This window comes from Parabacteroides faecalis (genome assembly GCF_022809355.1).
Classification (GTDB): domain Bacteria; phylum Bacteroidota; class Bacteroidia; order Bacteroidales; family Tannerellaceae; genus Parabacteroides; species Parabacteroides faecalis.
This window is the reverse complement of sequence record NZ_JAKZMM010000018.1, coordinates 1-57,671: the sequence shown is the minus strand read 5'-3', so window position 1 is coordinate 57,671 and position 57,671 is coordinate 1. Positions and strand designations below refer to the sequence as shown.

The 57,671-nt window shown below is 40.0% G+C and carries 49 protein-coding genes, 1 tRNA gene and 1 pseudogene (1 of these 51 running past the window's edge); 29 read left to right on the top strand and 22 right to left on the bottom strand.

The window, feature by feature from the left end; all coding sequences use genetic code 11:
• The 9 genes from dnaB to MUN53_RS08625 form a co-directional block, all read right to left on the bottom strand.
• Nucleotides 1-275, bottom strand: the 5' portion of a protein-coding gene (gene dnaB / locus MUN53_RS08660; RefSeq protein ID WP_243324796.1) for a replicative DNA helicase. It extends 1,135 nt beyond the left edge of the window; the window shows 275 of its 1,410 coding nt (coding positions 1-275); the start codon lies at nt 273-275; the stop codon falls past the left edge of the window.
• Nucleotides 220-1,092: a DUF4373 domain-containing protein gene (locus MUN53_RS08655; protein WP_243324794.1), complete on the bottom strand. Its 873-nt coding sequence runs from the start codon at nt 1,090-1,092 to the stop codon at nt 220-222. Before MUN53_RS08655 ends, dnaB begins: the two co-directional genes overlap by 56 nt.
• Nucleotides 1,089-1,250 (bottom strand): hypothetical protein, encoded by a 162-nt coding sequence (locus tag MUN53_RS08650; protein ID WP_243324792.1) that lies wholly within the window; start codon nt 1,248-1,250, stop codon nt 1,089-1,091. The genes MUN53_RS08655 and MUN53_RS08650 overlap by 4 nt, the downstream gene beginning before the upstream one ends.
• Before the next feature lie 154 nt (nt 1,251-1,404).
• Nucleotides 1,405-1,536 carry a hypothetical protein gene (locus MUN53_RS18295; RefSeq protein ID WP_262918210.1) on the bottom strand — a complete coding sequence of 44 codons (132 nt, stop codon included), beginning with the start codon at nt 1,534-1,536 and terminating at the stop codon, nt 1,405-1,407.
• Between the two features lie 181 nt (nt 1,537-1,717).
• Nucleotides 1,718-2,005: a DUF3853 family protein gene (locus MUN53_RS08645; RefSeq protein ID WP_262918209.1), complete on the bottom strand. Its 288-nt coding sequence runs from the start codon at nt 2,003-2,005 to the stop codon at nt 1,718-1,720.
• Nucleotides 2,006-2,009: 4 nt separating this feature from the next.
• Entirely contained in the window at nt 2,010-2,747 is a 738-nt protein-coding gene (locus MUN53_RS08640; protein WP_243324787.1) for a hypothetical protein, read from the bottom strand.
• On the bottom strand, nt 2,744-3,175 hold the full coding sequence (locus MUN53_RS08635) for a hypothetical protein (RefSeq protein ID WP_243324785.1): 432 nt from the start codon (nt 3,173-3,175) through the stop codon (nt 2,744-2,746). Before MUN53_RS08635 ends, MUN53_RS08640 begins: the two co-directional genes overlap by 4 nt.
• Before the next feature lie 13 nt (nt 3,176-3,188).
• Nucleotides 3,189-3,743 carry a helix-turn-helix domain-containing protein gene (locus MUN53_RS08630; RefSeq protein WP_243324783.1) on the bottom strand — a complete coding sequence of 185 codons (555 nt, stop codon included), beginning with the start codon at nt 3,741-3,743 and terminating at the stop codon, nt 3,189-3,191.
• A 7-nt stretch (nt 3,744-3,750) separates the two neighbouring features.
• Nucleotides 3,751-3,999 carry a MerR family transcriptional regulator gene (locus tag MUN53_RS08625; RefSeq protein WP_243324782.1) on the bottom strand — a complete coding sequence of 83 codons (249 nt, stop codon included), beginning with the start codon at nt 3,997-3,999 and terminating at the stop codon, nt 3,751-3,753.
• A 142-nt stretch (nt 4,000-4,141) separates the two neighbouring features.
• Here MUN53_RS08625 and MUN53_RS08620 point away from each other — a divergent pair, with 142 nt between their 5' ends.
• The 9 genes from MUN53_RS08620 (at nt 4,142) to ruvC (ending at nt 9,336) form a co-directional block, all read left to right on the top strand.
• Complete coding sequence (locus MUN53_RS08620) at nt 4,142-4,417, top strand: hypothetical protein (protein WP_243324781.1); 276 nt, start codon at nt 4,142-4,144, stop codon at nt 4,415-4,417.
• Between the two features lie 7 nt (nt 4,418-4,424).
• Nucleotides 4,425-4,790 carry a hypothetical protein gene (locus MUN53_RS08615; RefSeq protein WP_243324780.1) on the top strand — a complete coding sequence of 122 codons (366 nt, stop codon included), beginning with the start codon at nt 4,425-4,427 and terminating at the stop codon, nt 4,788-4,790.
• Nucleotides 4,791-5,347: 557 nt separating this feature from the next.
• Nucleotides 5,348-6,136, top strand: coding sequence for a S24 family peptidase (locus tag MUN53_RS08610; RefSeq protein ID WP_243324779.1), 789 nt, complete (start codon nt 5,348-5,350; stop codon nt 6,134-6,136).
• Between the two features lie 38 nt (nt 6,137-6,174).
• Nucleotides 6,175-6,321: a hypothetical protein gene (locus tag MUN53_RS08605; RefSeq protein ID WP_243324778.1), complete on the top strand. Its 147-nt coding sequence runs from the start codon at nt 6,175-6,177 to the stop codon at nt 6,319-6,321.
• Nucleotides 6,318-6,749: a type II toxin-antitoxin system VapC family toxin gene (locus tag MUN53_RS08600; RefSeq protein WP_243324777.1), complete on the top strand. Its 432-nt coding sequence runs from the start codon at nt 6,318-6,320 to the stop codon at nt 6,747-6,749. The genes MUN53_RS08605 and MUN53_RS08600 overlap by 4 nt, the downstream gene beginning before the upstream one ends.
• Nucleotides 6,750-6,765: 16 nt before the next feature.
• Entirely contained in the window at nt 6,766-7,029 is a 264-nt protein-coding gene (locus MUN53_RS08595) for a hypothetical protein (RefSeq protein WP_243324776.1), read from the top strand.
• A gap of 86 nt (nt 7,030-7,115) precedes the next feature.
• The gene (locus tag MUN53_RS08590) at nt 7,116-8,366 is read left to right on the top strand and encodes a site-specific integrase (protein WP_243324775.1); all 1,251 of its coding nucleotides are present in this window, start codon (nt 7,116-7,118) and stop codon (nt 8,364-8,366) included.
• Nucleotides 8,367-8,461: 95 nt separating this feature from the next.
• Nucleotides 8,462-8,773 (top strand): DUF4286 family protein, encoded by a 312-nt coding sequence (locus tag MUN53_RS08585; RefSeq protein WP_022455553.1) that lies wholly within the window; start codon nt 8,462-8,464, stop codon nt 8,771-8,773.
• Entirely contained in the window at nt 8,773-9,336 is a 564-nt protein-coding gene (gene ruvC / locus MUN53_RS08580; RefSeq protein WP_243324773.1) for a crossover junction endodeoxyribonuclease RuvC, read from the top strand. The genes MUN53_RS08585 and ruvC overlap by 1 nt, the downstream gene beginning before the upstream one ends.
• Nucleotides 9,337-9,409: 73 nt before the next feature.
• On the opposite strand, the gene gdhA is transcribed toward ruvC, so the two are convergent.
• From gdhA to pruA, 4 genes are all read right to left on the bottom strand, one after another.
• On the bottom strand, nt 9,410-10,744 hold the full coding sequence (gdhA, locus tag MUN53_RS08575) for an NADP-specific glutamate dehydrogenase (RefSeq protein ID WP_022455551.1): 1,335 nt from the start codon (nt 10,742-10,744) through the stop codon (nt 9,410-9,412).
• A 146-nt stretch (nt 10,745-10,890) separates the two neighbouring features.
• Nucleotides 10,891-11,067, bottom strand: coding sequence for a DUF4250 domain-containing protein (locus MUN53_RS08570; protein WP_243324771.1), 177 nt, complete (start codon nt 11,065-11,067; stop codon nt 10,891-10,893).
• A 206-nt stretch (nt 11,068-11,273) separates the two neighbouring features.
• Complete coding sequence (locus MUN53_RS08565; RefSeq protein ID WP_243324769.1) at nt 11,274-12,449, bottom strand: proline dehydrogenase family protein; 1,176 nt, start codon at nt 12,447-12,449, stop codon at nt 11,274-11,276.
• 42 nt (nt 12,450-12,491) lie between these two features.
• On the bottom strand, nt 12,492-14,123 hold the full coding sequence (pruA, locus tag MUN53_RS08560) for an L-glutamate gamma-semialdehyde dehydrogenase (RefSeq protein ID WP_022455548.1): 1,632 nt from the start codon (nt 14,121-14,123) through the stop codon (nt 12,492-12,494).
• Between the two features lie 778 nt (nt 14,124-14,901).
• Here pruA and thrA point away from each other — a divergent pair.
• From thrA to MUN53_RS08540, 4 genes are read left to right on the top strand one after another with little or no spacing between them, the layout of a single operon-like run.
• Nucleotides 14,902-17,343: a bifunctional aspartate kinase/homoserine dehydrogenase I gene (gene thrA / locus MUN53_RS08555; protein WP_243324768.1), complete on the top strand. Its 2,442-nt coding sequence runs from the start codon at nt 14,902-14,904 to the stop codon at nt 17,341-17,343.
• A gap of 26 nt (nt 17,344-17,369) precedes the next feature.
• Nucleotides 17,370-18,584 (top strand): cofactor-independent phosphoglycerate mutase, encoded by a 1,215-nt coding sequence (locus tag MUN53_RS08550; protein ID WP_243324760.1) that lies wholly within the window; start codon nt 17,370-17,372, stop codon nt 18,582-18,584.
• A 2-nt stretch (nt 18,585-18,586) separates the two neighbouring features.
• Nucleotides 18,587-19,906: a threonine synthase gene (thrC, locus tag MUN53_RS08545; protein WP_243324759.1), complete on the top strand. Its 1,320-nt coding sequence runs from the start codon at nt 18,587-18,589 to the stop codon at nt 19,904-19,906.
• Between the two features lie 36 nt (nt 19,907-19,942).
• Nucleotides 19,943-22,354: a glycoside hydrolase family 95 protein gene (locus MUN53_RS08540; RefSeq protein ID WP_243324758.1), complete on the top strand. Its 2,412-nt coding sequence runs from the start codon at nt 19,943-19,945 to the stop codon at nt 22,352-22,354.
• 264 nt (nt 22,355-22,618) lie between these two features.
• Here MUN53_RS08540 and MUN53_RS08535 read toward each other — a convergent pair whose 3' ends face one another.
• Entirely contained in the window at nt 22,619-24,193 is a 1,575-nt protein-coding gene (locus MUN53_RS08535) for a beta-N-acetylhexosaminidase (protein WP_243324757.1), read from the bottom strand.
• Nucleotides 24,194-24,459: 266 nt separating this feature from the next.
• On the opposite strand from MUN53_RS08535, the gene MUN53_RS08530 reads away from it, so the two are divergent.
• The 7 genes from MUN53_RS08530 (at nt 24,460) to MUN53_RS08500 (ending at nt 38,493) form a co-directional block, all read left to right on the top strand.
• Entirely contained in the window at nt 24,460-24,711 is a 252-nt protein-coding gene (locus tag MUN53_RS08530) for a PT domain-containing protein (protein WP_243324756.1), read from the top strand.
• Nucleotides 24,712-25,104: 393 nt separating this feature from the next.
• Nucleotides 25,105-25,902, top strand: a complete 798-nt coding sequence (locus MUN53_RS08525; protein ID WP_243324755.1) for a DUF6261 family protein — start codon at nt 25,105-25,107, stop codon at nt 25,900-25,902.
• A 57-nt stretch (nt 25,903-25,959) separates the two neighbouring features.
• Nucleotides 25,960-29,082 (top strand): SusC/RagA family TonB-linked outer membrane protein, encoded by a 3,123-nt coding sequence (locus tag MUN53_RS08520; RefSeq protein ID WP_243324754.1) that lies wholly within the window; start codon nt 25,960-25,962, stop codon nt 29,080-29,082.
• 11 nt (nt 29,083-29,093) lie between these two features.
• Nucleotides 29,094-30,716, top strand: coding sequence for a RagB/SusD family nutrient uptake outer membrane protein (locus MUN53_RS08515; RefSeq protein ID WP_243324752.1), 1,623 nt, complete (start codon nt 29,094-29,096; stop codon nt 30,714-30,716).
• 122 nt (nt 30,717-30,838) lie between these two features.
• Nucleotides 30,839-32,410 (top strand): glycoside hydrolase family 43 protein, encoded by a 1,572-nt coding sequence (locus tag MUN53_RS08510; protein ID WP_243324750.1) that lies wholly within the window; start codon nt 30,839-30,841, stop codon nt 32,408-32,410.
• A 42-nt stretch (nt 32,411-32,452) separates the two neighbouring features.
• Nucleotides 32,453-35,314 (top strand): apurinic/apyrimidinic endonuclease family protein, encoded by a 2,862-nt coding sequence (locus MUN53_RS08505; RefSeq protein ID WP_243324749.1) that lies wholly within the window; start codon nt 32,453-32,455, stop codon nt 35,312-35,314.
• A gap of 26 nt (nt 35,315-35,340) precedes the next feature.
• A complete protein-coding gene (locus tag MUN53_RS08500) occupies nt 35,341-38,493 on the top strand; it encodes a sugar-binding domain-containing protein (RefSeq protein WP_243324748.1) in 3,153 nt (1,050 codons plus the stop codon).
• Between the two features lie 147 nt (nt 38,494-38,640).
• Here MUN53_RS08500 and MUN53_RS08495 read toward each other — a convergent pair whose 3' ends face one another.
• From MUN53_RS08495 to MUN53_RS08480, 4 genes are all read right to left on the bottom strand, one after another.
• On the bottom strand, nt 38,641-39,327 hold the full coding sequence (locus MUN53_RS08495; protein ID WP_243324747.1) for an RluA family pseudouridine synthase: 687 nt from the start codon (nt 39,325-39,327) through the stop codon (nt 38,641-38,643).
• Nucleotides 39,328-39,408: 81 nt separating this feature from the next.
• Nucleotides 39,409-40,155, bottom strand: a complete 747-nt coding sequence (gene fabG, locus MUN53_RS08490) for a 3-oxoacyl-[acyl-carrier-protein] reductase (protein WP_022455543.1) — start codon at nt 40,153-40,155, stop codon at nt 39,409-39,411.
• A 22-nt stretch (nt 40,156-40,177) separates the two neighbouring features.
• On the bottom strand, nt 40,178-41,122 hold the full coding sequence (locus MUN53_RS08485) for a 3-oxoacyl-ACP synthase III family protein (RefSeq protein WP_022455542.1): 945 nt from the start codon (nt 41,120-41,122) through the stop codon (nt 40,178-40,180).
• Between the two features lie 10 nt (nt 41,123-41,132).
• Entirely contained in the window at nt 41,133-41,729 is a 597-nt protein-coding gene (locus MUN53_RS08480) for a TetR/AcrR family transcriptional regulator (protein WP_022455541.1), read from the bottom strand.
• Nucleotides 41,730-41,885: 156 nt separating this feature from the next.
• On the opposite strand from MUN53_RS08480, the gene MUN53_RS08475 reads away from it, so the two are divergent.
• A tRNA-Met gene (locus tag MUN53_RS08475) sits at nt 41,886-41,957 on the top strand.
• A 145-nt stretch (nt 41,958-42,102) separates the two neighbouring features.
• On the opposite strand, the gene MUN53_RS08470 is transcribed toward MUN53_RS08475, so the two are convergent.
• Genes MUN53_RS08470 through MUN53_RS08455 form a run of 4 tightly spaced genes read right to left on the bottom strand, consistent with a single transcriptional unit; the run spans nt 42,103 to nt 45,449 of the window.
• Nucleotides 42,103-43,104, bottom strand: coding sequence for a cation diffusion facilitator family transporter (locus MUN53_RS08470; protein ID WP_243324746.1), 1,002 nt, complete (start codon nt 43,102-43,104; stop codon nt 42,103-42,105).
• A 34-nt stretch (nt 43,105-43,138) separates the two neighbouring features.
• A complete protein-coding gene (locus MUN53_RS08465; RefSeq protein WP_022455539.1) occupies nt 43,139-44,323 on the bottom strand; it encodes a class I SAM-dependent rRNA methyltransferase in 1,185 nt (394 codons plus the stop codon).
• Complete coding sequence (locus MUN53_RS08460; protein WP_243324745.1) at nt 44,323-44,907, bottom strand: 3'-5' exonuclease; 585 nt, start codon at nt 44,905-44,907, stop codon at nt 44,323-44,325. Before MUN53_RS08460 ends, MUN53_RS08465 begins: the two co-directional genes overlap by 1 nt.
• Complete coding sequence (locus tag MUN53_RS08455) at nt 44,904-45,449, bottom strand: DUF5063 domain-containing protein (protein ID WP_243324744.1); 546 nt, start codon at nt 45,447-45,449, stop codon at nt 44,904-44,906. The genes MUN53_RS08460 and MUN53_RS08455 overlap by 4 nt, the downstream gene beginning before the upstream one ends.
• Before the next feature lie 187 nt (nt 45,450-45,636).
• Here MUN53_RS08455 and MUN53_RS08450 point away from each other — a divergent pair, with 187 nt between their 5' ends.
• The 8 genes and pseudogenes from MUN53_RS08450 to MUN53_RS08415 all read left to right on the top strand — a co-directional run.
• Entirely contained in the window at nt 45,637-48,114 is a 2,478-nt protein-coding gene (locus tag MUN53_RS08450; RefSeq protein ID WP_243324743.1) for an FtsK/SpoIIIE family DNA translocase, read from the top strand.
• 790 nt (nt 48,115-48,904) lie between these two features.
• Complete coding sequence (gene ilvD, locus MUN53_RS08445) at nt 48,905-50,740, top strand: dihydroxy-acid dehydratase (RefSeq protein ID WP_243324742.1); 1,836 nt, start codon at nt 48,905-48,907, stop codon at nt 50,738-50,740.
• A gap of 19 nt (nt 50,741-50,759) precedes the next feature.
• Entirely contained in the window at nt 50,760-52,454 is a 1,695-nt protein-coding gene (gene ilvB / locus MUN53_RS08440; RefSeq protein ID WP_022456222.1) for a biosynthetic-type acetolactate synthase large subunit, read from the top strand.
• Between the two features lie 18 nt (nt 52,455-52,472).
• Nucleotides 52,473-53,024 (top strand): acetolactate synthase small subunit, encoded by a 552-nt coding sequence (gene ilvN, locus MUN53_RS08435; RefSeq protein ID WP_022456221.1) that lies wholly within the window; start codon nt 52,473-52,475, stop codon nt 53,022-53,024.
• A gap of 23 nt (nt 53,025-53,047) precedes the next feature.
• The gene (locus tag MUN53_RS08430; protein WP_243324739.1) at nt 53,048-53,791 is read left to right on the top strand and encodes an acyl-[acyl-carrier-protein] thioesterase; all 744 of its coding nucleotides are present in this window, start codon (nt 53,048-53,050) and stop codon (nt 53,789-53,791) included.
• A gap of 51 nt (nt 53,792-53,842) precedes the next feature.
• Entirely contained in the window at nt 53,843-54,886 is a 1,044-nt protein-coding gene (gene ilvC / locus MUN53_RS08425; protein ID WP_022456219.1) for a ketol-acid reductoisomerase, read from the top strand.
• Nucleotides 54,887-55,659: 773 nt separating this feature from the next.
• Entirely contained in the window at nt 55,660-56,865 is a 1,206-nt protein-coding gene (locus MUN53_RS08420) for a glycoside hydrolase family 88 protein (protein ID WP_243324737.1), read from the top strand.
• A 1-nt stretch (nt 56,866) separates the two neighbouring features.
• Nucleotides 56,867-57,562, top strand: a pseudogene (locus MUN53_RS08415) (DUF2264 domain-containing protein); the annotation flags it as partial.
• Nucleotides 57,563-57,671 lie beyond the last annotated feature (109 nt).

The following is a 57,671-nucleotide window of genomic DNA, read 5'->3' as shown; positions in this document are numbered from 1 at the left end:
TCCAGATCGCCCGCTTGTAACAAGCGGTTGGTTACTGAGATGATATCCGGTTGTTGTCCATCTCTCCAAATATCCTTCACTGCTTGATATACCAGTTTCAATCGCTGATCTGCGAAACAATCGTCTCGTAAAATCTCTACTACTCGGCAGATAGCAGACGATTCCAGTAGCAGGCAACCTATCACATATCGTTCGGCCGAATGTTGTTGTTCGATCTGTTTAGTGTAAGCATCCGTCGTATGGCGACGCTGCCGGTTCTGTATTTCTCTTGCCATAATCCCAATCTCCTCTTTGGCGGCGTACCCACGTCATGATGGCCATACGCCAGTTCTTCATGTGTTTTTTACCGATCATCCAGCCCACGCTCTCGTAGTAGGTGTAAAACATCTCAGCGTCGATGTCTAATCCCTTTTCTTCGATATGAGATTTTATCTCGTCCAAAGTAGGCTTGACGAAAGGTTTTGTATTATTTTTTCTTCCTTCCCCCACACCCCTATCTATCTTACCCCAGTTATTATTTTTATTATTATTTATATTATATAGGGGGGTTATAGGGGGGAAAGATACTTTTTGCGGTAAAAAAGTATCTTTTTGATTTTCTAAACTATTGATTTCTTTATTGTTATACGAATTTGATACGTTCGTATTACGTTCGTAATTCGTTCGTATTACGTACGTATTATTTTCTCCATTTTTATCGTTGTTTTCGGTAGATTTTTCAGCCAACATTTTCTGCTTTTCCCATCTTGTTTTGATGGCTTTCATGGCCGAATTTTTTCTTTTTTGAAGTCGATCATCGATAGCCTTAATGTCATCGATAAGCTCCTGCGAATAAAAGAAAGCACCGTTCTCAATGTCGAATAAGCCATATTTTGAGATGACCGTTTCTACCTTGGCCTTAGAAGTCTCCCACCTCGCTGCAAGCGCAGGGATTGTATCAATCGGAAGCTTATGTTCGTCTTCCTTGCATAGCATTTCCAGGAGAGCCCAGAAGATGCCATATCCTTCCATGCCGAGCTGATTCACCATACACAGCATACGCTTGTCGCTGATCATGTCGGCATCATGTGTAAACGACGTCGAAGCACTCATGCTTTTTTGCTTTTAGAAATTTCTTTCGGATAAAATTTTTCACAATATCTATAGGCGTTGGCTACTTTGCCGACACCTAGCACCATGCACCTGACGACGATGTCTTTAGGCGTTCGTCCATTGGCGCAATCTTTGCATCTAACAAGTTCCTTTTTCATGCGAATCAAATTTTAAATGATTGTGGGAGGCAGGGGAATCGAACCCCTGTAAAACATGTATATTACAAAAATGGTAAGAAGCGATAATGATCTAAACATAAACTAAAACAATGGTTTCCTTTCCTCCCGTGTGCCGGACTGTGTCCGGCAAAGATCATATCTCAATCACCTTGGGAAGGGCGAATATACAACCGGCCATGCCTGCCAGGTAAAGCAGGTTATGATGCTCTCTGAAATATTCGGCACAGGCCACTATAGCCACCATCAAGATGATACCTATAATCATACTGATTAAAAATCTGACAATATTCATATCTAAGTTAAAAGTTAAATTATACAATAAGTAAATAGTATCACATCATAAGTAGTCCCGAATAGCCCCTGAACGATCGTCGCCACCAGGCTCCTGTTCGATTGCTATTCAGTATTGTCCCCAAAATGTCAAAGATCTCTATCGTTATCAGCTGTCAGACGCGTTTACCTTCCAACAGCTTCATCAGTTTTTCCGGATCAAATACAAGCCTCCTGCCTAGCTGTGTAGTGGCTTGGTCTATTGCTCCAGATTTACGCAAACTCATTGCCTTAGTCTTGGATATACCAAGAAATTCGGCAAGTCCGTCAATGCCATGTATCAGCCTCTCATGCTTATGGGGTGATACAGTCTCTTTGGGCGGCTGTACGTCAGCATGGCATCTGCGCATGAGCTCCATAAACTCGCCGACTGTAAGCTGCCAGATGGGAGTGCTTGTATTCATAACATTATATTTCAATAATTACGATGTCTGGAGCAATGAGTCTAATGTGTTTGAGCTGTTCGTCAATCACCTTATTCTTGTATTCCTCAATGGCCTCATTCGCACCAGCAGAAACTAAAGAAAGGGAAACGTCACGGCCATCTACATCTGCATAGATTTCAACCTCGATTTCTTCACAGTCGAATCCTTTGAAAAGAGGAATATTCAACTTGAATGATTTAGGAAGGTTGGAATCAACTACCTGAGAATAGTTGTCTACTTTGCTGCCGTTTTCTTCCTTACTACGTTCAATGTCCTGATTAACTTTTGCCTTGAAATTCTTCAAAGTGGAGACCAGCATCATGTTTTCTGACTTATCCTTGAAGAAAGCACGGTGCATCTTGAAAAATTGAGATAGTTTGATCGGTTCCCACTTTTTATCGGTATTGATGCCGAACTCAACCATCTCTTTCGATTCCTGAAGCACTCCGGATATCTTGGTCTGGTAGTAGTCAGTTTCATTAATACTTAGGCTCATCGCCATTCTATCACGGTTCACGATGATGTTGGCCTTCTTCTGGTCAATCAGTTCAACACGCTTTTCTATCCATCGGTATAGTGCGTCTATTGTTCCGTTGATGGCAATTCTTACCGGTTCTTTCGGGTCAAGAGCTACAGGGGCTTTACCTTCTCTCAATACTACTTCGATTGGTTTACCGTTATAGTCTTTCGGCACAACCAAATTGATTTTGTTCTCACTCATGATTCTGTTCCTGTTTTATGGTTAAGACTAAAAAAATTCTTCTGCATTTCTTGTGGCATGATAGGACGGCTGTAAACTAATTCACCTAACTTATTATAGAATCCAACCATTTTTTCTTCATGAAAAATGAATTTGGCACATTCTTCGTCTTTCACAAATTCAGATCCTTTCTTTATGCAATCTAAAATCTCTTGCTTTTCTTCGTTAAGAGGTTTTAGGCGTTCTTTAAAGAGGTCCATCGCTTCTTTTTTTTCTGTTTCAATATCATTGATAGATATTGAAATCTCAGCCAATGCTTCTCTCTTTTGCGACAATTCTTCTGGAGTAAAGCGATGTGTATATCCAATTTTTTCAATATCATCAGCGTTATCAGTTAAGAATTGCCATCTGTCTTCTTCTTTGATGTCTAATCCAATTTGTTGTAACATAGTTTATTGATTTTTATTCCTGAAACATTCCGTTTGTATGGGCATACTTGATGAATTCTGCCTTCTCATGGATATCCAGCTTCTGATATACAGAGCGGATATGATTCTTCACCGTATAAGGTGACAGGTAGAGTACCGAAGATATTTCTTCGTTAGAGTAGCCTTCATACACCATCTTCATGACACGCATTTCTGCATCTGACAGACGTGTATTCAGTTTGGGATTGCAGATGCGTCCTTCGTAAGGACATTCTCCCCTTAGAGGACACGATACGCGTTCAAAGTGCATCTGTCCGTTCCGATCAATATCTTTTTTCGTATTATCTAGAGCCCCAAAGTTGCATTTCATAAACCTGGAGACGATCAGATACTGAAAGTAAGGCACGTTTGGCGCGCTCTTTTGGTAGCATTCGGTCAAAGCTTTGTAAGCATCCGGGTATTGCTCACGAATACGCTGCAAGATTCCTTGTATAAGGTCTTTGTCTTGTTCGCTTACCCGTTCGTTCCTGCCATCCGGATGGATACACCACAGCTCTGAATCGTAGATGTAAAACTCAATATCTTTCATGGCTTGATTATTGTTTGATAAGTTCTTCTTTGCCGATACCAGTCATCTCCTGGATGATCTTCAAGTGCTCCGGGTTCTTCGGTAGTATTCCGTATTTTACCCAGAATCGGGTGGTCGATACTGCCACCTGGCAACGTCTGGCCAGTTCCATCAGGAACTCAGTTTTTGGATGGGAGGCACTGGGTAGGTTCTCGTAATAGTCCATGAGTGCCATACTCATCTTGTTTTCATCAAATTCCTTTGTTTGATTTCTCATAATTTATATCTTTGTGTTGTTGTATTGTGATTACTTTGCAAATATACTACATTAAATTAGTAATACAATAGCTGTACTACTATATGATAGTATATTGTGGTTATTTAACAGTTTGTACTGTATATTACTAAAATATATAAATATGAACGACAAGGTTTTTTTAATAGCCGTCGAATTGAATAGCATGTCGGCTATCCAGAATTTTGAAAAAGTACTGTCTTCAATTGGGGAATGGAAGAAATTGGTAGGAAATGTATATGTTCTCAAACAACCATTTTCACGGATGTGTGAAAATGTGAGAATTCACATCTCTAGGGATTTCGGGAAAGATCTTCGTATGTTTATCATGAAGACCAGCTTGGACGCGGCATGGAATCTAGATGCAAGCGTAGATCGCTGGTTGAAGGAGAATATCTGATTTACGTATGGGTGAAGAGGCAATCGTATCAGGAAACACAGGCTATAAGCCTCCTGTCATAGAAAGAGCAGCAATAGGGAGCATTGTTATTTATGAGGTTACGGACTTGGAGCTTGCCGATTTGAAGAAAGGAGATGATGGCGGAATAAAATTGGCGTCAGCCTCGTTTTGTCTATCGTCTTCCTTGACTCTATTGACAACAATATTAACATGTACGCTAGATACTCAATTCAAACAGGGGTGTTTTGTAGCTTCATGCGCTTTCTTAGGGCTAATAGGTGTTGTATTGTCTATCATGAGTTGGTTTTCTAAAAAACATACCGACCGTATATACGAAACGATTAAGAAAAGAAAGCCGGGAGAAAGTAAGTAAGTCATTTTAGAATAAGAAGAAGGCAAGCCATACTAAAGCTGTTGGTAATACGCCAGTCAGCAGAAAATATATAATTGCTTTTATTATTCTGCCTTTTGTGGAGTCGTCATTAAGGATGCTTTCGAAAGTGCTTTTTCTAGGATATACACGATACATAGCGTAGCGACATCCTCCATTAATGCATTGTGGTTCTTCGTTTTTTAAGAATAGTTCTAACCGGTGTATAGGATCGCAATAGTCTGGATGTTCGATTCGTGTATCCCATAGGTCCTTATACTTTAGCTTCCCATCTTTATAGACAATTCGGGAAATACAATGTTCGGACTCGAGGATTTGAACCTCTATTTTGGATATGTGCTTCATCTCTTCCATTTCGTTATACGTATTGATAAAAAAGTCCCGTAATAGGTTGCAGCTACTACGAGACTTATATATAATCCCAAAATCGGGAATGTTGAATCTTGACTGAGTAACACCTGCAACTTGTTACAATGACAAATATACTACAAAATATTGGTATTTTTTAAGTGTAGTATAATAATAAGTGTTTAACGGATATGTGCAGTGTTCAAAAATTAAATGAAGCGTATGAATATCTTAGAAGTACGGGCAAAATTCATACAAAAAAGGACCTTGCAGAATTAATGTCTGCTAACAGGGTTAATGTTAGCAAAGCATTTTCCGGAGACAAGAAATACTTAACCGAAAAATTTTTAATGAGGCTGAATCACACGTTTGGGAATATTTTTAATAACGAATGGCTCTTAGGCGATTCTTGCACAATGATAAACGAAAATTTTTCTGTTGATTTGTCAGATGGTTTGCAGGTTAAAAGAGTTGGAATATGGAACAAAGATAGCAAGGATGCAAATGAGGAGTCTAGCGTAAGCAAGATCATCGATTCTAGCGTTATGCTTGTCCCTCTTGTGAACCAATACGCCCATGCTGGGTATATGTCAGGTTATGCTGATGAAGAATACGTAGAAACGCTGCCAAAGATTCCATGGATAGTCGACAAGGAATATAAAGGTAGATATATCAGCTTTGAAGTAAAAGGTGATAGTATGGATGACGGGTTGAAGCATAGCTACGAGCAAGGTGATATTTTACTTTGTCGTGAAATCAATCCGGACTATTGGAAATGTAAATTACACATCCACCAGTGGGATGCTTTTGTAATTGTACACAAAACGGAAGGTATCGTTGTGAAGCAGATTATAGACCACGATGTTGAAAAAGGTATCATTACCGTACACTCATTCAATCCGATTTATGAGGATTATAAAATCGATCTGCGCGAAGTTGCTCAGATTTTTAATGTAGTAAAGCAACAGAAGAATAAATGAACAATGGGAACAATTGAATCCAAATAAAAGGAAGGTATATGGAAACAAAAGAAATAAAAACGAAAAAGACCGTTTTAAAAAGCGACACAAAAACGGTTGTAAAGAAGAAAGTAAATAAGACCATAGAAGCTGCTAGAAAGCTGAAAGGAAGTCTTATTGTAAACGATCCTGCTTTTCTATTATGAAAGGAACAAGGTATTTGCTGGATACAAATATTTTTGTGTATCTAGCTACAGATGTTGATTCGTTGAGTAGGGATGTGATTGCTTTGTTAGAAGATTATAATGCTGTACTTTATATTAGCATTGAATCAGTTAAGGAATTGATTGTAGCCTATCGAAATAAAGGGCTATGCTCCAATCGGTGGAAATCTCCTCAAGAGATGGTTAATGCTATTGAACATGAGTTTTATTTGAAAATATTGCCATTAAAACCCGAACATATGCGTACTTATGCAGGGATGTCTATAAATGAGGTTCAAGGCCATAAAGACCCGTCTGATCATGTTATTATAGCCCAAGCTATAACAGAGCGTATTCCTCTTATATCAAGTGATACTCGTTTTGATTTTTATCGTATCCAAGGGTTGGATTTGATATTCAATAAAAAATAAATACATCAAACGAACAATGGAAACTATAACGCAATGGATATTGGATAATTACCCATGGTTGGCACCTACAATCGTATCAGTGTATGTGATATGGAAGATTTCAGTATGGGAGAAGGACATAAGCCACATGCTGAAATCACATGAAGACAGTTTGTCGAAGTTAGACAAAAGTCTGTCTGCCATGAACAGCCGTCCATGCGATGTACACGACATGCGTATTTCTAATTCTGAGAAAGAGATAAGGAACGCCAACGAGCGTATTGACGGCATAGGCAAGTGAAATTACATAGGTATATCTCTGCCGAGATATAAGCACATCTCCGCCGAGATATACCTATATCTTTTTATTCAGGTACTAATGTAAATATGATCAGGTGGTATCACATATTTGTTCTCGATAAGGAGAAAGGAAAGCCAGACGCGAAGATCCGCTTCCGGGTGAAGTGGGGCAAAGACATTGTTGCCTTCAATGTGGGATATCGTGTGGAAATAAGTAAATGGAACCCTGATACGCAACGCGTGAAGAATAATACAACGCATGGGACAAAGAAGATACCGGCATCTGTCATTAACCGTGAAATAGGGAGGTTTGAGACGGCTGCCGATGAACTGATCACACGTTACGAACGTGATCGAAAAGTACCTACGAAGGATCAGTTCCGGAAAGCATTCAAAGAATTGATCGGAGGGAAGGATCCCGATGCAATGAGCTTTTTTGATGTGATTGAGAAATTCAAGAAAGAAGAAGGATCACTTCATGGCTGGTCACACGCAACGATTCAGAAAGTAGATACGATGAAGAAGCATTTGTCGGCATTCAATCCGGACCTGACTTTTAGTGATCTGGATGAACACGGAATGTCCGATTTTGTCTCTTATCTCCGTTCTTCTGATCTGCGCAATACAACGATCCTAAAAATGGTTTCCATGCTGAAATGGTTTATGCGGTATGCTGTACGTATAGGAGCAACCGATAATCATGCCTTCGAACATTTCAGCTCGCATCTTAAAACACCAGAAAAAGTCGTCATCTTCCTGGAATGGGAAGAATTGATGCGCATGTACCGATTTGAATTTCCCGAATCGAAAAAACATCTCGAGACAGCACGTGATATGTTCTGTTTCCAGTGTTTCACCTCGCTTCGCTATTCAGACCTTTATAATCTGAAGAAGTCAAATCTGTATGATGATTGTATTAAGATCACGACCATAAAAACAGCCGATACAATACAGATCGACCTGAACGATTATTCGCGTGCCATACTGGATAAGTATCGCGATATAGAATATCCGTTAGGACGTGCCCTTCCGGTGCAATCCAACCAAAAGATGAACGATTATATCAAACAAGTTGCTTATCTTTGTGGCATCGACAAACCGGTAAGCTATACGTATTATAAGGGTGGGGACCGTATTACGGAAACAAAACCCAAATACGAACTAATAGGGACTCATGCCGGAAGAAGGACATTTATCTGCAATGCGCTCATGCTTGGCATTCCCCCAGACATTGTTATGAAATGGACGGGACACAGCGATTACAAGGCAATGAAACCTTATATCGATATCGCGGACCAAGCAAGAAAGGACGCAATGAATTTATTTAATAAGCGATGATGTGCTTAATATAGTCCCTGATTTGTTTTAATTAATTGATTATTAATGTTGACATGTAGAGCGATATACTCCACTGTTTTATATTACTTTTCGGAATGATTATTTATAACATCACTTTTCATATCGAGAAAGATATTGTACCAGAGTGTTTGAATTTCCTGAAATCCATTTATATTCCATTGGCTACGCAGAGTGGTTTTATGCATTCTCCTTGTTTACATCGCGTTTTACCTCATTCTGAAGAGGAAGAGGGATGTAGCTTTGCTGTACAGTTTCGGGTAAAGAATATTGATACATTAAACTATTGGATAGAACGGGAAGGTCAAGCCATTTCTCGTCAGTTAATACAACAATTCGGATCTAAGGTTATCGGATTTACTACGGTTTTGGAGGAAATAGAATTGTAATGGTGAAGGAACGTGTGATATTGGGCATAGATCCAGGTACCATTGTAATGGGTTATGGGGTGTTGTTGGTTTTGAACAATAAGCCATATCTTCAAACAATGGGTGTGCTTCAGTTGAATAAATATGAGGATCACTATTTACGTTTGAAGAAAATCTTTGAGCGGGTATTGGGGCTTATTGATCAGTATCATCCGGATGAGTTGGCTATTGAAGCTCCTTTCTTTGGGAAAAACGTACAGAGTATGCTGAAGTTAGGACGGGCTCAGGGAGTAGCTATGGCGGCAGCGATGGAACGAGATGTACCAATCTTTGAATACGCTCCATTAAAGATCAAGCAGGCAATTACGGGAAATGGAAATGCTTCAAAGGAACAGGTTGCCGGAGTATTAAAGAGCTATTTGCGGATCAAAGAGGAAAATATGTTACCACAATTGGATGCTACAGACGGACTAGCTGCCGCTGTATGTCATTTTTTTCAGAGTAGTTCGCCAGTCCTTGAGAAAAAATATACCAATTGGGGAGATTTTATCAAGAAAAATCCTGATAAAGTGCATAAAAAATGACAGTCATTGTATCTGTTATTCAGATAATGACTGTCATTCTTTCAAATAATTTGTTGGTTATACTGTGTTGTCTTTATACAATACCTTGAGCCATCATGGCACGAGCTACCTTCATAAATCCGGCAATATTGGCACCTTTCACATAGTTGATGTATTCACCTTCACGGCCATGTTCTACACATTGGTGATGGATATTGCTCATGATTTGATGCAAACGTGCGTCAACTTCTTCTGCACTCCAAGAAATATGCATTGCATTTTGTGTCATTTCCAAGCCTGAAGTAGCTACACCTCCTGCATTAACTGCCTTACCTGGAGCAAACAGCTGCTTATGTTCGATAAACATGTCAACAGCTTCAGCTGTACATCCCATGTTGGATACTTCTGCTACACATAAAGTATTATTTTCAATCAACATTTTTGCGTCGTTAGCATCCAATTCATTTTGAGTTGCACAAGGTAATGCTATGTCAACTTTTTGTTCCCAAGGCTTACGTCCAGGATAGAATGTTGCGTTCGGGAATTCTTCAACATAAGGAGCAACTACGTCGTTTCCTGAAGCACGGAGTTCTAACATGTAATCTATTTTCTTACCGGATATACCTTCCGGATCATATACATAGCCATCAGGACCCGAAATAGTCACCACTTTAGCTCCTAATTCTGTTGCTTTTGTGGCTGCACCCCAAGCTACGTTTCCGAAACCAGAGATTGCAACTGTTTTACCTTTTATGTCGATTCCGTGTTCATCTAGCATTTGATGAACGAAATACAAAGCTCCAAAGCCTGTTGCTTCTGGGCGCAAAATAGAACCACCGAATTCCATTCCCTTACCAGTAAAGGTCCCCGTATTCTCACGAGCCAGTTTCTTATACATTCCATATAGATAACCAATCTCACGGCCTCCAACTCCAATATCACCGGCTGGAACATCTGTATCCGGACCTATATTACGCCATAATTCCAATATAAAGGATTGACAGAAACGCATTATTTCAGCATCACTCTTTCCTCTGGGAGCAAAGTCTGAACCACCTTTTCCTCCACCCATAGGTAATGTTGTAAGCGCGTTCTTGAAAGTTTGTTCGAATCCTAAGAATTTCAGGATTGATAAATTAACGGATGGATGGAAACGCAGACCACCTTTGTACGGGCCGATCGCATTATTGAACTGAACACGATAGCCTAAGTTAATCTGAACTTCTCCTTTATCATCCACCCAAGGTACACGGAATGTAAATATACGATCCGGCTCTACAAGACGTTCTATTATTTTAGCTTTTTCAAACTCTGGGTGCTCGTTGTACACCTCTTCTATTGATAAAAGAACTTCTTTAACGGCTTGCAAGTACTCTTTTTCTCCCGGGTGCTTGGCTTCCAGTGATGATAAAATAGCTTCTGTTTTCATATTGTAATCGCTTTAAGTCTAACATTATGTTTGCAAAGATAGCGATCACATTGGAATAAACAAGATTTTAGCTTACAATTTGAAAGAAATTCGTTATGTTTTTAAGCATACAACAATTTGGTGGATAAACTTGTTCTATAAGAAGTTTACCAAAATTTGTTTTGACTTGGATTGTATTCGAATCCTACAGATTCCAACTCTTCAACCAGACTTTTTTTATTTACATGCATATCATCGCATAATTCATCCAGCGATTTATAATGATCTCTTAAATTGGTATTGACGAAGCTGAATAGGATCATCGGATCTTTGGGTAGTTCCATTTGTTTTTACGTTTATTATAAATATGATAACCTTATTATTCGGGGTGCAAAGTTACGATATTTTTTCCTGAGTTGTTTAGTTGTGGTTCATTCTTTAAGGTAAAAATACCGGAGAACAAGTTTACGTTTCATCAACGGTGTAACTTGTTTCCGGTATTAGAAATTGTTTATTCAAATGTATATAAATTAATCAGAAGTGATGTTTTTTATTTCGACATCTTTTTTCTGCGTTCCATTTCAGCTTTCAGCATCCGAAGTTCACGTCCTGTTTGTCCCGCTACAGATGTATTTTCTTCGGCCCGTCTGATTAGATATGGAAGAACATCATTAACACGCGCATAAGGAACATATTTGGTTACGTTATATCCCTCATGAGCCAAATTGAATGAAATATTGTCGCTCATTCCTAGTAGCTGAGCGAAAAATATCCGAGGATCATTCTTTTTTAATCCTTTTTCTTCTATCAATTTAGCTAATTTGTAATTACTTTCTTCGTTGTGAGTACCAAGGAATAATTCGAAACGGTCGATATGTTCGACAACAAAACGTACCCCTGCATCATAGTTCTCATCTGTTGCCTGTTTGTCTTTGCAAATAGGATCCGGATAACCCATAGTCGCTGCCCGGGCACGTTCTTCTTCCATGTAAGCTCCGCGTACGAATTTTATGCCGGGAATATAATCTTTCTCAAGTGCATCGGCATAGATTTTCTGCAGATAGGCCATACGGTCGTGCCGGTACATTTGTAGGGTCGCAAAAACAATTGCACGTTTCTTGTTGAATTTGCGCATAGCTTCGTCTGTCAATTTATCTATGGCATCCTGGAAGCAGTAATCTTCTGCATCAACCAGGATACGTACATCATTGTCGTATGCCCGTTGGCATAAGGCCATGAAGCGCTCTTTAAATTCCCTAAAGGCTTTTACTTCCTCTATTGTTAGCTCACTGTGTCTTTCCGAAGCTTTAGCAAGCAATTCATCTGTTGTAATGGTAGAAGGTTTGAAAACGGCATAGGCTAGATTTTTGTTTTCTTTGGCATAGTCGATGGAACGAATTGTTTCTTCAAACGTTGCCTGTATACCTTCTGGGGTTTGTTCTCCTTCAGCCGAGAAATCAAGTGTTGACATCACATTGAATTCTTTCAGATGATTGATCGCTTTTTCACAATCCTGCAAGGTTTCTCCACCGACAAATTGTTTATATAATGTAGGCTTTACAGCCCAAGCCAGTGGAAAGTGGATCTTCAACGCGATCATTGTTCCCCATTTAGCAAACTTAACCAATCCGGGATATTTGATCGTATTGAACAGAAGGTAAGCATTTTTCAGCTCACCTTCACTTTTTGCCGAAAAGGCAATTTCTGTATTATTAAAATCAAGCATGATTGTCTTGTAATTACAAGGTTAACGACTCTAACTTTGATTTTATTCTTCTCCTAAGAACGGATAACCGTAACTGGTTGGAGGAACTAATGTTTCTTTGATACAACGAGGATTTGTCCAGCGTATTAAGTTCAATGGACCACCTGCTTTGTCGTTTGTACCTGATGCACGAGAACCACCAAACGGTTGTTGAGCAATAACGGCTCCTGTCGGTTTGTCATTAATGTAGAAGTTACCGGCAGAATAACGCAAAATATTAAATGCTTTATCGATGGCATAACGGTCGTATGCGAAGATTGATCCTGTTAAACCATAAGGAGATGTACGATCGCAAAGTTGTAATGTTTCTTCGTAATCTTTGTCTTCATATACGTAGACGGTGATAACCGGACCAAAGATTTCTTCAACCATACTCTTGAACATCGGATTGGTTGTTTGGATAACTGTTGGTTCAACAAAATAACCTACAGATTTGTCTCCGTGACCACCAAACAGAATTTCAGCATCAGGTGATTGCTTTGCATATTCGATATAACTCATGATATTATCGAATGAAGCTTCATCGATAACGGCATTGATGAAGTTTGTAAAGTCGCGTACATCACCCATCTTGATTTCTTTCAGCATATCGCCTACATATTCTTTTACATCTTTCCATAAAGATGCTGGAATATATGCACGAGAACCAGCCGAGCATTTTTGTCCCTGATATTCAAATGCCCCTCTTACAATCGCAGTTGCTACATCTAGTGCAGAAGCAGATGGATGGGCAAAGATATAATTCTTACCACCTGTTTCTCCAACTATTTTAGGATATGATTTATAATGACCTAAGTTTTCGCCGATTTGACGCCATAAAGTATTGAACGTTGTCGTTGAACCGGTGAAATGGAATCCAGCCAAATCCGGACTAGCCGTGATTACTTTACCGATAACACTACCTTGACCCGGGATGAAGTTGACAACACCGTCTGGTAAACCGGCTTCCTTGAATACTTTCATCAAGAAATAGTTAGAATACAAAGCTGTTGTAGAAGGTTTCCATACGGCAACGTTACCCATCATGGCAGGAGCCATATTCAAGTTAGAAGCAATGGATGTGAAGTTGAATGGTGTTAGAGAAAAGACAAAACCTTCTAATGCACGGTATTCCATCCGGTTTAGAATGCCTTTTTCTGAATAGGGTTGATCAGCATAAACCTGGCTGGCGTAGAATGTACTGAAACGAAGGAAGTCAATCAATTCGCAAGGAGCATCAATTTCTGCCTGGAATGGATTCTTACTTTGTCCTAACATAACAGAAGCATTCAAAATATAGCGGTACTTGGTTGCCAAAAGCTCTGCGACACGTAACATCAGAGAAGCACGTTCTACCCAAGGCAGATCTGACCATTCTTTGTGTGCCTTCATTGCAGCATCAATGGCCATTTGTACTTCTTTTTCACCAGCTTTGTGATAGGTTGCCAAGACATGGTGATGATCGTGCGGCATAACGACATTGCCAGTATTACCTGTGTAAACTTCTTTTCCACCAATAATAAGAGGTATTTCCCATTTTTCTGAAGCTAATTGTGCCAAGGCACTTTTTAAAGCTTTTTTCTCACTTGAACCGGGAGCGTATGATTTTACCGGTTCGTTCTCTGGCTTGGGAAATCTAAAAATTGCATTATCCATAAGGTATTAATTTGTTTAATGGTTATCTTTTTAAATTATCTCCGTAAACATAGTCAAATTCTTTCAAATGTAAATGATTTGAAGCGTTAAAAAAACACTACAAAACAAATTCGTCTATTTTATTTAAAACTGGTATAATTGGATCGGGATTTGAGTCTGATAAAAATGTATTTCCAAACTATAAAACAGTTCTTATATAATTATGTATAGGAGCCTTGAAAACACTTCTCGAGAGTTTTGATTTTAATTCTCGTGACTTTTATTTTTGATTCTCGTTGGTTTTGTAACGCTAGGAGCGGAGAAGGGATGGACGTTATTTATCTGTATCGTTAGTCGGAAAGATAAACAATTTAGGGGTGATGAGGATTCTTTGTTGAAAATAACGAGGAAGGAAAATGTGAAGTGATTTTTATGAAAAAAGACTTTATCGGATATAAATATCAAATTTCCTGAAAATATATTGTTTTTCTGAAATATATTGAGTAATATTGCCGCTGAAAGAGCAAAATAATAAAATAAAATGAGAAACCGATTGCGTACCGACAACATGTATCATACATGGGCTTTAATGACCCCTTGGGGGGTTAGTATTTGACACTTCCGTTCGAGTGGACAAGATTTGTTCCTGCATTATTAGGAATACCGAACGTAAATTCTTGCTCGTCCACATTTAATTTTCAGTTTTATTCATTTAGTATTAATACAGGAGAATAATTTCAGGGGAAACTTTGTCTTCTTCTTTACATCAGAAATTATTGTCCGCTAATTCGATATAAGGATGAAAGTATTAAAATTTGGAGGTACTTCCGTTGGTACAGTTGAAAGTATTTTAAGTGTAAAGAAAATTGTAGAGGCGATTGATGAGCCTGTAATTGTAGTTGTTTCCGCTTTAGGTGGTATAACCGATAAATTGTTGCAAACTTCAATGATGGCTGCTCAAGGAGATGTAGCTTATGAAAAAGAATTCTCTGCCATTATTACTCGTCATTTAGATGTTATAGAAGGGGTTATTCCAGATTTGGAGACACGGCGCAGTGTACAACGGCGTGCCATGGGATTATTGGACGAATTAGGAAATATCTTGAGAGGTGTATTTCTGATCAATGATCTTTCTGTGAAAACTTCCGATACGATTGTTAGTTATGGAGAACGACTGTCTTCCTTGATTGTTTCCCATGTGATTAATGATGCTCAATTATTTGATTCCCGAAAATTCATCAAGACGGTTAAACAGTTTAATAAGCATGTTGTGGATTTTGAACAGACGAATCAGTTGATTCGGGAAACTTTTAATCCACTGCCGAAGGTTTCTCTTGTTCCAGGTTTTATATCAACTAGTCGGGATAATGGTGAGATCACTAATTTAGGTAGAGGTGGTTCTGATTATACGGCATCTATCCTGGCAACTGCTTTGGATGCTTCTGTCTTGGAAATATGGACTGATGTAGACGGCTTTATGACGGCAGATCCGCGGGTCATCAATTCTGCATATGTAATAGACCGGTTGAGTTTTACAGAGGCAATGGAGTTGTGTAACTTTGGTGCTAAGGTAATTTATCCGCCAACCATTTATCCGGTTTATCATAAGAATATACCGATCCGTATCCGTAACACATTCAATCCGGATGCTCCGGGTACTTATATTTCTCGGGAGAAGGAGAAATATGATGGAAAGGCATTGATTAAAGGAATATCTTCTATTAATGATACATGTCTGATTACTGTACAAGGTTTGGGTATGGTGGGAGTAATTGGTGTGAATTACCGTATCTTCAAAACTTTGGCCAAGAATGGAATCAGTGTGTTTATGGTTTCTCAAGCCAGTTCAGAGAATAATACGACTTTCGCTGTCCGGAATGCGGATGCAGATCTGGCAGTTGAGGTTTTGGATAAAGAATTTGCTGCCGAACGGGCTCAAGGGGATATGAATGATACGGTGGCAGAGAAAGATCTGGCAACGGTGGCTATCGTAGGAGAAAATATGAAACGGACTCCGGGTATTGCCGGTAAATTGTTTGGAACGTTAGGACGTGCAGGTATCAGTGTGATTGCTTGTGCGCAAGGAGCTTCCGAGACGAATATATCGTTTGTTATTAAACATAAATATTTACGGAAAGCCTTGAACTCCATCCATGATTCCTTTTTTCTGTCCGAATATAAGGTCTTGAATTTATTCGTGGTCGGTATCGGTACCGTAGGTGGAAACTTATTGGAACAGATTCGTTTGCAACAGCCTAAGCTGATGGAACAAAATGGCTTGAAGCTGAATATTGTTGGTATTGCCAATTCGCGGAAAGCGTTGATCTGTCGGGATGGCATTAACTTGGATAATTACCGGGAAGAACTGGAAACTAATGGAATGGACAGTACGCCGGAAACGTTATGCGAACAGGTCTTGAAGATGAATATTTTCAATTCCGTATTTGTAGACTGCACGGCTAGTCCGGATGTGGCCGCACTTTATGCCCGTTTGATGAACGGAAACGTATCTGTTGTGGCTGCAAATAAAGAGGCCGCTTCTTCTTCTTATGAGAATTATCAATTATTAAAGGAAACAGCCCGTCATCGGGGAATCAAGTTTTTGTTTGAAACCAATGTAGGAGCTGGTTTACCTATTATTAATACAATGAACGATCTTCGTAACAGCGGAGATCATATCTTGAAGTTGGAAGCCGTGCTTTCGGGTACCTTAAATTTCATATTCAATACGATCAGTCCGGAAATTCCGTTAAGTCAGGCAATACGAATGGCGATGGATGCCGGGTATGCTGAGCCAGATCCTCGTATAGACTTAAGTGGAAAGGATGTCATTCGTAAATTAGTTATCTTAGCTCGTGAAGCAGGATATCAGGTGGAACAGGCAGATGTAAAGAAAGAACTCTTTATTCCTGATTCTTATTTTCAGGGGTCTTTGGATGATTTCTGGAAGAATATTCCACAAATGGATTTGGAATTTGAGGAAAAAAGAAGATGTCTGGAAGAAGAACATAAACGTTTACGTTTTGTTGCTAAAATGGAAGATGGCGTTTGTCAGGTAGGTTTACAGGCATTTGATAGTCATCATCCGTTTTATGAATTGGAAGGAAGCAATAACATCATTATGATTTCAACCGAACGCTATCATGATTATCCGATGATTATTAAAGGTTACGGAGCTGGCGCAGATGTGACAGCTGCAGGTGTCTTTGCTGACGTTATTTCAATTGCGAATATTCGTTGATCTCAAGTTAATACAATAGGTTGTTTATGAAAACACTCATTATTTTAGGAGACGGAATGGCTGATGAGCCGATAGCAGAATTGGGAGGAAAAACCCCGTTACAATATGCTGATACACCAGCAATGGATATGTTGGCTCGCTTAGGAGTTACCGGCCGATTGAAAACTGTTGCAGATGGTTTCCATCCGGGAAGTGAAGTGGCTAATATGGCTGTTTTGGGCTATGATTTGCCCACTGTTTATGAAGGAAGGGGTGTTTTGGAAGCAGCTAGTATGGGAGTTGAATTACAACCTGGTGATATGGCTATGCGTTGTAATTTGGTTTGTTTAGAAGGCGACTTGTTGAAAAATCATTCGGCAGGGCATATCAAAACGGAAGAAGCAGATCTCTTGATACAAACCCTGAATGCTGAACTGGGATCGGAACGAGTTCGATTTTATACAGGTGTATCTTATCGACATTTGTTGGTGATAAAGGGGGGCGACAAGCGATTGGTTTGTACGCCACCCCATGATATTCCTTTACAACCTTATCGTCCGAATCTAATCCGGGCTGAAGTAAGTGAGGCAGAAGAAACTGCTACTCTCCTGAATCAGTTAATCGAACGGTCGCAAGAAGTCTTGAAAGATCACCCGGTAAATATAAAGCGAATTCAGGAAGGACATGATCCGGCTAACAGTATCTGGCCGTGGTCTCCGGGAGTGCGTCCAGCGATGCAGACATTAAAGTCATTATATGGCATTCAGAGTAGTTCTGTTATATCGGCGGTCGATCTGATACGGGGAATCGGTGTTTATGCCGGAATGAAAGTCATTCAAGTAGAAGGTGCTACCGGATTGTATGATACCAATTATGAAGGAAAAGCTACTGCTGCTTTGGAAGCCTTAAAGACGGATGATCTGGTTTACTTGCATGTGGAAGCTAGTGATGAGGCCGGACACGAAGGTGATGTTCGTTTGAAAATACAAACTATCGAAGATCTGGACCATCGCATTGTTGGTCCGGTGCTTCAGGCTTTGCAAACATGGGAGGAACCGGTTGCTATTGCAGTTCTGCCTGATCATCCGACACCGTGTTCTATCCGGACACATACGAATGTCCCGGTACCTTTCCTGATCTATCGTCCCGGTGATGAACCGGATTCGGTAACTGAATTCGATGAGATCTCGGTAGGAAACGGGAAATATGGTCTGCTGGAAAAAGATGAATTTATCAAACTGTTAATTAAATCAGAGAAGTAATTATGAAATACTATAGTACGAATCGGCAAGCGCCGATGGCATCTTTAGAAGAAGCCGTAGTGAAAGGGTTGGCAGGAGATAAAGGCTTGTATATGCCGGAGCGTATCCCGTTGTTGGATCAATCCTTTATCCAAAACATGAAGCATCTTTCTTTTCAGGAAATTGCATGTACAGTTGCGCAGGCTTTCTTTGGAGAGGATATTGAGAAGAATACACTTCAACAGATTGTTTGTGATACGTTGTCTTTTGACACGCCGGTAGTAAACGTAACGGAAAATATTTATAGTCTGGAACTTTTCCACGGTCCGACATTGGCATTCAAAGATGTTGGTGCCCGGTTTATGGCACGATTGCTGGGATATTTTATCCGGAAAGAAGGGCTGAAGCAAGTAAATGTGCTGGTAGCTACTTCCGGAGATACGGGTAGTGCCGTAGCAAACGGTTTTTTAGGGGTGGAAGGAATCCATGTCTATGTCTTATATCCGAAAGGTAAGGTAAGTCCGATTCAGGAATGTCAGTTTACTACCTTGGGACAGAATATAACCGCTTTGGAGATAGACGGTACTTTCGATGACTGTCAGGCTTTGGTGAAATCGGCTTTCATGGATGAAGAACTGAATGCTCATCTAAAGCTGACTTCTGCCAATTCTATCAACGTGGCGCGTTTCCTGCCGCAGTCGTTCTATTATTTCCATGCTTACGCGCAGTTGGATAAATTAGGGAAAGCTGATCAATTAGTATGTTGTGTTCCGAGTGGAAACTTTGGGAATATAACCGCTGGTCTGTTTGCTCAACGCATGGGATTACCGATTCAGCATTTTATTGCGGCGAATAATCGGAATGATGTTTTCTGGGAATATTTGAATACCGGTATTTATACGCCACGGCCTTCGGTACAGACCATTGCTAATGCCATGGATGTCGGAGCCCCCAGTAATTTTGCTCGTATCCTGGCCCTATATGAAGAGAGCGAAGATGTACATGCTGAAGTCTGCAAACATATATCAGGAGCTCATTATACCGACGAGGAAATAGCCGAAACGATCCGGAATACCTATCAGCAAACAGGCTATTTGTTGGATCCGCATGGTGCCTGTGGTTTCCAAGCCTTGAAGGATTATTTACCGGAAGACGCTTGTGGTGTATTCTTAGAAACCGCACATCCAGCTAAATTCAAGGGAACTGTCGATAATATCTTGGGAAGCGATATTCCTATTCCAGAAAAACTACAATACTTCATGAAAGGAGAGAAAAAAAGCATCGAACTGACAAAGGATTTTGACGCCTTTAAGTGGTATTTGATGGAAGTGGAGATTATATGAAAGATTTGAAATAGATGAATATATAAATTGAAAAACATGAGAAATGTATTTTTTGTTTGGATGTTAATTATCTGTTTGGGAGCTTGTGTTTCACAGCCAAAAGAGAAATCTAATTTAAAACTTTGGTTTTCTACTCCAGCAGATGCGACTGTGGCAGATAGTCCTAATGGATGGGATGATGACAAGGAATGGGTAAAGGCTTTGCCTTTGGGGAATGGTTCTTTAGGGGCCATGGTTTTTGGTGATGTGAATCAAGAAAGGATTCAATTAAATGAAGAGACGATGTGGTCTGGTAGTTATCAGGCATGTGATAATCCGGAGGCAGCTCAACATTTGGACAAAATCAAAGAGCTGTTATTTGCTGGAAAGTTTAAAGAAGCAACAGAATTGACTAATTGGACTCAGATATGTAGAGGGGGTGGTTCTGGGCATGGAAATGGTTCGACTGTTCCTTTTGGATGTTATCAGACACTGGGTGATTTGTGGATTGATTTTGGAAATAAAGGAAAATTTTCTGATTATCGTCGTGAACTAGATTTGGTGAATGCGATAGCAAGGGTTACTTATAAACAAGATGGTGCGACTTACCAGAGAGAAATATTTGTGAGTCAACCGGATCAAGTCTTGGTTATGAAACTAACAACTGATAATCCGAACGGACTCTCTTTTACATGTCGAATAAATCGACCAGAACGTTACCAGACGTATACGAAAGAAGATCAATTAGTTATGTGTGGATCGTTAAATGATGGGAAAGGAGGAAATGGCTTGCAGTATATGGCTAGATTAAAAGCTATTACATCGGATGGAAAAGTGTTGTATACAGATTCAACGCTTCAGGTTTCTGATGCGGATCAAGTTTTGCTAATGTTGGCTGCCTCTACAGATTATCAGTTAAAATATCCAACTTATAAAGGGCGTGATGAAAGAACTCTTTCGAAAAATCGTTTGTTGGAAGCTTGTCAGAAATCTTATGAAGAACTATATGACAGGCATGTATCTGAGTATTCCTCATATTTTAAAAGAACTTCATTTGATTTAGAAGGAACTGTTGATAGCATCCCGACCGATGTTTGCGTACAGGAAGCTTCAGAAGGTAAAATTTCTCCTCATCTATATGAATTACTTTTCCAGTATGGTCGTTATTTATTGATTTCTTCTTCGCGTCCCGGTACGATGCCTGCCAACTTGCAAGGAATTTGGGCAAATGAATTACAGACACCTTGGAATGGAGATTACCATACGGATGTAAATGTGGAAATGAATTATTGGCCTGCAGAAGTGACGAATTTATCAGAATGTCATCAGCCCTTGTTTAAATTGATTGAATCATTGGTGCAACCGGGTAGTGAAACGGCGAAAGTACAGTATCATAAGAAAGGTTGGGTTGTTCATCCGATCACGAATGTATGGGGATATACTTCACCGGGCGAGAGTGCTTCTTGGGGAATGCATACGGGAGCTGCAGCATGGATTTGTCAGCACATCATGGAACATTACCGTTTTACGGGAGATGAAACGTTTTTGCAGGAGATGTATCCGGTATTGAAAGGAGCTGTAGAGTTTTATATGGATTGGTTGACAGAGGATCCAAAGTCGGGTAAGTTAGTTTCGGGACCAGCCGTTTCCCCGGAGAATACATTTATTGCTCCAGATGGAAGTCATAGTCAGATTAGTATGGGGCCTACTCATGACCAACAGGTGATTTGGCAGTTGTTTGATGATTTTGGTAAGGCTTCGGAAATACTTGGGATGCAGGATGATTTTGTACAGGCTGTTCGGAAAGCACAAGGAAATTTGTTGGAATCGCAGATTGGTAAGGATGGACGATTGATGGAATGGGCGGAGGATTTTCAAGAAGTAGAACTAGGGCATCGCCATATATCTCATTTGTTTGCTGTTCATCCGGGAGCACAAATTAACTGGAAGCAAACGCCGGAGTTATTGGCTGCTGCGCAAAAGTCTATGGATTGTCGTATGAAGAACCGCAGTGGATTTGGCGGAAAAAGTTACGTGGGATGGAGTTCTGCTTGGGCTATTAGTCAGTATGCTCGTTTCCAGCAAGCTGAAAAGGCATTGGAGAGTCTGAATCAGGTTGTGAGTCATACGATTCATCCAAATCTCTTTACGATATGTCCTCCATTCCAAATCGATGCAAATTTTGGAACGACTGCAGGTATTGCTGAAATGTTACTCCAAAGTCATGTGCGTGATCAGGAAAGTTATATTGTGCATTTACTGCCAGCATTGCCCGAATCTTGGAAAACGGGCTCTTATTCTGGTTTGAAAGCTCGAGGTGGTTTTGAAGTCGCTGTAGAGTGGAGAGAAGGACGTTTGGTTTCGGCTCAAGTGAAGTCGTTGTTAGGAAATCCTTGCCGGGTTTTGTATCAAGGAAAGTATTATGAACTCGATCTGAAGAAAGGTGAAATGTGGACGTGGAAAGAGTAAGACTTTGCAGAAAAATTTGAAAACGGATCCATTTCATTATTTATTGAATGATTATCAAGAAGAAAAGGTTCTGAATGAGTAATATTCAGATGTTTTACAAGAATTAAAAAACTATTTGTTATAGTTAGATATTCATTAGATAGTATAAAAAGCCAACTAATTCATACTATAAAAGTATTGCGAATTGGTTGGCTTTTTTCGTTTCATTGAATGTCTTTTAAATGGGGTCGAAGTGAGAAACGATCTGTATGAAGAAGAATCAGCTTATTCCCTTGCGATTTCAAAAGGCACACGAATAGAGACTCCTTTCTTCATGAGCCAGGTCAGGTTAGGATACAAGCGTTGTTTAAATGATTTCCAATCCCGATGTTCCAGTTGAGTCCATCCAGCCTCGGCTAATGCTAACGCTCGAGGATATGTCATATAAGTGAGTCGATTAATGTCTTGAATAGCTTCTCCCCATAGCGTACCCATGATTCCTTGTATATGGTTTTGTTTGGTAGGAGATACACCGTAACCGGGATCAAATTCGTAACAACGTTTTAGAGTAGTTACGGGCATTCCCCAATTATTGAATTCAGGTAGATCTCCTTTTAATTGAGGGTAATCCAGATAAGCATATTCGCCGGGGGCCATGATTAATGCGTGTCCGGATTGTGAGGTGAACTCTAAGCAAGATGGGGTTAATTGCCCTCTCCAGCTGACGAGAGTTACAGACTTAGGATAAGGAAACAAGTAGTCTGTAACTGGCGGAAAGATACTGTCTAGCTCGCACCAAAGAATGGGAGATTTCTCTTTCTTTTCCAGGATACCCAGCATGTGATCGAAAAACGGAATCATCAACTGGGATGTTTTTGTATAACCCATTTGTTTCATGAGTGCTTGGCAATGTTCGCATTGCCCCCAATTGGTATCGATTGCAGATTCATCTCCACCTAAATGGATGTATTGGGATGGGAATAAATCGGCTACTTCATCAAGAATATTCTGATACACCTCATATACTTTTTTATTACTGGCACACAACATCAAGTTTGTTGTTTTCCCGACTTCTTTCGTAATGTTTTGTGAAGAAGTACAACCTAGTTCTGGATATGCTGCTAATATGGCGACCGTATGTCCTGGAACATCTACTTCTGGAATGATCTCGACGTTTCTCAAGGCGGCATATTCTATCAAGTCGCGCAGTTCGTCTTGGGTATAATGTTCCGTGCTGGCTAATTGGGGATATTTCTTTATTTCGATTCGCCATCCTTGATCGTCAGTTAGGTGTAGTTGTAGTACATTATATTTATAATGAACCATCTGGTCGATGTAGAACTTGACATCTTCTACCGGAATGAAGTGGCGAGCTGGGTCTATCATTAATGCCCGATACGGGAAACGCGGGGTATCATCGATCGTAATCGGGACAATCCTTTTCTGTTGGGTTGAACAAACATCACCTAGTAGGAGTTGATGTAAAGTCATAATACCGTAAAAAACAGCCCGGGGAGATTTCCCTTTTATTTGGATTTTATCCTTTTTGACGTGGAGGTAATAGTGTTCTTCTCCTTCCATTTGTGGAGAAATTAGCAATTGGATGGTAGCTGATGGATTTTGGGATAGAGAAACATCTGATTGCATCTGTTCCTTGAAAATCTGTTGTAGAGTTTGTGCGGAAAAGGCTAAGTCTGGATGATTTATATAAATTGATGTTTTATGGATGTCTACTTTAAATGGCTTTCCTGTTTCTTGCACGATCGAATTGGGACGTGGAATCAAGGCTGATAGATAGTTTTGAGAATGTGCGTTTATTACACATAGTAAGAGTAGAATAATACGGATAAATGTTTTCATGTCGATTGTATTTTTTTTATAAGTTAATAGAATAGTGTGGCAAAGTTATTAAAAAACAAGAGAGAAGCAAGGTGGTAGATAAGATGTTTTATAAGACATAAAAAGTAACATAATGTGTGAGTTTTGCTATGAAAACTGCCAACTTGTTTTTGTTTAGTATTTTATAATAGATAAGAATGATAATATTAATTTTATTTGTGAGAAAAGTTGTTTCTTTAAAATAACTATTCTATATTTGCACGCGAAAAGCAAAATAATTTAATACCATGAAGACAATTATTATGGAAAAATATTTGGATAATTCAAATAAAAGGTTAGCCAGCCAGCCAGCCAGCCAGCCAGCCAGCCAGCCAGCCAGCCAGCCAGCCAGCCAGCCAGCCAGCCAGCCAGCCAGTATAAACCTAAACAAAAAATACGGCATAAAGAGTTCGTGTATGAAGCAAACTTGCTTCATACACGAACTCTTTATGTTTTTATACCTCATTTTGGCAAATCGTAAGTTAGAAAAATCTGATTAATCCAAAACTTCTTTTCCGTGCGGTCGGGAAGCAATTAGAAACGGAAAAAAGTCCTTCCGTGCGGTCGGGAAGCAATTAGAAACGGAAAAAAGTCCTTCCGTGCGGTCGGGAAGCAATTAGAAACGGAAAAAAGTCCTTCCGTGCAGTCAGGAAGCAGTTAAAAACGGAAAAAAGTCCTTCCGTGCGGTCGGGAAGCAATTAGAAACGGAAAAAAGTCCTTCCGGGCAGTCAGGAAGCAGTTAGAAATGGAAAAAAGTTCTTCCGGGCAGTCAGGAAGCTGTCAGAAATGGAAAAAAGTCCTTCCGTGCGGTCGGGAAGTTATCAAAAATGAAAATAACTCCTTCCGGACGGCTGGGAAGAAATAAATTAGAAATCATTAAAACTAGTATTAATATGAAAGCTGTCAAAGTTTTTAAACCTCTTCAGGTCTCCCTTTTTACAAATGGTCCACATGTGGCATTTATGCAGCGGATCTATGATGAATTAAATTCGTTGATAGAACGGGCTGAGAAGCTGCATGTTTCGGATGAATTGATGGCCGAGTTTAAATCTTTCATCGATTTGGAAAATGACTTGATGAAGGAAGCTAAGAAGTTGGTGAATACATCTGCTCGTCAGGATACTGACAAGGAACGGGATGATGTAGTGGTTTACCTGCTGCAGGAAATGAAGAACGCGGCCCGTTCGCCCATCGAGGCCAAGCAAAAAGCAGGCGCGGCCCTGGGTCCGATTGCTGATGCTTATACGGGTATTCAAAACGAGGCCCAGGATACGGAGACCGTTTCGATCCGAGGGTTGATCATCGATTTGAAGAAGTCTGAAAATGCCCCGCATGTCACGACCTTGGGGTTGGACGACGTGGTTGCTAAACTGGAAGAAATCAATGAACAGTATGACCGGGAACGGAAAGAATTATCGGCAAAAACGAAGGCGGAGAAGAAAGCAAATTCCGATGTGATCCGTCCGCAGACAGATGCCGTGTTGCGCCGTATTCTGGACTTGATCTATGCCAGCGAATTATTATGTGATGAAGAGACAGGCGATTTGGCCTTTATTGAAGATGAGATTGATACGATCAACGTGATCATCGACGAGTTCCGGATGCGTTACAACATGAGCCAGGCGCAGAAAAAGTCAAACGCGAAGGACGATAGCGGCTTGGTGTTTAAGCCAGTGGAGCCGAAAGAGTAGAAAACGAATAACAATTAATGTACACTTGTTTAACCTAAATATAAAACTTAGGAAAATATGATTGAAAAAGTAAGTAAACTAGGATTGGCGTTATTGGGTATGTTATGTATTCCGGTAGCCGTACAAGGAGAAACAGTTCCTGTTGGACCTATCAGTATGTTGTCTCAGCAAGATGGACAGATTTCAGGTGTGGTAAGTGACAAGGCGGGACCCGTAATCGGAGCTTCTGTGATTGTGAAAGGAACTACCAATGGTATAACAACCGATATGGATGGCCGATTTTCTTTGGCAGGATTAAAGAAAGGGGATGTGATCCAGATCTCTTATATCGGTTATGTTACACAAGAAATCAAGTATACGGGACAAATATCTGTAGATGTGACATTGAAAGAAGATTCCCAAAGTTTGGATGAAGTAGTAGTTGTTGGTTTCGGTACGCAGAAGAAGTTGAACTTGACAGGTGCTGTCACTGCTGTTTCGGGTGAGACGATGACTAAGCGTCCTGTTGTTAACACAGCAACCATGTTGCAAGGTCAGGTTCCGGGTTTGCGTGTTAATTCTGCAACAGGAACACCTGGTGATGAATCAACGTCATTCCGAATTCGTGGTCAGGGTACCTTTTCTAGTGCAGGATCAGATCCTCTAATTCTTGTTAATGGTGTACCTGGATCTATCACCAATCTAGACCCTAGCGTTATCGAAAGTGTTTCTGTATTGAAAGATGCTGCTTCAGCAGCTATTTATGGTGCACGTGCTGCTAATGGTGTTATTTTGGTGACGACAAAAGAAGGTGCAGATGTAAGTGATGGAAAAGCGCATATAGGTTATCATGGAAACGTAGGGCTCTATACACCAACACGAATGTATGATTTGGTGACCAATTCGGCAGAGTACATGGAGTTATTTAATTTGGCGAATAAGAATTCCGGATTAGGAAACGCCTACACACAAGAGCAGATCGATGCTTATCGTAATGGTGGAGGTAGTGTACAATATCCAAACTTTGACTGGTTAGACTATATGTTTAATACGGCTGTTGTGCAGAATCATAATTTATCTATTGCCGGAAATTCGGGTAAGACAACATACAATGTCGCATTGAATTTTGTGGATCAGCCAGGTACCTTGAAAGGGTTCGATTATCAGAAATACAATGCAACAGTAAACCTAACTTCTCAAATAACTGACTTTATTAAGATTGGAACGTATACCAGTTTAATGTATGGCGACCGTGAACAACCTCGTCAGGGACAGGATGATGTACTTTTGTCCACAATGTCTCAAGCTCCAACGTATATGCCTTGGTTACCTGATGATGGTTCCGGTGAAGTGAAATGGACATCTTCGGCATATCCATTTGAATCTCATAATAAGAATATGCCGGCTATTATAGGGACAGACACAAAGAAAACATTCCAAGATTTTGATATCAATGCACAATTGTGGTTGGAAGTCAATTTAGCAAAGGGTTTGACTTGGCACACAAAAGGTGCAGCCCGTTTACAATCTGGTAAGACAAAAGAATGGGGAGGATCAGATGTTCCTGTCTATAATTATCATACAGGAGAACAATCCGGTTTCTTAGATCGAGGAAGTAATGGTTTTACGCTAGAGGATACTCGGCGCTTTTATACCAACTTGTACACGTACTTGAAGTATGATTTTTCATTGGCCGATAATGCTCATAATTTCAATGTGATGGTTGGTTATAACCAAGAATCGGAGAAATACGAAAACATAAAAGCTTATCGAAAAGATTATGCATTTGATTTGCCAGTGATTGATGCCGGTTCTCAAGCAAATTGGTCAAATTCAGGAGGAGAAGAAGAATGGGCAATTATGTCTGTTTTTGGTCGCCTCAATTATAACTATAAAGAACGTTATTTGTTTGAAGCTAATATGCGTTATGATGGAACTTCCCGAATTGCATCCGAGAATCGGTGGGGTATTTTCCCTTCTTTTTCTGCAGGTTGGCGTTTGACGGAAGAAGAGTTTATAAAGAATTTGAACTGGAATTGGTTGAATAATGCTAAGTTGAGAGCTTCTTGGGGACAGTTAGGAAATCAAAACATAGGTTTATATCCTTATCAAGCCATGATAAGTGGTGTGACGAATTATCCTTTTGATAAGACAAATGAAACCGTAGGGTATCAACAAACTGCTTATGCCAATCGAAACATTAAATGGGAAACAACGACTATTACAGATGTGGGTTTTGATATGCAGCTCTTCAATGGTTTGAATGTGACATTTGATTGGTATAAGAAGGTTACATCTGATATTTTAAGAAGTTCTCAGGTATCTGGTTTGTTAGGAATGAGTGCTCCTACTGTAAATAATGGGGAAGTTGAAAATAAAGGTTTTGAAATTGCTTTTAATTATAATAATATGATAACTGAGGGCGTTTTCAAAGGATTGCAATATAATGCAGGAATCTATTTTGATCGTTCAAGAAATAAATTGACCAAGTTTGGTGCAGAGGAAATAGGTTCTTACTCTATCAAACGTGAGGGATTGCCTTATGATCAATATTATATGTTGGAGTGTATCGGAATTTTTGCAGATGAACAAGAAGTCGCAAATTCTCCAAAACAATTTAACGACAACACATTGCCTGGTGATTTGAAATACAAAGATCAAAACAATGATGGTGTGATTGACAATGATGACCGTATACCGATGGGTGGTCGCTTCCCAAATTTTGAATATTCTGTAAATTTAGGAGCTAGTTGGAAGGGTTTTGATATATCTTTGATCGGCCAGGGTGTAGAAGGTAAAAGTTTCTACACAAATGATTGGGGTATTTATCCATTCCGTCAAGGGTCTGCTCCTACAAAAGAATATGTAGCAGGTATGTGGACGGAAGAGAATCCTTACAATGCGAAGTTCCCTAGATTATATTTTGATAATTTTGGAGGTAATAAAAATACGCGTCCGAACAGTTATTTCTTGCAAGATGCTTCCTATTTCCGTTTGAAGAACTTGACAGTAGGATATACATTACCTAAACAAATTACGGATAAAATTAATATGTCAAGAGTTCGTGTTTATTTCTCTGGAGATAATTTAGTGACTTTTACGAAGTTTTATGGACTGGATCCGGAGCGAAATGCTGATGGGCGAGCAGCTCAATATCCGCAAAACCGGATTTGCTCATTTGGTTTGAATGTTGAATTTTAATACATAGAAAAATGAAAAGAATAAATATCTATTTAATGTCGGCCCTGTTGATGGGGACAACAGTGTCATGTAGTGACTTTTTACAGAAAGATCCTCCTTCTTCTCCATCCCAATCTATCTTTTGGCAAAAGAAGAGTGATTTTGATTCCGCTTTGGCAGGTACTTTCTCTATAATGTATGAATGGCCGGGAGAAATGTCACAGATTATACCTTGTTTCGATAATTTGACAGATAATTCTATATGTCAGCATAACGAAGATACCTATGGTAGATCACAGACTATAGCATTGGGGGATTTAGATCCTAATACTACTGGTTTTGTGACTTATATGTATTCGCATTGTTATACAGGAATAGCTCGGGCACATTTGGTTATGGAAAACCTGGCTTTGTATGAAGGAAGTGATATGACAGAGGATGATAAGAACTTCATCATGGCTCAATGTAAGGCTTTAAGAGGTTATTTTTATTCGTGGTTGTATTTGTGTTACAAAGAAGTTCCATTGGTGACAAGTTCGTTGACGATGGAGAATATGTATCAGCCCAAATCAACTCGTCCAGAAATATATGCACAAATCATGAAAGACTTTGACGAGGCTATTGCTGCATTACCAGATAAGCCTTATTCTGATTCTCAAATGAGTGGATATTTTTCTCCAGGTGCATTGAAAGCATTTAAGGCTCGTTTGATGTTGAATGATGCTTATGATGAAAATGGAAAAGCAATTCCAGAGAAGATGAAAGAAATTGTTCCTTTGTTGGAAGAAATTCAAGGTTATTCTTTAGCGGATCGGATGCGTGACAATTTTATTTCAGAAAAACAATTGGCTTCTCCTGAAATTATGTTTTCTGTTCGTTATTTAGCTCCCAATATAACGCATAGTATGGATTTGTATTATGGTAACTGGACAACTTGTGGTGTAACACGTGACTTAGTGGATGAGTTTGAATGTACAGATGGTTTAAAATGGGGAGAATCTCCATTAACACAAGAAGTGGATGAGAGTTTATTGAGTACAAACTCCATGGCTGATGATGCTTATAATGAACGTGAAAAATTATTTCAAAATAGAGATCCTCGTTTGCGTGAAACAGTAACCCACAGTGGTTATGCTACATTTCCTGATGAAGGTTATGAAGATAAAGAACGACTGAAATTAACAGATCAACAGCAGACTGGTTTTGGTATGATGAAATATCTTCAACCAACAACAATAATGCCTAGTTATTCAACCATTTCAGATGCAGATGTTATCATTTTACGATATGCAGAAGTCTTGTTGATGATTGCAGAAGCTGAAAACGAAGTGAATGGACCTACTCAGAAAGTTTATGATGCAGTTAATGCTGTACGAGCTCGGTCAGAAATGCCTCCTCTGCCGGATAATTTAAGTCAAGATGAAATGCGTGAACGTATCCGTCATGAATGGCGAGTTGAATTTGTATTTGAAGGACAACGTTATTTCCAATTGAAACGTTGGAAATTAATGGAAGAATTGGTAGATGGAGCTGTTGATCCTGCCTTACCTACTTATATAAAGGTATTCAAACCTGCTTTCTATTATTGGCCAATACCTCAAACAGAAATTGATAAAGCAGGAGGAGTTTTGGTTCAAGATTCCAATTATAAGTAAGTATTATTAATCAACTTTCACTACAATCTAATCCCGTTGGATTGTGGTGAAAGTTTATTTTGTCTAGACGTGATTAATGAAAGTATAGATTATTTTATATAGAATTATTCAATAAACAAGATATGAGGTACTTTTTGTTGATTGTCGTTGGTCTTATTTTTTGCCATGATATAACAGCCCAACCTGAAAAATGGGGATATTGGACAAAATGGGGTGATCAAGGAAATGGAACTTATTTAAATCCGATCATCCCTTCAGACTATAGTGATATTGATTGCATTCGTGTTGGAGATGACTATTATGCCATATCATCAACTATGCAATTTTCTCCAGGGATGACAATACTACATTCAAAGGACTTAGTAAATTGGAGAATTTGCGGAAATATAATTGCAGACTTAACAGAAATTTCTCCAGCATTAAATTGGGACCGCATGAATCGCTGTGGTCGAGGTGTGTGGGCGGGAACTCTACGCTATCATAATCATCGTTTTTATTTATACTTTGGAACTCCAGACGAAGGTTATTTCATGACATCTGCCAGCCAACCAGAAGGACCTTGGGAACCACTTACTCCCCTTCTTTCAGAGGCGGGTTGGGATGATTGTACTGTTATGTGGGATGAAAATGGAGAAGCCTGTTTTGTCGGCACTCATTTTGCTGATGATTACAAAACGTATTTATTTAAGATGTCAGCAGACGGAAAATGGATAGACCGAGAATCTGCTTTACTTATTAACTCAGGGAATGGGCGAGAGGCTAATAAACTTATAAAAGTGAATGGATGGTATTATCTGATCTTTAGTGAACACAAATCTGGTATTGGGCGATATGTGATGGCTAAACGTGCAAAAAACATGTTTGGACCTTACCAAGAAGAAAAACAACTAGCGTTGCCCTCTCGTGAAGCAATGGAACCTAACCAAGGAGGTATTATTCAAGGAAAAGATGGAAATTGGTATTTTCTTACTCACCATGGAACAGGTGATTGGAGTGGAAGAATCGTTAGTCTTTTACCAGTAGTTTGGGAAAATGAATGGCCTATTATTGGTAAATCAAAGCATGGTATTGGTTCGATGGTTTGGTCTGGGAAATTACCATCCAAAGATGGTGACAAGTTCAAGATCCAAAAGAGTGATAACTTTAACAGTTCTATACTTAACTCACAATGGCAGTGGAATTATCAGCCTCGGTCAGAAATGTATTCTTTGACTGATCGTCCTGGCTGGATGAGACTAAAAGCATTCCGACCATTAAAGCCGAATCAATTATTAAAGGCCGGAAATACTTTAACACAACGTTGTTTCCGGAAAGAAAAAAACGAAGTTGTTGTTAAAATGGATATTTCCAAGATGGCAAACGGACAAAGAAGTGGTCTTTGCCATTTTTCATCACAACATGGAGCTATTGGAGTATTTAAAGAAGGAGATATTTATTTTCTTGAATTTCGGGAAAATGACGAAGTTAAAAGAATCAGAAAAATTAGGACGCAATATATATGGTTCAAATCCAATTGGGGATTAGATGGTGTTTCCCATTTCTCCTATAGTTTGGACGGAAAGTCTTTTACAACCCTTGATACCGGTTATCAAATGGTGTGGGGTTTTTACCGGGGAGATCGTATCGGAATTTATTGTTTTAACGACGAAAGAGAAGAAGGATTCGTTGATATCGATTATTTTATGTATGAATAATCCTTCAAAAAAATTTTTTCACCTAATAAATATTAGAAGCCTATGAAAACTTTCATTTATATATTTTTATTGTGTAGCAGCTATTGTTGTTTGTTTGCTCAAAATAAAGTGATATATCCTTATGATTTAGATGTAAAAGAACATCCAGATCATTTAAGATACCATGTTAAAGCCCCAGATTATTCTGTATTTGATAATAAAACACAATTTATTGCTTTAAGAGACCTTTCAGGAGATAACTATAAGGAACGTATGTCTTTATGGGTTGACAAATATAAACTAGGGAATATATTGTGGGTGTCCTATCCATTGATTTATCAAGATAATTTGAAAGAGGTTGTTTCGGAAATAAAGAAGAGAAATTTATATTTATTTGATTTATGGGGCTACATTCCTGGTTCCGGTCCTGGTGGTTATTGGCAACAATTTGTTATTCCAGATGGTGTTCTTGATTTATTTAAAAATGAATTGGGAGAACGTTGGCTAGGTATGGATAATGGGGAACAAGATGGTCGTTATGTAGGAAGTTTTGCTCCGAGAATGTATCCTATGGGAAGTGATAGGAAACAACAATATTTTAATTTTCAACGTCATTTCCAAGAGATGGGAAACCAATTGGGTAACAAGTTGGCAACATTGGTTTCTTTGAATTTTGGACACTATTTTTTGAAGGAAGGTATTTATACATTGATAGGTGCTGAAACAGCTCAAGGACTTCCCAATTCTCAGATCTATTATTCATTTATACGCGGAGCAGGAAAGCAATATGGTGTACATTGGTTTGGAAATGCTTCCGTTTGGAACCGATGGGGTTGGAAGAATTATGATCCAAAGACGATTAGCTATGCTGAGAACGATTATAATGCAGGTAATCCTTTAAAAGGAACATCTTTAAGTTTGCTAAAACGTTTGATGTATACACATTTATTCTATGATTGTGTGGCTGTTGGGTTCGAGGGTTCTATGGAAATAGATGAAAAGAGATTGAGTCCAATAGGTAAAATACAACAAGAAGCTGTAAAATGGTCTGAAAAGTATCAAGATCCTGGAACCATGTACACGCCTGTTGCTTTCATGACAGATTTCTTTTCAGGATGGTCTTTCCCCAGACATCTTTATTCTGGCGACGCTTATAAAGTTTGGGGGAATTTACCTTATGAAAAATCGGATTATTTAACTGACAATATGTTGAATATCATATATCCGGGATATCAGGATGCTTCGTATTATCATGATGAAAGAGGTTTTATTACGCCAACTCCTTTTGGAGATATGGTCGATTGCCTTATGAGTGATGCTCCCTTGTGGGTACTTAAACAATATCCGTTGCTGGTGATCACAGATGAATTACAATCCAATATTGAGGTAAAAGACAAATTAAATGCGTATGTCCAAAATGGTGGTCATCTGGTTATAACTTCTGGTTCTTTGAAAAATTTACCCGATGGAATTGCTGGTATTCAAGTGAAAGGAGAAGTTAATGTAAGTTCATCCATTGTCTATGGTGGAGAAACTATAAAAGAAAATGATTCTTTTGTCTTATCTGAGTTAGAACTACCTCAAAAAGCTACTGTTATTCAGACTTGTGGTGATGTCCCTGCTATTGTAGAAATAACTGAAGGAGCAGGAAAAGTAACGGTCATAGCTTCTCCTTTTGGTGTTTCAGAACATCCTCAATGTCCTCTTCCGGTTAAGATAAAAGAAGATCAACCATTAGACAAACCATATCCGATGTTGAAACACGTACAAGCATATATGGAAGATTTGTTTTCTACTTATACGTTGTTTGAAACAGATCCGAATTTGAGTCTTGTTACATGCGTGAAAAGTGCCAATGAGTATTCTGTTTTAATTACTAATAGCAGTTGGAATCCTTGTACATTTGACATCCGTTCAAAAATAGGGGAAATATCGTCTATCGAAGAACTGAAAATTAACCATGATGAAATGAAGGCTGTTGGATATACACCTAAAGTTGTATCTGTATCTCCAGGGAAAAATACGTCCTCTATCATTGCCGGTGGAGGAACCAGAGCTTTCCGCATTAAAATAAAAAATCCAAAAGTCAGTGTGGCAGCCAAAATTTCTCCAGTACCTAATAATACTGGATCTGCATTAGTACTAAGAAATATTCGGAATATAAAAGAAGAGATATTATCTCGGCCCACATTTTTTGCTCATTATGATCGGGTAGTAATTGATTGGAGATATTTGGAAGAAAAAGAAAAGAATGTTCTGGCAGAAGAGTCTGGTTGGCTGAAACGCCAAAAACTAAAAATATCTGTTGATCTAACTTCCGGTTTAAACTTGTATCCAGATCTTCGAATAGTAAATAATGATAAAGTTTATTATGAGAAAAGTATGAATAGGATCAAGCAAATCATAGATAAGATGTCCATCTTGGGAAGTGATAAATTGATCATTTCATCTCAAAGAACAATAGAAAATAATTTTACAGAAGAGCAATTCAATAAGTCGTTAGTTGAATCATTTCAGATTATAGCAGATTATGCGAAAGGGAAAAATATTCAGGTCGTTTATCGTCCTTCTTACCGAAGAGCTGCAGCAGACGTTCAATCCGCTATTAGTACGGTAAAGCATGTAGAACGTCCGAATTTTTCATTGGCTCCTTCAATAGCCTTATTATTATTGGATAAAACAAATTTAAATAAGAATATTGAAGCATTAAAACAGACAGATGTATCTGATCTGATTGTGTCAGCTCCTCAATTTGATTTGCATCATCAGATATGGAATATGAATAGGCCCATTTATCAATATGAGGATAAAGAAGCTGTATTGAAAATTATAAATAGTTTCCCCAATATCCATCGGATAATGGATGGGCTTTATGATTCATGGGATGATGAATATTTGGATAGTAGGTTTTTAAATAGTAAATAGTGTGATATATAAAATGTATCAATGATATGAATAGAATTATTAGTAGTCTTTTCTTATTATGTTTGATTTTTCGACTACCGTGTAATGCACAACAAGAACGGATTAATTTGGCAGGATCATGGAAATTTTCATTAGATTCGACTAAGTTTGACTCAGAAATAAACTTGCCTGGATCAACAGATGAGGCAGGTATTGGAGAGAAACATATATCAGGGACAAAGTTATATACGGGTAATTCTGAAATCTGGCAATTAGCCCGAAAGAATGTATTTATAGGAATTGCTTGGTATCAAAAAAAAGTTGAAATTCCCAAGGAATGGAAAGATAAGCGAGTTATACTATCTTTGGAACGTTGTATGTGGCAAACCCGTTTGTGGATAAATGGGCATTATGTGGATGAAGAACATAGTCTGTGTACCCCTCATCAATATGATATTAGTGACTATTTAAAAGTTGGGAGTAACGAAATCCGTTTGTGCATTGATAATTCTCCCTATGTCCATTTAGGCTCGTGGAGTCATGGGTATGCTCCCGGAATACAAACTGTTTGGAATGGAGCTATAGGTGATTTGTTTTTGGAAGCAAAAGATAAAATCTCGGTGGAAGGTATACAATGTTATCCGTCGTTAAAAGAAAGAAGTTTGCATGTTAAGGGGGAATTGGTTAACTATGCAAAGAAAGCGAAGAAAGGAACATTTGATTTTACTGTATTAGATCCAAACGGACAAGTCATCTTAAATAAAAAGGAATGGATTGTTAGTCAGAAAGGAGTTATAGATTTTTCAGTCCTTTTACAATCAGAACACCCTTTGTTAGCATGGGATGAATATACTCCTTATTTATATACGCTGGAAGTAGAGTATAAGTTTGGTTCTTATAAAGGGAAAGAACAAGTGAAATTTGGTTTTAGAGATGTTTCTGTGGAGGACGGAAAATTACAGATAAATGGCTATACCTTATTCCTTCGTGGTGAACATGATGCTGGTAGTTTTCCATTAACAGGTTATCCGTCTATGAATAAAGAAGACTGGATCAAAATATTCCGAACAGGGAAAGACTACGGGATGAATCATTGGCGTTTTCATTCATGGTGCCCGCCTGAAGCTGCTTTTGAAGCTGCAGATGAGGTTGGTATTTATTTACAACCGGAACTAACACTGTTTTCTCAAGACTGGGAGCATACATTAGTCGGGCAAGACGCCTCTCGAGATGAGTTCCTTTTTTCTGAACTACAACGGCTCTTAGATACGTATGGTAATCATCCTTCATTCTTACTGATGTGTATGGGAAATGAATTGAGAGGTGATGCTTCTGTGTTGGAAAAGTGGGTAGATTATGGCAAGAAACATGATAATAGACATTTATATGCAGGAAGTGCTAATCTTGAAGCGATGGGGAGATATTTACCTCTTCAAGGGGATCAGTTCCAGGTGGCTCACGCAGTAAAAGTTGATGGTAAGAGATTCGAACGTCGAATGGGAAGTTATTTCAATACGGAATGTCCTAATACGGCGAAAGATTATTCGTATACATTGGTTACTCCCTATAATCAATGTCCGATCATTACACATGAGCTTGGCCAATGGGAAGTATATCCGGATTTTTCGGAGATCGAAAGATATACAGGAGTTTTATCTCCTAGGAATCTGGAAGTATTTAAAAGTCTTTTGGAACAAAAGGGGATGGGGAATATGGCTTCCGATTTTCTAATGGCTTCAGGAAAATTAGCAGCTCTTTTGTATAAAGAAGATATAGAACGTGTGTTGCGTACACCCGGTATGGATGGATTCCAGCTTCTTGATTTGCGAGATTATCAGGCGCAAGGTAGTGCATTGATCGGGTTGTTGAATGCGTTTTGGGATAGTAAAGGACTTATCACACCGGAAAAGTTTCGCCAATCATGCAATGATGTTACATTGTTATTGAAGATGCCCAAACGAACATGGAAAAATCAAGAGACTTTTATAGGAGAGGTTGTTATCCCAAATTATAGCAAGCATGACTTGGATGATATTCATATATATTGGGATGTCTTATGTGATGATCATGTGGTGTACGCTGATAGTTTGGAATTAAATAGAATCCCGCAAGGGCAGGTATTCTCTTGCGGTCATATAAATTTCCCTTTAAATAAATTCGTAAAAGCCTCTAAATTGGATGTACGGTTGGAGATTCCTTCTTTGGGAATCACTAATGAGTATGATGTATGGACTTATCCTGAACAGGTCGATGATGAGCAAGACAAGGTAATTATTGCAAAAAGTGCGACTCCGGAATTATTGAAGGAAATAGAAAATGGCTCGATTGTTTTGTTGGTTCCGGATAATACACCCGATGTCGAACGGATGACATTCTCTAATCCTTTTTGGTCAACTATTTTGTTTGATTATCAACCTAAAACAATGGGGTTACTATGTGATCCTACACATCCAATCTTTAAAGAATTTCCTACAGATGGATATACAAATTGGCAATGGTGGGAATTAGTTTCATCTGCATCAGTTGCTAGAATTAATAAAACACCATCATCATACAGACCTATATTACAGGTAATAGATCATCCTGTGCGTAATGATAAGTTAGGTGCAATTATGGAAACTCGTATAGGAAAGGGAAAATTACTTATTTGTATGTTGGATATTTTATCTGCACCGGAGAAACGTATAGTGGCTCGTCAGCTAAAATATAGTATTTTACATTATATGAATTCATCTGATTTTCATCCGGAAGAAGTTCCTGGATTGAAAGAGTTGTTCTTCACTGATAGTATGGAGGGTGGAGTTTATCAATCAATTCATTCTTCGGATGAGAATGTGGAATATCCTATATCGAATATGTTCGACGGATCAACGAAAACTTATTGTATTTTACCCGCAGGGGCGGATACGGTTCTTATTGAGATGGAATTGAAATCCGAGAGATATATAACAGGCATGAAACTGCCAGTGAAAGCGGAAGGCATCAAAAGTTTTAACCTGTATGTGACTAATTGCAAGGATAAGAAAGGGGAACCCATTATACAGGAGAAAGGTGATAAATTGGAATATCAAGCCCAAACATGGGATAATGGTTTTACGATTCAAAAAGGGAAAAAAGGAAAATATGTTTATATAATAATAGATAAATCTAGTACTATTGATAGTCGTTTATATGAATTAAATTTATTGTTTGGTGATTGAAGTAAAAAAAGTTAAAATTTAATTGTAAAATGCTTACATGAATAATAATATATATTATACTTTGTTTCTGTAGAGTTATTTGTTATATAAATGATCACGACCTAATAATACTGAGTGTTTTTAGGTTCGTGATCATTTGTTTCTATTTTACGTTGATTCTATAACCCCTTCCGTAATAGCCTTCCATAAGTTGTCGGATGGTACGGGTGCAATGATTTCGATAGCTTCTTTTGATACCGGATGGATAAATGAGGCACTGTGGGCATGCAAACTGATTCCACCATCAGGATTTGAACGATCGAAGCCGTATTTAAGGTCTCCTTTGATCGGACATCCCATTTTGGCCAGCTGACATCGTATCTGATGATGGCGACCGGTTTTTAAATCAATTTCCAGGAGATAGTATTTATCGGAATGTGCCAGCAGCCGATAGTGCAGAATCGCTTTCTTTGCGTTAGGACGCTCCGTGTCATAAGCATAACTTTTGTTCTGCTTCTCGTTTCGGACTAGCCAGTTTACCAGTTCATCTTCTTCTTTAGGCGGACGATTCTTTACGATAGCCCAATAGGTTTTCTTAACGGCTCCTGTACGGAACATCTCATTCAAACGCGTCAACGCCTTACTGGTCTTGGCAAAAATAACGACACCACTTACCGGACGGTCCAGGCGATGGGTAACACCGACGAATACATTCCCCGGTTTGTTATACTTTTTCTTCAACCAGTCTTTCAACAGGTCAGAGAGCGGAGTATCTCCCGTCTTGTCGCCTTGTACGATTTCCCGGCAGGTTTTGTTGACTGCTATGATGTGATTGTCTTCGTAGATGACTTCCAAATCTATTGACTATTAATAATTGACAATGGACAATTGATCTGAAAAATATCCAGAAATCAATTGTCCATTATCAATTGGGTTTTACATATTCATACCACCATCAACCTGAATAACTTGACCTGATACGTAAGATGACATATCAGAAGCCAGGAAAGTAGCGATGTTGGCAACATCTTCCGGTGTACCGCCACGACGCAAAGGAATCTTCTTGCACCATTCCTGACGGATTTCTTCAGACAAAGCAGCAGTCATGTCTGTGATGATAAAGCCCGGAGCAATTGCATTGGCACGAATACCGCGAGAACCTAATTCTTGTGCGATAGATTTTGCCAAACCAATCATACCGGCTTTAGAAGCAGAATAGTTACATTGTCCGGCATTTCCGTGTACACCTACTACAGAAGCCATGTTGATAATACTACCTGAACGCTGCTTCATCATGATAGGAGTACAAGCATGGATAAAGTTGAATGCTGATTTCAAATTGACATTCAGTACGGCATCCCACTGTCCTTCGCTCATACGCATCATCAGACCGTCTTTGGTAATACCAGCATTGTTTACCAAAACATCAATACGTCCGAAATCTTTTACGATTTCTGCTACAACCTGATGTGTTTCTTCGAAGTTGGCAGCATTGGATGCATATCCTTTAGCTTTCACGCCTAATGCTTCCAATTCTTTCTGTGTTGCCAGACCATTCTCATCGATTACCAAATCGGTGAATGCAATGTTTGCTCCTTCAGAAGCAAATTTTAAAGCAACAGCTTTACCGATACCACGGGCAGCGCCTGTAATAACGGCTACTTTACCTTCCAATAGTTTCATATTCTTTTTTCTCTTTTAAAGATTAACATTTAATCAAACAAGCACCCGTTGAATAACCTCCGCCAAAGACGGTCAAGGCTATTAGGTCGTTTTTCTTGAACTTATGTGCATTTTGTGCATACACTAAGGCTGAACTGACAGATCCGGTGTTTCCTAATTCTTCAATGTTGTGTAAGAATTTTTCTTCCGGCAAGTTCAGTTGTTTGGCAATATTAGCCATGATTCGCATGTTTGCCTGGTGACCGATGAAATAACTCAGGTCATCTAATGTATATCCGTTCTTTTCCAGCAGAAACAATACGTTCTTAGGCATATAGGTACAAGCCTGCATGAATACATCACGTCCTTCTGGCATCATAATACCACCGTCACGCGGACGTAAATGTACTGCTTCGGGAGCTTTCGGTAAATAACCTAATCCCTGTGTATATACTTCGATAACTTCGGCATCTTTTTCTGTAATTCGTTCTTTGGATAAAAAGAAAGCAGCAGCGGCATCTCCCCATAGATGTCCGGCTTTCGGATCGGTTTCGTTCCAATAGGCCGAGTTTTTATCAGCTCCTAAGATGAGGGCCTTGCTGGCTTTCCCCATAGCAAAATAACCTTCTACTACTTCTAGCGCATTGATGAATGAAGAACAAGCAGAAGATAGATACAAAGCTTTCGCATTTGTGATGTTAAATTCGAACTGAGCGTTATGGGCTGCCGTAGCAACTGTATCATAAGGTGAATAGGAAGCGGAGATGATAAGATCTACCTCTGTAATGTCGTAAGGTAATTGAGGCAGGGCATTCCGAAGAGCTTCCATACTCATGGTGTTAATATTTTCTTCCGGTTTAGCGATTGAACGGGTACGGATTCCTGTACGTTGTTCGATCCATTCGCTGGTTAGGCCATTCAACTCCAAAAAATGTTGGTTATCTACCCGCGCTTCGGGTATATAAAAACCTGTCGCATTAATATACATCGTCTCTTGATTATTTCTTTATCTTAATACCATTGAATATTAAATTCACTACATTGTCTCTACGTTTGATGCGTTGGCTGATATTATCGCCCATGATACCTCGGATATAGGGTACTTCCAATCCCTTTAGGGCATGGTGTAAAACCAACGCAGTAATATCGGTGTCGGGCATAGAAAATATACCTTCTTTCACGCCGTCGTCGAGTATGCTTTTCAGAATTTCAATTTCGCGCATATCAAAACTTTTGCGGACTTTTTCTACACGCCAAATATCTCGGAAAAAGGTAGCTCGTAATGTACCGTTACGGAAAACCAATGCTTTTACTGCATCCAGGCGGGCATATATGAAGGTCATCAGTTTTTCGTCGGCAGGTAAATCCTTTTCGGCAACGTCACACAACATCTTATGCAGGCGGTTAAGTTCTGATTCAACTACAGCCAGATAGATCTCGTTTTTGCTTTTGAAATAGGTATATAATGTCCGGCGTCCTTTTTTGGAAGCCAGTGCAATATCATTCATTGTGGTGTTATCAACCCCCATGCGGGCAAACAGTTGTCTGGCCACATCGATTAACATTTCCCTCGTTTTTGAAACTGTCATCGGCATAACGTATTGCACATTTTAAATAGATTTGTGCGCAAAAGTACTTAAAAAGAATCATATAATAACAAGTCGGATAAAAAAACTTGCGAAAAATTTGTTCTTTGTAAAAATTGTCTTACCTTTGCACCCGAAATCATTCAAATAATGATTAAACTAGATCGCGGAGTGGAGCAGTGGTAGCTCGTTGGGCTCATAACCCAAAGGTCGTCTGTTCGAATCAGGCCTCCGCAACAAAGCAGAATCAGGAAGAGAATCCAAATCTTTTGGATTCTCTTTTTTATTTGTAATAATGATTCTATATTGAGGTAAAAAACAAAAGAAACGAGAATCAATTTCGATTCTCGTTTCTTTTGTTTTTGATCTTCGTTTATTTTAATCAGACTTCTCCTCCAGCTCCGGTGAAACTGGTCAGACTGATGGTTTCTTGTTCTGTAAATGCTTCGCGTCTATACTTGCAGTGTTGGAGTGCACACGTATTACATTTCAGTTTATCAAAGATATTACACGGATCCAAATGGATTGTTAGCTGTACCTTATTTGCATATTTGTCACGTAGAAGATCTTGCAGTTTGGCTGCTTCCTGATGACCTTCTTCGATGGTATAATACCAGGGTATCGTCAAATCGCAGTCAATATACAGATAACTTCCAGACTTGATGATGCGTGTATTATGTATGTCAATCCATTCAGGCGGACGCTTTTCGTTCAGTGTTTGGACGAGATCATTTAATAACTGTTCGTCGGCTGCATCCAGCAGGTTGGCAATTGTCTTGCGCAGAATGGATATTCCGGTTCCAGCAATTAAGCCTCCGAACAATAACGCCAGTAAACTATCAATCCAAACAATTTGGGTTAAATAGAGTACAACAAGACCTGCAACTAGACCGATGGTTGAGTAGGTATCGGATTGTAAATGCTTTCCTCCGGCAATCAAGGCCATGGAGTTATAGCGTTTCCCAATACGGATACTATACCATCCCATCAGATAATTAAGTAATCCGGAGAAAGCAACAATGTAGATACCGATATCCAAGTGCATAACTTCTACCGGTGAAAACAGACGCATGATACCTTCGTAAATGATCATGGCACCGGCAATGCTGATAAGTATGCCTTCTATAGAGGCGGATATCAGTTCTATTTTCCCGTGTCCGAATGGATGGTGTTCGTCTTTCGGCAGAGCGCTCCAGCGTAGACTGCCTAAACTGATAAATCCGGCAACGACGTTGACAATACTTTCCAAGGCATCCGTCAGGACTCCTACAGACTGTGTGATGTAATAGGCTATAAATTTACCTATCAGAATCAGACAAGAGATGGTTACAATATATTTTTGTACCTTCTGTTTTAATGCTTCTTCATCTATTTGTTTTTCCATTTTAAATAGATTGAATTAAACATATGGATTCGGATTATTCTACATATAGAACCAATCCTTTCAGATATTCACCTTCCGGATGATAAATATTGACCGGATGATCGGCCGGTTGTGTCAATTGATGCAAGATGCGGACATTTCTTCCGGCTTGGGCTGCAGCGCTGAAAACAGCCAGTCTGAAATTCTCTTTGCTGACAACCTGAGAGCAAGAGAACGTGAACAAAATACCTCCCGGCTGAATCTTCTCGAAAGCTATGGCATTCAGCTTGCGGTATCCTTGCAGGGCATTGCGCAAAACATTCTTATGCTTGGCAAAAGCCGGAGGATCAAGGATGATCAAGTCGTAATTATTTCCCATCCGTTCCAGGTATTTGAATGCATCTTCTGCAAATGCCTGATGTCGGGGATCTCCGGGAAAGTTTAACTCTACATTTCGGTTTGTCAACGAAATGGCTTTGGCCGAGCTGTCAACAGAATGTACTAACTTGGCTCCGCCTCGCATGGCATAAAAAGAAAATCCACCGGTATAGCAGAACATATTCAAGACAGACCGGCCTTTGGAGTAATGTTCCAGTAAAGAACGGTTTTCCCGTTGGTCAACAAAGAAACCGGTTTTTTGTCCTTTTTGCCAGTCTACGCAAAACTTCAATCCGTTTTCCAACGCGATATCTTCTACATCATGTCCGTAGATATATCCGTTTTCACTGTTGAGGTCTGCTTTGTAAGGCAGTGTTGTCTCCGATTTGTAGTAGATATTCTGTAGCGTATCGCCCAATACTTCTTTCAATGCTTCGGCAATCTCAAGCCGGTATTTGTGCATTCCTACTGAATGTGCCTGCATGACAGCAGTATGTGCATACATATCTATTACCAATCCGGGCAGACTGTCGCCTTCTCCGTGTACCAATCGGTATGTATTGTTGTTGGGAGTATTGGCTAATCCCAAAATACAACGTAATTGATAGGCAGAACGGATTCTTTCCACCCAGAATGTATGATCAATCTCTCGTTGGGTAAACGATAATACCCGTACGGCGATGCTTCCGATCTGGTAATGTCCTACAGCCAGGAACTGCTGGTTGGCACCATATACTTCGACCAAGTCTCCTTCTTCCGGTTTCCCTTCAATGCGTTGGATGGCTCCGGAAAATACCCACGGATGGAAACGTAACAAAGATTCTTCCTTCTTGGGTTTCAGAAATACTTTACTGTAACTCATTATGCTTGATTATTCAGTTGTTTATAAATTTGCAGGCACGCCCATGCGTCTAGGGCGGCATATTTTTGCTGGGACGAAGTCAATACATCAGCTTCCCAGTTCGACAGTCGTTGTCCTTTGGATATTTTCTTCTGGAAGAGGATGGCATATATCTTCTGTAAGCTGGCCTCTTCTATGCCGAATTGCTTTACGTAAACTTGTAAATCGAGGAAGTTTTGCGGTTCAATCTCGATCCGTTTACGCATGGCTCCGAAGTCATCCCGAAGCGACAGACCTACTTTAAGTATATTGGCATTGCCCAACAGATGTTCGAGTGATTCGGGAAATCCCATATAATTCAGCCGGAACAGGAAGCACGTGTCGTCGGTAGATAATTGGACCAGCGATACTTTGAAGCGCTGTCCTTTCTTGAAACTGGGACGTGTCTCCGTGTCAAAACCTATCATCGGAAATTGAGAAAGATAATCAACCGCTTTGTCTGCATCTTTTTCGGTGAGCAGCGTGATGATTCTTCCTTTAAATTCCTCAATGGGTAATAAGGCGATTTCCTCTTTGGTAATCTTATTTACATATTTCTCAATCATTCACTTTCTTTTAATTCGTTCAAACTCTCATCGGCATAACGCAGATGATGTAAGGCTTTCAAAGCATTCAGCAACGGTTGTCCCCAATAGTTACAGAAGTTCTGATAACACAGACCAATGGTTTCGCGCATCACGAATTCATTACCTTGGCGGAACAGTGAAACGAAGTTGCCCACATCCTGATATACGTCAGCCAGATTCTCAGAGATAAAAGCAATGATCGGTGTTTCACTATAAGCCATATCCGGATGGAAAGTATCCAGATAAGAGTCTTTGTCTTCCAACAAAGCTGCAATGCTGGAACGGACAGATTCGTACATCTCTTCGGTGACACTCATCTCCGGTTCGAATAATTCATCCGGCTCGATTGCAGGAAGCAGTGAGGCTTTCAGGTAAAGCAACGGCAATATCTTGGTCGCTTTGTCAACAAAGTCTAGCAGTTCCGAACGGTTGGCTCTTTCAACAAATGTGCAATATTCGAGAGCTACTGTTACGAACTCCAACGTGTTCCGGTCATATACAGGATTGTTCTCTTTTTTCATCGCCTCAGAAATATCTTGATTATTATGCAGATCTTGAAAATAAACGCCTACTTGATTCAGTAAAATCGAGTCTGCTTTTTCGATTTGCAAAGTTAGTAATATTATTTGTTTCTTAAAAAATTGCCGATGCATTAATTAATAAGGATATTTTACGTAAGTTTGCAAAACAAAAATCGAATAAATAGATATGGCGAAAAAGACAATAAATAAAAAGGTAGATGATACGAAGCCTAGTTATTGGGCATTGTTCAAGGCTTTCTTTACGAATGAAAGAACCCGGTTTATTACGGGCTTGGTTTGTGCGATTGTGACGATTTATATCGGACTGGCACTGATATCTTTCTTCTTTACAGGCGCAGCCGATCAGAGTAAGATTGAGAATGTCCCGGTAACGGATTTGTTGACTAACCAGGGTTCGGTAGAAAACTGGACTGGTGTGCGAGGTGCTTTCCTGGCAGATCTGTTGATGAATCGTTGGTTTGGTATTTCTTCTTTTATGATTCTGTTCTTCTTGGGTTCGGTTGGAGCCAAGCTGATGAACATTAAACAGATCTCTTTGCTCAAACGATTTATTTTCTGTTTGGCGACATTGATTTGGGGTTCTTGGTTCTTTGCCTTTTTCTTTATTAGCGGTTATGAAGATACCTTTATTTATTTAGGTGGCCAGCATGGATATTACACGACGGAAATCTTAAAGAACAATATTGGTATTCCGGGAACATTCCTGCTGTTGGTGGGCTTTTTCCTGATTATTGCGATTTTCTCCAGCAAACGGACGATTCCTTTTTTGCAACGGGCTTTCTCTTTTTCTTGGATTGGAAATATTCACTGGAAGCGTAAGAAACAACCGGTGGCAACAGAGCCTGCGTCTGAAAAGCCAGTGGTAGAAGAAGAGGAGTCTTCGCCAGTAATGGATGTAGAACAACCTTCGCCCGAATATGTGTTCGATACGGAAAAGGAAATTGAAAAGGCTGAACAGGAAGCTGCCTCTGCCGTTGTTGAAGCAGAAGCGGATGAAAAGCCGGAGTATGTATATAATAATGTAGAGGAAGTGGAAGAAGAACCACGTGAGCTGGTTTCTGAAGATCCGGAATTTTCGGTTGAAATGGCTCCGGACGATGATGCCGATTATTCGGGTAAGGCTTTGGGTGACTACGATCCTCGTCTGGATTTGTCACAATATGTGTTCCCGACTTTAGGATTGCTTGATCCGCACGATACAGGTGTTCACGAAGTCAGCATGGATGATTTGAATGAGAACCAACAGCAGATTAAGCAGGCATTGGAAGAATTCAACATCAAGATTGCTTCTATCAAGGCAACAGTCGGACCAACGGTCACTTTGTATGAGATTATTCCGGAAGCCGGAATCCGTATCGCCAAGATCAAAACGCTGGAAGATGATATTGCGTTGAAGCTGGCGGCGTTGAATATTCGTATTATTGCCCCGATTCCGGGTAAGGGAACAATCGGTATTGAAGTACCGAACAAGAATCCGCAGACGGTATCAATGCAGTCGGTTATCGCTTCGAAGAAGTTCCAGGAATGCAAGTATGAGTTGCCGGTTGCCATGGGAAAGACCATTACAAACGAAGTGTATATGTTCGATCTCTGCAAGACTCCGCACTTACTCGTAGCAGGTGCGACCGGACAAGGTAAGTCTGTCGGTTTGAATGCGATCATAACTTCTCTGTTATATAAGAAGCATCCGGCAGAATTGAAGTTTGTTATGGTCGATCCGAAGATGGTTGAGTTTAGTATCTATTCGAAGATCGAACGGCATTACTTGGCGAAACTGCCGAATACAGATCATCCGATTGTAACAGAACCGGCTGATGCTGTGGCAACACTGAACTCGTTGGTTGTCGAAATGGAAAACCGTTATAAATTATTGGTATTGGCTAATGTCAGAAACATCAAGGAATACAATACGAAGTTTATCAGCCGTCATTTGAATCCGGAGAAGGGACATCGCTTCTTGCCGTATATTGTGGCTATTGTCGATGAGTTTGCCGATTTGATTGCCACTTCCGGCCGTGAGATAGAATTACCTATTTCGCGTATCGCTGCCAAGGCTCGTGCCGTGGGTATTCACATGATTCTGGCAACGCAGCGACCGGATACGAAAGTGATTACGGGTACGATTAAAGGTAACTTCCCAAGTCGTATCGCCTTTAAGGTGGCATCAATGATCGACTCTCGTACTATTTTGGATGCTCCGGGTGCTAACCGTTTGATTGGTCGGGGTGATATGTTGATTTCTGTTGCCGGTAGTGATACGATTCGTGTCCAGTGTGCTTTTGTTGATACGCCTGAAGTCGAGAATATCGTTAATTATATCAGTGAGCAGGTTGCCTATCCGACAGCCTACCTGTTGCCGGAATATGTAGCCGAGAATGATGGCGACAAATCCTTGGGAGGTGTTGTAGATCTTTCGGAACGTGATCCGTTCTTTAACGAAGCTGCCCGGTTGATTGTTATCCAGCAGCAAGGTTCAACGTCTTTGATCCAGCGTAAGTTTGCCATCGGATATAACCGGGCCGGACGATTGATGGATCAGCTGGAGGCAGCCGGAATCGTAGGACCGTCAGAAGGAAGTAAGGCGCGCCAGGTATTGATCCCCGATGAATATACCTTGGAGCAACTTCTGAATAGCCTGAAGTAAGAATAGGATAATATTGAATGTAATTTAATACGAGTAGCTAATAACTTAGTTGGAAATGAAAACGACTTGTATCTTCGGATGCAGGTCGTTTTTTTATGGGGTATGGATTGGAAAAATCCGGTCGTTTTAAGCAGTGTTTTTTGACAATGCCTTTTTCATTTTAAAAGGATAAAGGTTACATGTTTTTCCGAAAGCTTATATAGTTAAGTCTTTTTCATATATAAATTATACCGTTTCACCCAGGTGATACGATCATCCCACATAGGTGGAACGATCGTTCCACAAAGGTGAAGAGATCGTTCCACAAGTGTGAAACGATATAATTTTCTTAAGTTGCAGATATCGTTCTGTCATTTAACGGATTTAGTTGACTTAAAATCTTTTTATAAATAAATGAGGTTGACTCCCGATTGGAGTTATTCATATACATGGTTGTCTTATAAAGGATATTTCTGTTAAAGTGCAAGTAGAAATTAGTCTTTAATTGATATTTGAAAGAAATACTAATATTTTTCTTTTAAATTCTTTGTTTGTTAGAATTATTGTTCTACATTTGCAACGTCAAACAAACATAAAGATAAAAGAACAAAAATGTTGAATATTTCTTTGCATATTATCTTAGTCGTGGTCCTGCTAGTCATTAGTTGGTAAGGAGAAAGGTATGCAAGATGCGAATAAAGTTGACAACGATATTTCTTACAGCCTTTCTCTATTTTGGGAAAGGCTTTTTTCTTACTAAGGGAATAAGAAATTGAGTAATTTGAGAATGCAAAAAGAAGGAGAAACAAATATGAAGAATCCGTTGAGAAGTTCCTTCAGTACGGAAGGACGCCGAATGGCTGGGGCACGTGCTTTATGGTGCGCCAATGGCATGAAGAAAGAACAGTTCGGGAAACCGATCATTGCTATTGTAAATTCGTTTACTCAGTTTGTGCCTGGGCATGTACATTTGCATGAAGCCGGACAGATTGTGAAAGAAGAAATAGAGAAACTGGGATGCTTTGCCGCCGAATTTAATACCATTGCTATTGATGATGGTATAGCCATGGGGCACGACGGAATGTTGTATTCACTTCCTTCGCGTGATATTATTGCTGATAGCGTTGAATATATGGTAAATGCTCATAAGGCAGATGCTATGGTTTGTATCAGCAATTGTGATAAAATCACTCCGGGTATGCTAATGGCTGCCATGCGGTTGAATATACCTGCCGTTTTTGTATCGGGAGGTCCGATGGAAGCCGGCGAATGGAACGGTCGTCATCTTGATTTGATTGATGCCATGATTGAAGCGGCTGATACTTCCGTCAGTGATGAACAGATCGGAGAAGTTGAACGCCATGCTTGTCCGGGTTGCGGGTGTTGTTCGGGTATGTTTACGGCAAACTCGATGAATTGCCTGAATGAAGCCATCGGTTTGGCTTTGCCGGGAAACGGTTCGATTGTGGCAACACATGCCAATCGGGTACAATTGTTCCGGGATGCAGCCAAGCTGATTGTCAAGAATGCTTATAAATATTATGAAGAAGGTGACGATAGCGTTTTGCCTCGACAAATAGCTACAAGACAAGCCTTCTTGAATGCCATGTCGCTTGATATAGCCATGGGAGGTTCAACCAATACAGTTCTTCACTTATTGGCGATTGCTCAGGAAACGAATGCTGATTTTACGATGGATGATATTGATATGTTATCCCGTAAGATACCTTGCCTTTGCAAAGTGGCGCCGAATACTCCGGTTTACCATGTACAGGACGTTAATCGGGCAGGCGGTGTTTTGTCGATCTTACATGAGTTGCTGAAAGCCGGACTGATTGATGGAACCGTTAAGCGAGCTGACGGATTGACTTTGGCCGAAGCAGTGGATCAATTTGGAATCACGTCTCCGCATGTAACGGAAGAAGCGGTGAAGAAGTATAAGAGTGCACCGGGCAATCGCTTCTGTATTATGATGGGTGCGCAGGAGAATTATTATCAGGAATTGGATACCGATCGTTCTACGGGTTGTATCCGTGATATCGAACATGCTTATTCGAAGGATGGAGGTCTGGCAGTACTGAAAGGGAACATCGCATTAGACGGTTGTGTTGTCAAAACAGCTGGAGTGGATGAAAGCATCTGGAAGTTTGCAGGTCCGGCCAAGGTATTCGATTCTCAGGATGCTGCCTGCGAAGGTATTTTGGGTGGCAAGGTCGTTTCCGGAGATGTAGTAGTCATTACTTACGAAGGTCCTAAAGGAGGACCGGGTATGCAGGAAATGTTATATCCGACATCCTATATCAAGAGCCGTCATTTAGGTAAGGAATGTGCTTTGATCACGGATGGCCGTTTCAGCGGAGGTACATCAGGCTTGTCGATCGGTCATATTTCTCCGGAAGCAGCTGCCGGAGGAAATATCGGACTGGTAAAAGACGGCGATATCATTGAAATAGATATTCCTAACCGTTCCATTCGGGTACGACTGACTGATGAGGAACTGGCTGAACGCCGGAAGGCTGAAGAAGCTCGTGGAAAGAAAGCATTTACTCCGCCATTCCGCCAGCGTGAGGTATCGAAAGCCTTAAAGGCATACGGCAAGATGGTTTCATCGGCAGATAAAGGTGGCGTAAGAATAATTGAAGACTAAGTAAATCGCATAGAAATATATGAAAGAAACAATAACAGGTTCAGAAGCATTGATGCGCTCATTGGAGCATGAAGGTGTAAAGACGATCTTTGGTTATCCGGGTGGTGCTATTATGCCGGTTTACGATGCATTGTATGATCATTTGGATAAAATAAACCATATATTGGTTCGCCATGAACAAGGAGCGGCTCATGCTGCACAGGGTTTTGCCCGTGTGTCTGGAGAAGTGGGCGTTTGCTTGGTGACAAGTGGACCGGGTGCTACGAATACTATAACCGGAATAGCCGACGCGATGATAGACAGTACGCCTATTGTCATGATCGCAGGGCAGGTTGGTGCCAACTTTTTAGGTACAGATGCTTTTCAGGAAGTGGATTTGGTAGGCGTTACGCAGCCGATTACAAAATGGAGTTATCAGATTCGTCGGGCCGAAGATGTGGCATGGGCAGTTTCACGGGCTTTTTATATTGCTAGGAGCGGTCGTCCGGGTCCGGTTGTATTGGACTTTGCCAAGAATGCACAGGTAGGCTTAACGGAATATGAACCTGTTGATGTAGATTTCATTCGTAGTTATGATCCGGATCCGGAAATCGATTATAAAGAAGTAGCAGAGGCGGTTGCGTTGATCAATTCAGCGAAGAAACCGTTGGCTTTAGTAGGACAAGGGGTTGAATTGGGTAATGCACAGCAAGAATTGCTGGCTTTTATCGAAAAGGCTGATATACCTTGTGGTTGTACGATGTTAGGACTTTCGGCTCTGCCTTCTACGCACCGTCTGAACAAAGGTATGCTGGGTATGCACGGAAATTTAGGTCCGAATGTAAAGACCAACGAATGTGATGTCCTGATTGCGATCGGTATGCGTTTTGATGACCGGGTAACCGGTAAACTGGAGACTTATGCCAAGCAGGCGAAAGTGATACATTTGGATATAGATCCGTCTGAGTTAGGAAAGAATGTTCCGGTAGATGTTCCCGTTTTAGGTAATTGTAAGAAAACGCTGGCTTTACTTACCGAGTTAATCCAGAACAATCGACATAGCGAATGGATTGAAAGCTTCCGGCAGTACGAAGAAACGGAATTCAATCAGGTAATACGCAAAGAAGTATTTCCGGATGAAGGTCCGCTGAATATGGGAGAAGTAGTACATGTTGTAAGTGAAGCGACTGACAATGATGCTATATTGGTAACCGATGTAGGTCAGAATCAGATGATGGCCTGCCGCTATTTCAAGTTTTCCCAGCAGCGAAGTATTGTAACTTCCGGAGGAATGGGAACGATGGGCTTTGGTTTGCCGGCAGCAATAGGGGCAACGTTTGGCCGTCCTGACCGTACGGTGTGTGTATTCATGGGAGATGGTGGTTTACAGATGACGATGCAAGAACTGGGAACCGTTATGGAACAGAAAGCCCCCGTTAAGATTATCTTGCTAAATAATAATTATCTGGGCAATGTTCGCCAGTGGCAGGCGATGTTCTTCAATCGTCGTTATTCCTTTACACCGATGATGAATCCGGATTATATGCAGATTGCAGCTGCTTATTCAATTCCTTCGCGAAGAGTTATTGAACGTTCAGAGCTGCGTGATGCTGTTCGTGAGATGTTGGAAACGGATGGTCCGTTCCTGTTAGAAGTCTGTGTAGTGGAAGAAGGAAATGTTTTGCCGATGACGCCTCCGGGAAGTTCGGTAAACCAAATGCTGTTGGAATGTTAATGCTGGAGGAGGAAGATTATGGAAAATAAGAAATTATATACGATTATAGTACATTCTGAGAATATTGCCGGTATATTGAATCAGATTACGGCTGTTTTTACACGCCGGCAATTGAATATCGAAAGCTTGAATGTATCGGCTTCGTCGATCCGGGGTGTTCATAAATATACGATTACCTGCTGGACTACGCAAGATATTATCGAGAAGATTGTCAAGCAGATTGAGAAGAAGATGGATGTCATTCATGCGCATTATTTCACAGATGATGAAATCTTTCAGCGGGAAATAGCGATGTATAAAGTATCTACACCGGAATTTCAATCAAATCCCGAAGCATCAAAAGTAATCCGTCATTACAGTGCTCATATTGTAGAGGTGAATCCGGTCTTTTCGATCGTGGAAATGACAGGTACAAGCGAAGATATAACATCCCTTTATCAGGAATTGAGTTCCTTGAATTGCGTGCTTCAGTTTGTACGCTCAGGAAGAATTGCTGTCTCGACTAGCTGTTTTGAACGGGTAAATGAGTATCTGGCTCATCGGGAAGAGCGTTATCACAAGGAAAAATAACGGAATCAAAAGAAGAGAGTTGTATGACGGAAGATTCGAAAATAGGGACTTACGATTTTGTCGCAGAACCTTTCCATGTAGATTTTACGGGAAAGCTGACGATGGGTGTATTGGGTAATCATCTCTTGAATTGTGCCGGGTTTCATGCTTCCGAAAGAGGTTTCGGAATGGCTACACTGAACGAAAATCATTATACGTGGGTTCTGTCTCGCCTGGCAATTGAATTGGATGCGTTGCCCAATCAATATGAAAAGTTCAGTATCCAGACGTGGGTAGAGAATGTCTATCGTTTGTTCACAGATCGTAATTTCGCTTTGGTGAATCAGGAAGGAAAGACGATTGGTTATGCCCGCTCTGTTTGGGCAATGATCAGTATGGAAACACGAAAGCCGGCTGATTTATTGACATTGCATGGCGGTAGTATCGTAGATTATGTTTGTGATAAACCTTGTCCGATCGAGAAACCGGGAAGAATCAAGGTGACCGAAACAAATCCGATTGCTGAATATCAAACGAAATACAGTGACATTGATGTCAACGGTCATGTAAACAGTATTAAATATATCGAGCATATTTTGGATCTTTTTCCGCTCGAGCAATTCAAAGAAAAGCGTGTATGCCGCTTTGAAATGGCTTATGTGGCCGAAAGCTATTATGGTGATACGTTGAGTTTCTATCAGGAGAAGGTAGGTGCGGACGAATACCATATTGAAGTGAAAAAGAACGGTACGGAGGTAGTCGTACGCAGTAAAGTGATATTTGAATAGATTATTAATATAAATGGCAGCGGAAGCTGCCGGAACTAAAAAGAAAAGAAAATGGCAATAATGAATTTTGGCGGTGTTGAAGAAAATGTAGTAACCCGCGAAGAGTTTCCTTTGGAAAAGGCTAGAGAAGTGTTGAAAGATGAAGTCATCGCAGTAATCGGTTATGGTGTACAGGGTCCGGGTCAGAGCTTGAACTTGCGCGACAATGGTTTCAATGTAATTGTCGGACAACGTCCAGGTAAGACTTATGATAAAGCCGTAGCCGACGGTTGGGTTCCGGGTGAGACTTTGTTTGGTATTGAAGAAGCTTGCGAAAAGGCTACCATTATTCAGGTATTGCTTTCAGATGCAGCTCAGATTCAATGCTGGCCGATGATCAAGAAACATCTGACTGCTGGTAAAGCTTTGTACTTCTCTCATGGTTTTGCTATTACTTATAAAGAACGTACAAACATTATTCCTCCTGCAGATGTAGATGTAATCATGATCGCTCCGAAAGGTTCAGGTACTTCTTTGCGCCGTATGTTCTTGCAAGGACGTGGTTTGAACTCTAGCTATGCAATCTATCAGGATGCAACAGGAAAGGCTTGGGATCGTGTCATCGCTTTAGGTATCGGTGTCGGTTCAGGTTATCTGTTTGAAACTACATTCAAGAAGGAAGTTTATTCAGACTTGACTGGTGAACGTGGTACATTGATGGGTGCAATCCAAGGATTGTTGCTGGCTCAGTATGAAACTTTACGTGAACACGGACACGAACCTTCTGAAGCATTCAATGAAACAGTAGAAGAATTGACGCAGTCGTTGATGCCGTTGTTTGGTGAAAACGGTATGGACTGGATGTATGCTAACTGTTCAACAACTGCTCAGCGCGGAGCTTTGGATTGGATGGGCCCGTTCCACGATGCCGTTAAGCCTGTCTTTGAAAAACTGTATAACGAGGTAGCTTGCGGAAACGAAGCACAGCGTTCTATCGATTCTAACTCACAACCGGATTATCGTGAGAAGTTGAACGAAGAACTTCGTCAGTTACGCGAAAGCGAAATGTGGCGTACTGGTGCTGTTGTTCGTAAATTGCGCCCCGAAAACAATTAAGAAATGCTATCAGGAAACTGACTTTGCTGGGCAAAGTCAGTTCTCTTTGATCTAAATCATACGAGAATCGGAAACGAATCCATCGAGAATCGTTTTCGATTCTCGTTTCTTTTATGGTCAACGTTAACCTTAACCAGATCAGAAGTATAATCACTCTTATAAAAACACCTTTTGAATAGTAAAATCTGTCGGATTTATGGTAAAATCTGTCACATGTAGTTTTTGATAGATAAAAGATTGATTCTGTTATCCTATGCAGAAATCCCGTTTTTCCTTTGCGAAAAACTTGAATTTCAAATATAATGTTATTATGAAGATCTTTTTTCTTGTTTGTTATTTGATAATTATGTTAATGATAGAATTAAGAAGGTATGGAAAATTAATAGATCGATAAAAATAATTTGAAACAAATTGGATACTTACTAGAAACTCATATCTTTGAGTTTTATATATTAGTAGAAAGATTTATTTTAATGTGGCTTGAATCTGATGCTGAATATGGAGAAAAGACATTATAAATTAATTATGAAGTATATAATGACAAATTATTATCAACCATAGAAGAAACGGGTTTGGCTGATAATACCATAATTGTTTTATGGGGCTATTATGGTTGGCATTTGATTGTGCTTATAGTTATTATAATGATGGTATTTCTGTTCAGATTCCAGATTATAGCTGATAAAAAGCCGGAAGTAGTAGAGCGTTTATATGCGAAATATATAGGTGATCATTTATTTGAAGATTGTATTAAATAAATATTAGAACGGATTATGAAGAATTTTTTATCAACATGTGTGTTATCGGCTGCGGGATTATTCTTGTCAGCATGTGCAACTCAACCGAAAGAAGAACCGATTGACTCGGTAATCGAACGAGGATTGAAGACCGCTACCGATCAAGCCTTACTTATGGCTAAGGAATTGGAAAATCAAGATGGAAAACTGCCTAAATCGATGAAGGATGGTAAGTTGGAAGTCAGTGATTATAGTTGGTGGTGCAGTGGCTTTTTCCCTGGTGAATTGTGGTATTTATATGAAGCTAATCCGACACCTGAATTGAAAAAGTATGCTGAATTATATACAGAACGGTTGGAAAAAGTAAAGAAAATAACTTATAGTCACGATGTTGGCTTCATGTTGAATTGTAGTTATGGTAATGGCTATCGTCTGACGGGTAATCCGAAGTATAAAGATGTCATGATAGAAGGCGCTCATTCGCTCGCCACACGTTATAATCCACATATAGGATTGATACGCTCGTGGGATTTCAATAAACAGAAGTGGCAGTATCCGGTCATCATTGACAATATGATGAACTTGGAATTCCTGATGTGGGCAGGTCGTGCGACGGGCGATAATGCCTTCACTCAAATGGCTATTTCACATGCTGACAAGACAATGGCTAATCATTTCCGCCCGGATTATAGTTGTTATCACGTAGTATCGTACGATACCATAACAGCTCAGCCGCATATCAAACAAACGCATCAAGGATATGCTGATGAGTCTGCTTGGGCACGTGGTCAGGCATGGGCTTTATATGGTTACACGATGATGTACCGCGAAGCCAAGAAACAGGCTTATTTGGAGCAGGCTAACCATATTGCTCAGTTCTTGATGAATCATCCAAACATGCCAGCAGATAAGATTCCTTATTGGGATTTCGACTGTCCTGATATTCCTAATACTGTGCGTGATGCCTCTGCGGCAGCTATCATGGCTTCTGCTCTCATTGAATTGAGTCAGTTTAATCCAAACGATTTCGGAAAGCAATGTCTTACCTTTGCCGAACAACAGATTCGTTCACTGACTTCTCCAGCTTATTTGGCAACAACAGGGACGAATGCAAACTTTGCCATCATGCACTGTACAGGCCATCTCCCGGGAAACAGCGAAGTAGATGTTCCTCTGAGTTATGCCGATTATTATTATGTAGAAGCGTTGCTTCGTTTACGAAACGTATTGAATAAGCAGTAAGATGAAAGCAAAGAAGATTTTATTAGCCGTTATTTGTTGGTTGACAGGTTGGTCGATAGGCTTTGCTCAGACAACCGGAGCCGAAGACCGTGCTGTATGGGTCGAGAAGATGGTTCAGATTGCTGATCCGGTATTGACCAACCTCAGCCAAAATACTCTGAAGCAGAATATGCCTTATGAATCAAAAGACCCAAGTCGGCAGAAGTTTTCCTATTTGGAAGCTGTAGGGCGTTTGATTTGTGGAATTTCTCCGTGGTTGGAATTAGGCCCGGATGATACACCTGAAGGAAAGCTGAGAGCAAAATACATCAATTTAGCTGTGAAAGGTCTGAAGAACGGTGTGAATCCAAATTCTCCCGATTATCTGGAGTTCGGCGAGCCTTATCAACCTTTAGTAGATGCGGCTTTCCTGGCACAAGGATTGTTGCGTGCCCCGAAGCAACTTTGGGGAAACCTTGATGAAGAAGGTAAAGCTTGGATGATTACCGAGTTGAAACGTAGCCGGAATATCAAAGCATGGGAGAATAACTGGTTGCTTTTTGCCTCAATGGTGGAAGCTGCTTTATTGGAGTTTACAGGCGAATGCGATATGGAAAGGTTGACATATGGTGTGAAACGTTTTCGTGATGATTGGTATAAAGGAGATGCTCTTTATGGTGATGGTCCTACTTTTCATCAAGACTATTATAATAGTTACCCGTTGGCGGAATTAAATTAGCGCATATTTAACTTTGCCAATGGGTTTGTTGTTTTTATAGTTGATGTATTGTAGGATTGTAAGTGCGCTAATCTTCCCTATAATTCGG

Excerpts from the sequence above, each read along its gene's own strand:
- MUN53_RS08655 (WP_243324794.1), bottom strand. The coding sequence starts at position 1,092 with ATGAGTGCTTCGACGTCGTTTACACATGATGCCGACATGATCAGCGAC.
- MUN53_RS08650 (WP_243324792.1), bottom strand. The coding sequence starts at position 1,250 with ATGAAAAAGGAACTTGTTAGATGCAAAGATTGCGCCAATGGACGAACG.
- MUN53_RS18295 (WP_262918210.1), bottom strand. The coding sequence starts at position 1,536 with ATGATTATAGGTATCATCTTGATGGTGGCTATAGTGGCCTGTGCCGAA.
- MUN53_RS08645 (WP_262918209.1), bottom strand. The coding sequence starts at position 2,005 with ATGAATACAAGCACTCCCATCTGGCAGCTTACAGTCGGCGAGTTTATG.
- MUN53_RS08640 (WP_243324787.1), bottom strand. The coding sequence starts at position 2,747 with ATGAGTGAGAACAAAATCAATTTGGTTGTGCCGAAAGACTATAACGGT.
- MUN53_RS08635 (WP_243324785.1), bottom strand. The coding sequence starts at position 3,175 with ATGTTACAACAAATTGGATTAGACATCAAAGAAGAAGACAGATGGCAA.
- MUN53_RS08630 (WP_243324783.1), bottom strand. The coding sequence starts at position 3,743 with ATGAAAGATATTGAGTTTTACATCTACGATTCAGAGCTGTGGTGTATC.
- MUN53_RS08625 (WP_243324782.1), bottom strand. The coding sequence starts at position 3,999 with ATGAGAAATCAAACAAAGGAATTTGATGAAAACAAGATGAGTATGGCA.
- MUN53_RS08620 (WP_243324781.1), top strand. The coding sequence starts at position 4,142 with ATGAACGACAAGGTTTTTTTAATAGCCGTCGAATTGAATAGCATGTCG.
- MUN53_RS08615 (WP_243324780.1), top strand. The coding sequence starts at position 4,425 with ATGGGTGAAGAGGCAATCGTATCAGGAAACACAGGCTATAAGCCTCCT.
- MUN53_RS08610 (WP_243324779.1), top strand. The coding sequence starts at position 5,348 with ATGTGCAGTGTTCAAAAATTAAATGAAGCGTATGAATATCTTAGAAGT.
- MUN53_RS08605 (WP_243324778.1), top strand. The coding sequence starts at position 6,175 with ATGGAAACAAAAGAAATAAAAACGAAAAAGACCGTTTTAAAAAGCGAC.
- MUN53_RS08600 (WP_243324777.1), top strand. The coding sequence starts at position 6,318 with ATGAAAGGAACAAGGTATTTGCTGGATACAAATATTTTTGTGTATCTA.
- MUN53_RS08595 (WP_243324776.1), top strand. The coding sequence starts at position 6,766 with ATGGAAACTATAACGCAATGGATATTGGATAATTACCCATGGTTGGCA.
- MUN53_RS08590 (WP_243324775.1), top strand. The coding sequence starts at position 7,116 with ATGATCAGGTGGTATCACATATTTGTTCTCGATAAGGAGAAAGGAAAG.
- MUN53_RS08585 (WP_022455553.1), top strand. The coding sequence starts at position 8,462 with ATGATTATTTATAACATCACTTTTCATATCGAGAAAGATATTGTACCA.
- ruvC (WP_243324773.1), top strand. The coding sequence starts at position 8,773 with ATGGTGAAGGAACGTGTGATATTGGGCATAGATCCAGGTACCATTGTA.
- gdhA (WP_022455551.1), bottom strand. The coding sequence starts at position 10,744 with ATGAAAACAGAAGCTATTTTATCATCACTGGAAGCCAAGCACCCGGGA.
- MUN53_RS08570 (WP_243324771.1), bottom strand. The coding sequence starts at position 11,067 with ATGGAACTACCCAAAGATCCGATGATCCTATTCAGCTTCGTCAATACC.
- MUN53_RS08565 (WP_243324769.1), bottom strand. The coding sequence starts at position 12,449 with ATGCTTGATTTTAATAATACAGAAATTGCCTTTTCGGCAAAAAGTGAA.
- pruA (WP_022455548.1), bottom strand. The coding sequence starts at position 14,123 with ATGGATAATGCAATTTTTAGATTTCCCAAGCCAGAGAACGAACCGGTA.
- thrA (WP_243324768.1), top strand. The coding sequence starts at position 14,902 with ATGAAAGTATTAAAATTTGGAGGTACTTCCGTTGGTACAGTTGAAAGT.
- MUN53_RS08550 (WP_243324760.1), top strand. The coding sequence starts at position 17,370 with ATGAAAACACTCATTATTTTAGGAGACGGAATGGCTGATGAGCCGATA.
- thrC (WP_243324759.1), top strand. The coding sequence starts at position 18,587 with ATGAAATACTATAGTACGAATCGGCAAGCGCCGATGGCATCTTTAGAA.
- MUN53_RS08540 (WP_243324758.1), top strand. The coding sequence starts at position 19,943 with ATGAGAAATGTATTTTTTGTTTGGATGTTAATTATCTGTTTGGGAGCT.
- MUN53_RS08535 (WP_243324757.1), bottom strand. The coding sequence starts at position 24,193 with ATGAAAACATTTATCCGTATTATTCTACTCTTACTATGTGTAATAAAC.
- MUN53_RS08530 (WP_243324756.1), top strand. The coding sequence starts at position 24,460 with ATGAAGACAATTATTATGGAAAAATATTTGGATAATTCAAATAAAAGG.
- MUN53_RS08525 (WP_243324755.1), top strand. The coding sequence starts at position 25,105 with ATGAAAGCTGTCAAAGTTTTTAAACCTCTTCAGGTCTCCCTTTTTACA.
- MUN53_RS08520 (WP_243324754.1), top strand. The coding sequence starts at position 25,960 with ATGATTGAAAAAGTAAGTAAACTAGGATTGGCGTTATTGGGTATGTTA.
- MUN53_RS08515 (WP_243324752.1), top strand. The coding sequence starts at position 29,094 with ATGAAAAGAATAAATATCTATTTAATGTCGGCCCTGTTGATGGGGACA.
- MUN53_RS08510 (WP_243324750.1), top strand. The coding sequence starts at position 30,839 with ATGAGGTACTTTTTGTTGATTGTCGTTGGTCTTATTTTTTGCCATGAT.
- MUN53_RS08505 (WP_243324749.1), top strand. The coding sequence starts at position 32,453 with ATGAAAACTTTCATTTATATATTTTTATTGTGTAGCAGCTATTGTTGT.
- MUN53_RS08500 (WP_243324748.1), top strand. The coding sequence starts at position 35,341 with ATGAATAGAATTATTAGTAGTCTTTTCTTATTATGTTTGATTTTTCGA.
- fabG (WP_022455543.1), bottom strand. The coding sequence starts at position 40,155 with ATGAAACTATTGGAAGGTAAAGTAGCCGTTATTACAGGCGCTGCCCGT.
- MUN53_RS08485 (WP_022455542.1), bottom strand. The coding sequence starts at position 41,122 with ATGTATATTAATGCGACAGGTTTTTATATACCCGAAGCGCGGGTAGAT.
- MUN53_RS08480 (WP_022455541.1), bottom strand. The coding sequence starts at position 41,729 with ATGCCGATGACAGTTTCAAAAACGAGGGAAATGTTAATCGATGTGGCC.
- MUN53_RS08470 (WP_243324746.1), bottom strand. The coding sequence starts at position 43,104 with ATGGAAAAACAAATAGATGAAGAAGCATTAAAACAGAAGGTACAAAAA.
- MUN53_RS08465 (WP_022455539.1), bottom strand. The coding sequence starts at position 44,323 with ATGAGTTACAGTAAAGTATTTCTGAAACCCAAGAAGGAAGAATCTTTG.
- MUN53_RS08460 (WP_243324745.1), bottom strand. The coding sequence starts at position 44,907 with ATGATTGAGAAATATGTAAATAAGATTACCAAAGAGGAAATCGCCTTA.
- MUN53_RS08455 (WP_243324744.1), bottom strand. The coding sequence starts at position 45,449 with ATGAAAAAAGAGAACAATCCTGTATATGACCGGAACACGTTGGAGTTC.
- MUN53_RS08450 (WP_243324743.1), top strand. The coding sequence starts at position 45,637 with ATGGCGAAAAAGACAATAAATAAAAAGGTAGATGATACGAAGCCTAGT.
- ilvD (WP_243324742.1), top strand. The coding sequence starts at position 48,905 with ATGAAGAATCCGTTGAGAAGTTCCTTCAGTACGGAAGGACGCCGAATG.
- ilvB (WP_022456222.1), top strand. The coding sequence starts at position 50,760 with ATGAAAGAAACAATAACAGGTTCAGAAGCATTGATGCGCTCATTGGAG.
- ilvN (WP_022456221.1), top strand. The coding sequence starts at position 52,473 with ATGGAAAATAAGAAATTATATACGATTATAGTACATTCTGAGAATATT.
- MUN53_RS08430 (WP_243324739.1), top strand. The coding sequence starts at position 53,048 with ATGACGGAAGATTCGAAAATAGGGACTTACGATTTTGTCGCAGAACCT.
- ilvC (WP_022456219.1), top strand. The coding sequence starts at position 53,843 with ATGGCAATAATGAATTTTGGCGGTGTTGAAGAAAATGTAGTAACCCGC.
- MUN53_RS08420 (WP_243324737.1), top strand. The coding sequence starts at position 55,660 with ATGAAGAATTTTTTATCAACATGTGTGTTATCGGCTGCGGGATTATTC.